General features: G+C 72.3%; 59 protein-coding genes, 1 pseudogene and 1 riboswitch (2 of these 61 running past the window's edge). Of the genes and pseudogenes, 32 read left to right on the top strand and 28 right to left on the bottom strand.

Going from position 1 to position 54,527, the window contains the following annotated elements; genetic code table 11:
- The 3 genes from HNR57_RS24735 to HNR57_RS24725 form a co-directional block, all read right to left on the bottom strand.
- Positions 1–183 carry the 5' portion of a LacI family DNA-binding transcriptional regulator gene (locus HNR57_RS24735; RefSeq protein WP_313674621.1) on the bottom strand. 843 nt of this gene lie to the left of the window's left edge, so 183 of the gene's 1,026 nt are visible here — the first part of the coding sequence; it begins with the start codon at positions 181–183; its stop codon lies beyond the left edge, outside the window.
- A gap of 210 nt (positions 184–393) precedes the next feature.
- Positions 394–597 (bottom strand): DUF5999 family protein, encoded by a 204-nt coding sequence (locus tag HNR57_RS24730; RefSeq protein ID WP_033307435.1) that lies wholly within the window; start codon positions 595–597, stop codon positions 394–396.
- A gap of 442 nt (positions 598–1,039) precedes the next feature.
- On the bottom strand, positions 1,040–1,624 hold the full coding sequence (locus HNR57_RS24725) for a hypothetical protein (protein ID WP_184562944.1): 585 nt from the start codon (positions 1,622–1,624) through the stop codon (positions 1,040–1,042).
- 559 nt (positions 1,625–2,183) lie between these two features.
- On the opposite strand from HNR57_RS24725, the gene HNR57_RS24720 reads away from it, so the two are divergent.
- Both HNR57_RS24720 and HNR57_RS24715 read left to right on the top strand, forming a co-directional pair.
- Complete coding sequence (locus HNR57_RS24720; RefSeq protein ID WP_184562943.1) at positions 2,184–3,701, top strand: glutamate-cysteine ligase family protein; 1,518 nt, start codon at positions 2,184–2,186, stop codon at positions 3,699–3,701.
- A gap of 69 nt (positions 3,702–3,770) precedes the next feature.
- Positions 3,771–4,571, top strand: a complete 801-nt coding sequence (locus tag HNR57_RS24715; RefSeq protein ID WP_184562942.1) for a CPBP family intramembrane glutamic endopeptidase — start codon at positions 3,771–3,773, stop codon at positions 4,569–4,571.
- 50 nt (positions 4,572–4,621) lie between these two features.
- Here HNR57_RS24715 and HNR57_RS24710 read toward each other — a convergent pair whose 3' ends face one another.
- On the bottom strand, positions 4,622–5,440 hold the full coding sequence (locus tag HNR57_RS24710) for a PhzF family protein (protein ID WP_184562941.1): 819 nt from the start codon (positions 5,438–5,440) through the stop codon (positions 4,622–4,624).
- 165 nt (positions 5,441–5,605) lie between these two features.
- Between HNR57_RS24710 and HNR57_RS24705 the strand changes: the two genes are divergently transcribed.
- On the top strand, positions 5,606–6,232 hold the full coding sequence (locus tag HNR57_RS24705) for a PadR family transcriptional regulator (protein ID WP_184562940.1): 627 nt from the start codon (positions 5,606–5,608) through the stop codon (positions 6,230–6,232).
- Between the two features lie 60 nt (positions 6,233–6,292).
- Here HNR57_RS24705 and HNR57_RS24700 read toward each other — a convergent pair whose 3' ends face one another.
- Positions 6,293–6,721, bottom strand: coding sequence for a type II toxin-antitoxin system Rv0910 family toxin (locus HNR57_RS24700; RefSeq protein ID WP_184562939.1), 429 nt, complete (start codon positions 6,719–6,721; stop codon positions 6,293–6,295).
- 223 nt (positions 6,722–6,944) lie between these two features.
- On the opposite strand from HNR57_RS24700, the gene HNR57_RS24695 reads away from it, so the two are divergent.
- From HNR57_RS24695 to HNR57_RS24685, 3 genes are all read left to right on the top strand, one after another.
- On the top strand, positions 6,945–7,493 hold the full coding sequence (locus tag HNR57_RS24695; protein ID WP_184562938.1) for a Clp protease N-terminal domain-containing protein: 549 nt from the start codon (positions 6,945–6,947) through the stop codon (positions 7,491–7,493).
- A gap of 89 nt (positions 7,494–7,582) precedes the next feature.
- Positions 7,583–8,587 carry an EamA family transporter gene (locus tag HNR57_RS24690; RefSeq protein WP_184562937.1) on the top strand — a complete coding sequence of 335 codons (1,005 nt, stop codon included), beginning with the start codon at positions 7,583–7,585 and terminating at the stop codon, positions 8,585–8,587.
- A 226-nt stretch (positions 8,588–8,813) separates the two neighbouring features.
- A complete protein-coding gene (locus tag HNR57_RS24685) occupies positions 8,814–9,761 on the top strand; it encodes a DMT family transporter (RefSeq protein ID WP_184562936.1) in 948 nt (315 codons plus the stop codon).
- Positions 9,762–9,765: 4 nt separating this feature from the next.
- On the opposite strand, the gene HNR57_RS24680 is transcribed toward HNR57_RS24685, so the two are convergent.
- Positions 9,766–10,398 carry an FMN-binding negative transcriptional regulator gene (locus HNR57_RS24680; protein ID WP_184562935.1) on the bottom strand — a complete coding sequence of 211 codons (633 nt, stop codon included), beginning with the start codon at positions 10,396–10,398 and terminating at the stop codon, positions 9,766–9,768.
- Positions 10,398–11,084, bottom strand: a complete 687-nt coding sequence (locus HNR57_RS24675; RefSeq protein WP_184562934.1) for a pyridoxamine 5'-phosphate oxidase family protein — start codon at positions 11,082–11,084, stop codon at positions 10,398–10,400. Before HNR57_RS24675 ends, HNR57_RS24680 begins: the two co-directional genes overlap by 1 nt.
- A 35-nt stretch (positions 11,085–11,119) precedes the next feature.
- Here HNR57_RS24675 and HNR57_RS24670 point away from each other — a divergent pair, with 35 nt between their 5' ends.
- The gene (locus tag HNR57_RS24670) at positions 11,120–12,451 is read left to right on the top strand and encodes an aminotransferase class I/II-fold pyridoxal phosphate-dependent enzyme (protein ID WP_184562933.1); all 1,332 of its coding nucleotides are present in this window, start codon (positions 11,120–11,122) and stop codon (positions 12,449–12,451) included.
- 37 nt (positions 12,452–12,488) lie between these two features.
- On the opposite strand, the gene HNR57_RS24665 is transcribed toward HNR57_RS24670, so the two are convergent.
- Positions 12,489–13,436: a DMT family transporter gene (locus tag HNR57_RS24665; RefSeq protein WP_184562932.1), complete on the bottom strand. Its 948-nt coding sequence runs from the start codon at positions 13,434–13,436 to the stop codon at positions 12,489–12,491.
- Positions 13,437–13,511: 75 nt separating this feature from the next.
- Between HNR57_RS24665 and HNR57_RS24660 the strand changes: the two genes are divergently transcribed.
- Positions 13,512–14,414: a LysR family transcriptional regulator gene (locus HNR57_RS24660; protein ID WP_184562931.1), complete on the top strand. Its 903-nt coding sequence runs from the start codon at positions 13,512–13,514 to the stop codon at positions 14,412–14,414.
- A gap of 52 nt (positions 14,415–14,466) precedes the next feature.
- Here HNR57_RS24660 and HNR57_RS24655 read toward each other — a convergent pair whose 3' ends face one another.
- Complete coding sequence (locus HNR57_RS24655; RefSeq protein ID WP_184562930.1) at positions 14,467–14,940, bottom strand: pyridoxamine 5'-phosphate oxidase family protein; 474 nt, start codon at positions 14,938–14,940, stop codon at positions 14,467–14,469.
- 132 nt (positions 14,941–15,072) lie between these two features.
- Between HNR57_RS24655 and HNR57_RS24650 the strand changes: the two genes are divergently transcribed.
- A complete protein-coding gene (locus HNR57_RS24650; protein ID WP_184562928.1) occupies positions 15,073–15,723 on the top strand; it encodes a cysteine hydrolase family protein in 651 nt (216 codons plus the stop codon).
- On the opposite strand, the gene HNR57_RS24645 is transcribed toward HNR57_RS24650, so the two are convergent.
- Positions 15,710–16,189, bottom strand: a complete 480-nt coding sequence (locus HNR57_RS24645; protein WP_184562926.1) for a Rieske (2Fe-2S) protein — start codon at positions 16,187–16,189, stop codon at positions 15,710–15,712. The genes HNR57_RS24650 and HNR57_RS24645 overlap by 14 nt on opposite strands.
- Positions 16,190–16,386: 197 nt before the next feature.
- Here HNR57_RS24645 and HNR57_RS24640 point away from each other — a divergent pair, with 197 nt between their 5' ends.
- Both HNR57_RS24640 and HNR57_RS24635 read left to right on the top strand, forming a co-directional pair.
- The gene (locus HNR57_RS24640) at positions 16,387–17,142 is read left to right on the top strand and encodes a HipA family kinase (RefSeq protein WP_184562924.1); all 756 of its coding nucleotides are present in this window, start codon (positions 16,387–16,389) and stop codon (positions 17,140–17,142) included.
- Positions 17,139–17,552, top strand: a complete 414-nt coding sequence (locus HNR57_RS24635; RefSeq protein WP_184562922.1) for a DUF3037 domain-containing protein — start codon at positions 17,139–17,141, stop codon at positions 17,550–17,552. Before HNR57_RS24640 ends, HNR57_RS24635 begins: the two co-directional genes overlap by 4 nt.
- A 19-nt stretch (positions 17,553–17,571) precedes the next feature.
- Here HNR57_RS24635 and HNR57_RS24630 read toward each other — a convergent pair whose 3' ends face one another.
- Positions 17,572–18,072, bottom strand: coding sequence for an excalibur calcium-binding protein (locus HNR57_RS24630; RefSeq protein WP_184562920.1), 501 nt, complete (start codon positions 18,070–18,072; stop codon positions 17,572–17,574).
- A gap of 230 nt (positions 18,073–18,302) precedes the next feature.
- On the opposite strand from HNR57_RS24630, the gene fabG reads away from it, so the two are divergent.
- The 5 genes from fabG (at position 18,303) to HNR57_RS24605 (ending at position 23,017) form a co-directional block, all read left to right on the top strand.
- Positions 18,303–19,064 carry a 3-oxoacyl-ACP reductase FabG gene (gene fabG / locus HNR57_RS24625; RefSeq protein ID WP_184562918.1) on the top strand — a complete coding sequence of 254 codons (762 nt, stop codon included), beginning with the start codon at positions 18,303–18,305 and terminating at the stop codon, positions 19,062–19,064.
- Positions 19,065–19,076: 12 nt separating this feature from the next.
- A complete protein-coding gene (locus tag HNR57_RS24620; protein ID WP_184562916.1) occupies positions 19,077–19,835 on the top strand; it encodes an SDR family oxidoreductase in 759 nt (252 codons plus the stop codon).
- 197 nt (positions 19,836–20,032) lie between these two features.
- Positions 20,033–21,619, top strand: a complete 1,587-nt coding sequence (locus HNR57_RS24615; protein ID WP_184562914.1) for an ABC transporter substrate-binding protein — start codon at positions 20,033–20,035, stop codon at positions 21,617–21,619.
- A 92-nt stretch (positions 21,620–21,711) separates the two neighbouring features.
- Complete coding sequence (locus HNR57_RS24610) at positions 21,712–22,395, top strand: uracil-DNA glycosylase (RefSeq protein ID WP_184562912.1); 684 nt, start codon at positions 21,712–21,714, stop codon at positions 22,393–22,395.
- A gap of 121 nt (positions 22,396–22,516) precedes the next feature.
- A complete protein-coding gene (locus tag HNR57_RS24605) occupies positions 22,517–23,017 on the top strand; it encodes a hypothetical protein (RefSeq protein ID WP_184562910.1) in 501 nt (166 codons plus the stop codon).
- 30 nt (positions 23,018–23,047) lie between these two features.
- Here HNR57_RS24605 and HNR57_RS24600 read toward each other — a convergent pair whose 3' ends face one another.
- From HNR57_RS24600 to HNR57_RS24590, 3 genes are all read right to left on the bottom strand, one after another.
- Positions 23,048–23,569 (bottom strand): hypothetical protein, encoded by a 522-nt coding sequence (locus tag HNR57_RS24600; protein ID WP_184562908.1) that lies wholly within the window; start codon positions 23,567–23,569, stop codon positions 23,048–23,050.
- A gap of 113 nt (positions 23,570–23,682) precedes the next feature.
- On the bottom strand, positions 23,683–24,195 hold the full coding sequence (locus HNR57_RS24595) for a DinB family protein (protein WP_184562906.1): 513 nt from the start codon (positions 24,193–24,195) through the stop codon (positions 23,683–23,685).
- A 43-nt stretch (positions 24,196–24,238) separates the two neighbouring features.
- Positions 24,239–24,829 (bottom strand): TetR/AcrR family transcriptional regulator, encoded by a 591-nt coding sequence (locus tag HNR57_RS24590; RefSeq protein WP_184562904.1) that lies wholly within the window; start codon positions 24,827–24,829, stop codon positions 24,239–24,241.
- Positions 24,830–24,910: 81 nt separating this feature from the next.
- Here HNR57_RS24590 and HNR57_RS24585 point away from each other — a divergent pair, with 81 nt between their 5' ends.
- The gene (locus tag HNR57_RS24585; RefSeq protein ID WP_184562902.1) at positions 24,911–26,095 is read left to right on the top strand and encodes an FAD-dependent monooxygenase; all 1,185 of its coding nucleotides are present in this window, start codon (positions 24,911–24,913) and stop codon (positions 26,093–26,095) included.
- Positions 26,096–26,108: 13 nt separating this feature from the next.
- The gene (locus HNR57_RS24580; protein ID WP_184562899.1) at positions 26,109–27,014 is read left to right on the top strand and encodes a Gfo/Idh/MocA family protein; all 906 of its coding nucleotides are present in this window, start codon (positions 26,109–26,111) and stop codon (positions 27,012–27,014) included.
- On the opposite strand, the gene lnt is transcribed toward HNR57_RS24580, so the two are convergent.
- Both lnt and HNR57_RS24570 read right to left on the bottom strand, forming a co-directional pair.
- Positions 26,938–28,503, bottom strand: coding sequence for an apolipoprotein N-acyltransferase (lnt, locus tag HNR57_RS24575; RefSeq protein ID WP_184562897.1), 1,566 nt, complete (start codon positions 28,501–28,503; stop codon positions 26,938–26,940). The genes HNR57_RS24580 and lnt overlap by 77 nt on opposite strands.
- 68 nt (positions 28,504–28,571) lie before the next feature.
- Positions 28,572–29,042, bottom strand: a complete 471-nt coding sequence (locus HNR57_RS24570; protein ID WP_184562895.1) for a nuclear transport factor 2 family protein — start codon at positions 29,040–29,042, stop codon at positions 28,572–28,574.
- A gap of 94 nt (positions 29,043–29,136) precedes the next feature.
- On the opposite strand from HNR57_RS24570, the gene HNR57_RS24565 reads away from it, so the two are divergent.
- The gene (locus HNR57_RS24565; protein WP_184562893.1) at positions 29,137–29,739 is read left to right on the top strand and encodes a DUF4291 domain-containing protein; all 603 of its coding nucleotides are present in this window, start codon (positions 29,137–29,139) and stop codon (positions 29,737–29,739) included.
- A 25-nt stretch (positions 29,740–29,764) separates the two neighbouring features.
- Here HNR57_RS24565 and HNR57_RS24560 read toward each other — a convergent pair whose 3' ends face one another.
- From HNR57_RS24560 to HNR57_RS24550, 3 genes are all read right to left on the bottom strand, one after another.
- The gene (locus HNR57_RS24560; protein ID WP_102908844.1) at positions 29,765–29,944 is read right to left on the bottom strand and encodes a hypothetical protein; all 180 of its coding nucleotides are present in this window, start codon (positions 29,942–29,944) and stop codon (positions 29,765–29,767) included.
- A gap of 98 nt (positions 29,945–30,042) precedes the next feature.
- Positions 30,043–30,918: an undecaprenyl-diphosphate phosphatase gene (locus HNR57_RS24555; RefSeq protein ID WP_184562891.1), complete on the bottom strand. Its 876-nt coding sequence runs from the start codon at positions 30,916–30,918 to the stop codon at positions 30,043–30,045.
- 159 nt (positions 30,919–31,077) lie between these two features.
- Entirely contained in the window at positions 31,078–31,548 is a 471-nt protein-coding gene (locus HNR57_RS24550) for a winged helix-turn-helix transcriptional regulator (protein WP_184562889.1), read from the bottom strand.
- Positions 31,549–31,641: 93 nt separating this feature from the next.
- Between HNR57_RS24550 and HNR57_RS24545 the strand changes: the two genes are divergently transcribed.
- A complete protein-coding gene (locus HNR57_RS24545; RefSeq protein ID WP_184562887.1) occupies positions 31,642–32,811 on the top strand; it encodes a thiolase family protein in 1,170 nt (389 codons plus the stop codon).
- A gap of 20 nt (positions 32,812–32,831) precedes the next feature.
- Here the strand turns inward: HNR57_RS24545 and HNR57_RS24540 are convergent, their stop codons facing one another.
- Positions 32,832–33,623 (bottom strand): TVP38/TMEM64 family protein, encoded by a 792-nt coding sequence (locus HNR57_RS24540; RefSeq protein WP_184562885.1) that lies wholly within the window; start codon positions 33,621–33,623, stop codon positions 32,832–32,834.
- Between the two features lie 342 nt (positions 33,624–33,965).
- Here HNR57_RS24540 and tuf point away from each other — a divergent pair, with 342 nt between their 5' ends.
- Both tuf and HNR57_RS24530 read left to right on the top strand, forming a co-directional pair.
- Positions 33,966–35,135: an elongation factor Tu gene (tuf, locus tag HNR57_RS24535; protein WP_184562883.1), complete on the top strand. Its 1,170-nt coding sequence runs from the start codon at positions 33,966–33,968 to the stop codon at positions 35,133–35,135.
- Between the two features lie 86 nt (positions 35,136–35,221).
- On the top strand, positions 35,222–36,067 hold the full coding sequence (locus HNR57_RS24530; protein WP_184562881.1) for a spermidine synthase: 846 nt from the start codon (positions 35,222–35,224) through the stop codon (positions 36,065–36,067).
- Positions 36,068–36,277: 210 nt separating this feature from the next.
- Here the strand turns inward: HNR57_RS24530 and HNR57_RS24525 are convergent, their stop codons facing one another.
- A complete protein-coding gene (locus HNR57_RS24525) occupies positions 36,278–37,291 on the bottom strand; it encodes a DUF8017 domain-containing protein (RefSeq protein ID WP_184562879.1) in 1,014 nt (337 codons plus the stop codon).
- Between the two features lie 159 nt (positions 37,292–37,450).
- Here HNR57_RS24525 and HNR57_RS24520 point away from each other — a divergent pair, with 159 nt between their 5' ends.
- Positions 37,451–37,903 (top strand): DUF4442 domain-containing protein, encoded by a 453-nt coding sequence (locus HNR57_RS24520; RefSeq protein WP_184562877.1) that lies wholly within the window; start codon positions 37,451–37,453, stop codon positions 37,901–37,903.
- 94 nt (positions 37,904–37,997) lie between these two features.
- Here the strand turns inward: HNR57_RS24520 and HNR57_RS24515 are convergent.
- A pseudogene (locus HNR57_RS24515) lies at positions 37,998–38,497 on the bottom strand (sugar phosphate nucleotidyltransferase); the annotation flags it as partial.
- A gap of 458 nt (positions 38,498–38,955) precedes the next feature.
- Between HNR57_RS24515 and HNR57_RS24510 the strand changes: the two are divergent.
- From HNR57_RS24510 to HNR57_RS24500, 3 genes are all read left to right on the top strand, one after another.
- On the top strand, positions 38,956–40,815 hold the full coding sequence (locus HNR57_RS24510) for an RICIN domain-containing protein (protein ID WP_313674602.1): 1,860 nt from the start codon (positions 38,956–38,958) through the stop codon (positions 40,813–40,815).
- 234 nt (positions 40,816–41,049) lie between these two features.
- Complete coding sequence (locus HNR57_RS24505; protein ID WP_184562875.1) at positions 41,050–43,446, top strand: phosphoketolase family protein; 2,397 nt, start codon at positions 41,050–41,052, stop codon at positions 43,444–43,446.
- Between the two features lie 71 nt (positions 43,447–43,517).
- Positions 43,518–44,141, top strand: a complete 624-nt coding sequence (locus tag HNR57_RS24500) for a DedA family protein (protein ID WP_184562873.1) — start codon at positions 43,518–43,520, stop codon at positions 44,139–44,141.
- 89 nt (positions 44,142–44,230) lie between these two features.
- Here HNR57_RS24500 and HNR57_RS24495 read toward each other — a convergent pair whose 3' ends face one another.
- The gene (locus HNR57_RS24495) at positions 44,231–44,758 is read right to left on the bottom strand and encodes a gamma carbonic anhydrase family protein (protein ID WP_184562871.1); all 528 of its coding nucleotides are present in this window, start codon (positions 44,756–44,758) and stop codon (positions 44,231–44,233) included.
- Positions 44,759–44,868: 110 nt separating this feature from the next.
- On the opposite strand from HNR57_RS24495, the gene HNR57_RS24490 reads away from it, so the two are divergent.
- A complete protein-coding gene (locus tag HNR57_RS24490) occupies positions 44,869–45,666 on the top strand; it encodes an acyltransferase (protein ID WP_184562869.1) in 798 nt (265 codons plus the stop codon).
- 8 nt (positions 45,667–45,674) lie between these two features.
- Here HNR57_RS24490 and HNR57_RS24485 read toward each other — a convergent pair whose 3' ends face one another.
- Positions 45,675–46,532: a DMT family transporter gene (locus tag HNR57_RS24485; RefSeq protein ID WP_184562867.1), complete on the bottom strand. Its 858-nt coding sequence runs from the start codon at positions 46,530–46,532 to the stop codon at positions 45,675–45,677.
- A gap of 97 nt (positions 46,533–46,629) precedes the next feature.
- On the opposite strand from HNR57_RS24485, the gene HNR57_RS24480 reads away from it, so the two are divergent.
- The gene (locus tag HNR57_RS24480; RefSeq protein WP_184562865.1) at positions 46,630–47,202 is read left to right on the top strand and encodes a helix-turn-helix domain-containing protein; all 573 of its coding nucleotides are present in this window, start codon (positions 46,630–46,632) and stop codon (positions 47,200–47,202) included.
- Positions 47,203–47,245: 43 nt separating this feature from the next.
- Entirely contained in the window at positions 47,246–47,803 is a 558-nt protein-coding gene (locus HNR57_RS24475) for a YbaK/EbsC family protein (RefSeq protein WP_184562863.1), read from the top strand.
- Position 47,804: 1 nt separating this feature from the next.
- Here HNR57_RS24475 and HNR57_RS24470 read toward each other — a convergent pair whose 3' ends face one another.
- Positions 47,805–48,869 (bottom strand): cation diffusion facilitator family transporter, encoded by a 1,065-nt coding sequence (locus HNR57_RS24470; protein ID WP_184562861.1) that lies wholly within the window; start codon positions 48,867–48,869, stop codon positions 47,805–47,807.
- A gap of 63 nt (positions 48,870–48,932) precedes the next feature.
- Here HNR57_RS24470 and HNR57_RS24465 point away from each other — a divergent pair, with 63 nt between their 5' ends.
- Positions 48,933–49,292, top strand: coding sequence for an ArsR/SmtB family transcription factor (locus HNR57_RS24465; RefSeq protein ID WP_184562859.1), 360 nt, complete (start codon positions 48,933–48,935; stop codon positions 49,290–49,292).
- Position 49,293: 1 nt separating this feature from the next.
- Here the strand turns inward: HNR57_RS24465 and HNR57_RS24460 are convergent, their stop codons facing one another.
- From HNR57_RS24460 to HNR57_RS24450, 3 genes are all read right to left on the bottom strand, one after another.
- On the bottom strand, positions 49,294–50,517 hold the full coding sequence (locus HNR57_RS24460) for a 4-hydroxybenzoate 3-monooxygenase (RefSeq protein WP_184562856.1): 1,224 nt from the start codon (positions 50,515–50,517) through the stop codon (positions 49,294–49,296).
- Between the two features lie 23 nt (positions 50,518–50,540).
- Positions 50,541–52,145, bottom strand: a complete 1,605-nt coding sequence (locus tag HNR57_RS24455; protein WP_184562854.1) for an APC family permease — start codon at positions 52,143–52,145, stop codon at positions 50,541–50,543.
- 133 nt (positions 52,146–52,278) lie between these two features.
- Positions 52,279–52,707, bottom strand: coding sequence for a CoA-binding protein (locus tag HNR57_RS24450; RefSeq protein ID WP_184562852.1), 429 nt, complete (start codon positions 52,705–52,707; stop codon positions 52,279–52,281).
- A gap of 95 nt (positions 52,708–52,802) precedes the next feature.
- Positions 52,803–52,963: riboswitch (cobalamin riboswitch) on the top strand.
- Between the two features lie 83 nt (positions 52,964–53,046).
- Here HNR57_RS24450 and HNR57_RS24445 point away from each other — a divergent pair.
- Both HNR57_RS24445 and HNR57_RS24440 read left to right on the top strand, forming a co-directional pair.
- Positions 53,047–54,063 carry an ABC transporter substrate-binding protein gene (locus HNR57_RS24445; protein ID WP_184562850.1) on the top strand — a complete coding sequence of 339 codons (1,017 nt, stop codon included), beginning with the start codon at positions 53,047–53,049 and terminating at the stop codon, positions 54,061–54,063.
- Positions 54,060–54,527: the start of a FecCD family ABC transporter permease gene (locus HNR57_RS24440; protein WP_184562848.1), read on the top strand. Its footprint extends 585 nt past the window's final position; 468 of the gene's 1,053 nt are visible here — the first part of the coding sequence; the start codon lies at positions 54,060–54,062; its stop codon lies off the right edge, out of view. Before HNR57_RS24445 ends, HNR57_RS24440 begins: the two co-directional genes overlap by 4 nt.

Raw genomic sequence — 54,527 nt, 5'->3', positions numbered from 1 at the left:
GGCCGCGGGACGCCTGCGGTAGCCGTGGCGGCGCAGGAGGTCCTCGACCCTGGCCCGGGTCTGCGGCGACACGTCGGACCGGCCGTTGACGACCCGGGACACGGTCGGCACGGACACGCCGGCCTGCCGGGCGATCTCCGTGATCGTGACCTTGCCCTCGGCGTCGGCCCCACGTGCTCCCACTTGCCCCACCTCCGTCGACGGGTCACCGCGAAACTTCCAGGAGTCTTCCGGAAAACGGGCATCCGTGGGAAGGCGTACGAGCCGGGAACGGCACGTCGCGAGGGGTGACGGTGAGTGACGACCCCCGGACATGCGTCGGGGCCGGTTCGCAGGGTGTCCTGCGGCCGGCCCCTCATGTGTGCCGGCGGGGCGTCGCCCCGCCGCGCGGCCTCAGGCGGCCGTCATCACCTGGCCCGCCAGCGGACGGTGCGGGGCGATGGCCCGGCCGTCCGGCAGGAGCTCGCCGGTGTCCTCGAAGAGCACCACGCCGTTGCACAGCAGGCTCCATCCCTGCTCCGGGTGGTGCGCCACGAGGCGGGCGGATTCCCGGTCGGCGGATTCTGCTGAAGGGCACTGGGTCTGGTGCTGGCACATGGGTGGGATCTTTCGCTGGGTTGAGATGGATGATGAGACTGAGTTGTCTGAGTCGGCTGTCGTGTCTGTTCCGCGGCTAGAAGTGTCGTTCATGGCCGCCCCCCGTTGTGATAAGTCGTCGGAACCCAGTGTTGCCCCACGGGCGTCATTCCGCAGGGATTTCGCGGCACCGCTTCTCACAGGTTCATGACGCATCACCCGCGCGGACGGTTCATCCCAACTGCACTGTCCCTTCGGGTGGTTCGCAGTGGCCGAATAGGGCTAGTCCGCTCGGGCGGCTCCCCTTTCCGGCTCGTACGAGCAATTACTTGCTCGTACGAGCGATCGTGTGAGGGGTAAAGCGATCGTGTGAGCGGCCGGGCGCACCATTGACGGCTGACGGGGAAAGGAACGACCCCGCCGCCGGAATTCGGCGACGGGGTGCGAGGGGCTGCGCGGCGCTTCAGGCGGGTGAGCCGAGCAGTCTGGTGGGAGTGACCCGGTGTGTCAGCACCGGGAGGAGTTCGGCGACGCGGTGCGGGCGGTGGGCGGCGATGCCGGGAGGTGCGGGCGCCAGCGGGACGAGCAGGTCGGTGGCGGCGGGATGGCCGGCGGCGCCGTCCGCGGTGCAGTCCTCGTGCAGCCAGAGCGTCAGCATGTACAGGCCGGGCACCGACAGCAGGCGGGGCTGGTACGGCTGCGGCATCGTCTCGGCCTGGCGCAGGGCGCGCTCGGTGGAGGTGATGTACGGGCCTTCGAAGAAGTGGGAGAAGGCCCAGCCGTCGGGAGTCAGCATGGTCTCCGCCGCGGCCACGGCGCGGTCGCCGCAGCGGATCAGGAAACGCCACCCGGCCAGCCGGGTCGCGGACACGCCCTCGGCCGTCACGTGGTCGAGGACGTGCACGGGCAGGGGGAGCTCGGGTGTGGCGGGTCCCTGGGTGCCGAGCAGGGAGGGAGTTCGGGCTTCGCGGACCGCGGTCGGAGAGGAGAGCGCACTGAGGACGGAACGGAGTGCGGGCGCGGGAGCCGGAGGGACATGCAGCGGCATGGTGGGTCGCCTCTCATTCAAAGGCACGGTGGCGCGAGGGCGGGGGCGGGGGCGGGGGCGGACGGCGCTGTCAGCTCACGAGGGTCAGAGAGGCAGGGGCCGGGGTCATGAGAACGCGAGGGGGGTGGGGTCCGCGTCGCCTCGACGGCAGGACCCGTCGACCGTGGGCGCCAACCTTCTGCCTTGTTCGCGGAGTTTATACGACACGGGTTCAGACTGTGTTTCGTCTAGCCGTTTCCGGTGAGTAGAACAAGGGTACATTCGGTCGGCGATACGCGAGAATTATCCCGATTCCGGGTGGGGGTGCACGGCGATGACCTCGGCGAATGCCCGCGAACCGGTCGGCCCATTCTCGTCGGCGTTTTTCACGAGTTCTTAAGGCCCCGAAACCCGTCCTGTGCGTCATGCCGAGTGAATGTGCCACCGGTCACTCGTGACCAGCGTAGCGGCCGACGGGTCCGGCCGGGACGTTATCGATCGCTTTCGCTGGGCATCCTCCACCTGACCGGGACCCCGGCGGCCCTGGATCCTGGCCCGCACCACCGAGGAAGGACGTTCGATGGGGGAGAAGGTCGCGGCAGGCAGGTTCGACCTGGCCGATCGCCAGCGCTACCGCGACAAGCTGCGTCAGTGCCTGACGGGCTTGGAGCGACTCCTGGCGGAGAAGCGGTTCGATCGCCCCAAGAACCTCATGGGGCTGGAGATCGAGCTGAATCTCGCGGGCGCCGACGGCATGCCGAAAATGTTGAACGGGCAAGTCCTCGAACGCATCGCGAGCCGTGATTTCCAAACAGAACTCGCCATGTTCAATCTGGAAGTCAACATTCCCCCACACCGTCTGGGGGGCCGGGTATTCGACCGCCTCGCGGAGGAACTCCGTACGTCACTGGCATATGCCGACCGGAAAGCCGGCGAGGTCGACGCGGGCATTGTGATGATCGGTATTCTGCCGACTCTCGACCGTGACGACCTGGTGTCGTCGAACCTCTCCGACGTCGACCGGTACACCCTCCTCAACGACCAGATCGTGGCCGCCCGCGGCGAGGAGTTCACCCTCGACATCGACGGCGTGGAGCACCTGAGCTGCACCTCGAAGTCCATCGCGCCGGAGGCCGCCTGCACCTCCGTGCAGCTGCACCTCCAGGTGACCCCGGCCCGCTTCGCCGACGTGTGGAATGCGGCCCAGGCGGTCGCCGCCGCGCAGATCGCCGTCGGCGCCAACTCGCCCTTCCTCTTCGGCCGGGAGTTGTGGCGCGAGTCGCGGCCCCCGCTGTTCCAGCAGTCCACCGACACCCGCCCGCCCGAGCTCCAGGCCCAGGGCGTCCGGCCGCGCACCTGGTTCGGGGAGCGCTGGGTCACCTCGGCGTACGACCTCTTCGAGGAGAACCTGCGTTACTACCCGGCGCTGTTGCCGATCTGCGACGACGAGGACCCGCTGAAGGTGCTCGACCAGGGCGGCACACCGTCGCTCGCGGAACTCGTGCTGCACAACGGCACGATCTACCGCTGGAACCGCCCGGTGTACGGCATCGCCGACGGCGTCCCGCACCTGCGCGTGGAGAACCGCGTCCTGCCGGCCGGACCCACCGTCATCGACGTCATCGCCAACGCGGCCTTCTTCTACGGGGTCGTCCGGGCCCTCGCCGAGGAGTCCCGGCCGGTCTGGACGCGGCTGCCGTTCGAGGCGGCCGCCGCCAACTTCGACGCCGCGTGCAAGGACGGCATCGACGCCCGCTTCACCTGGCCCCGGCGCGGCCGCTACAGCGGCACCACCGAGGTCGACGCCGTGAGCCTGATCCGCGACGAACTGCTGCCGCTCGCCGAGGCCGGACTGGACGCCTGGGGAGTCGAGCCGGCCGACCGTGATCTGTACCTGGGCGTGATCGAGGAGCGCTGCCGGCGCCGGGTGAACGGGGCGAGCTGGCAGGCCGCCACGTTCCACAAGGCACTGGACGCGGGCCTCTCCCGGGACGACGCGCTGGCCGCCACGACCCGGCGCTACCGCGAGCTGATGCACAAGGGCGACCCGGTCCACAGCTGGCCGGTGGAACTGCCGGAGCCGGTGTCGCCGGACTGACCGCCGCCGTCGGGGTGACATCCCGCTGCCGCCATACTGATCCGACACGTCGGTGAAGTGGAGGCAGGTGTGCAGGCGGAGGCGAACCCGGTGGGCGGTTCCATTCCCGAGCAGGGGCTCTCACGGCGGATGCTCCGCGACGAGACGCTGCTGGTCCTCGCCCTGTCGCTGGGCGCGAGCGGAGTGTCCGCGCTGATCAGCTTCATCGGGTCGGTCACCAAGCCGGGCGGCCTCAAGGACCAGGCGGCCACGATGAACGCCTCGGCCGCGCCCGGCCGGCCCTGGCTCGACCTCGCCTGGCAGCTCTTCGGCATCACCACGGCGCTCGTCCCCGTCGCCCTCGTCGCGCACTTCCTGCTGCGCGAGGGCGCGAGCCTGCGCGCGATCGGCTTCGACCGCACCCGGCCGTGGTTCGACCTCGGTCGCGGGGCGGCGATCGCCGCGGTCATCGGCAGCACCGGCATCGCCTTCTACCTCGCGGCCCGCGGGCTCGGCTTCAACCTCACCGTGGTGCCCGAAGCGCTGCCGCCGGTGTGGTGGAAGTACCCGGTACTGATCCTCGCGGCGATCCAGAACGCGGTGCTGGAAGAGGTGATCGTCGTCGGCTACCTGCTGCGGCGCCTGGACCGGCTGGGCTGGTCACCGACGGCCGCGTTGGCCGGCAGCGCCGTTCTGCGCGGCTCGTACCACCTCTACCAGGGCATCGGCGGCTTCATCGGAAACATGGTCATGGGCGTCGTCTTCGTCTACCTCTACCGGCGCTGGGGGCGGGTCGGCCCGCTCGTGGTGGCCCACTCGCTGCTCGACATCGGGGCATTCGTCGGGTACGCGCTGCTGGCGGGCAAGGTGGGCTGGCTGCCGACGGCGTGACGCGGTACGCAAGGGGGCGTACGACACCGTCGTACGCCCCCTTCCGTGTCTCAGGCCAGCAGGTCGCCCTCGATGACGGTGACGGCCCTGCCGGTCAGCAGGGTGCGGTCGCCGCGCAGCTCCGTCCGGACGCGGCCGGAGCGGGGTGAGGCCTGCAGCCCGGTGAGGGCGGCTCGGCCCAGTCGCTCGGACCAGAACGGGGCGAGGGCGGTGTGGGCGCTGCCGGTGACCGGGTCCTCGTCGATGCCGACGTTCGGGAAGAAGCAGCGCGAGACGTAGTCGTGGCCCCGGGCGGGGTCCTCGGCCAGAGCGGTGGCGATGACGCCGCGCTCGGAGTGGGCGGCGAGGGCCTTCAGGTCGGGGGCGAGGCCGTGCACCGTCTTCTCGCCGTCGACCTCGACGAGCAGGTCGCCCACGTTCGGTCCGGTGTCGAGAACCGTGAGCGGTTCGGCGCCCAGCGCCTCGGCCAGGCCGCCGGGCGGGTCGACGCGGGTGAGCGGGGCCGTCGGGAAGTCCAGCGTGACGGAGCCGTCCCCGGCGGGCGTGGCGACCAGGACGCCGCTGCGGGTCGCGAACCGCACCGGGCCCTGGTGGGCGCCGGTCGCGTGCAGCACGTGGGCGGTGGCGAGGGTCGCGTGGCCGCACAGCGCGACCTCGGTGGCCGGAGTGAACCAGCGCAGGGCCCAGTCGGCCTCGGCGCCTTCGGGGAGCGGGTGGGCGAAGGCCGTCTCGGCGTGGTTGACCTCCAGGGCGACGTTCTGCAGCCAGGTGTCGTCCGGGAAGGAGTGCGCGCCGGTCAGCAGCAGGACTCCGGCCGGGTTGCCGGAGAAGGGGCGATCGGTGAAGGCGTCGACGATTCGAATCCGCATGCCGCGACGCTAGGGCTCCCGTGAAGCCGCAGGCCAAGGCCAATTCACGGGCGCTGGACCGATTCTGCCGACCGGGCTTCGCGAAGAGGGTCTTGTCGTTCGCGCGTTACCGATATATCGTTGAGACATCGCGACAGATCAACGATGGAATGGAGAGTGGTTGCGATGCGTACCCACGGATTCGAGCGTGGACATGGACACGGCGGCCCGCATCACGGCCGGGGCGGCTTCGAAGGGCTTCGTGCCGCCTTCGGTCCGTTCGGGCCCGGTGGCCCCGGCTGGGGCGGGCCCGGTGGCCCGGGCTTCGGTCCCGGCCCCTGGGGCGGACGAGGGCGCGGGGGGCCGAGGGGGAGGGCGCGGCGCGGTGACGTGCGCGCCTCGATCCTGGCCCTGCTGAAGGACCGGCCGATGCACGGCTACGAGATGATCCAGGAGATCGCCGAGCGCAGCGGCGGGGCGTGGAAGCCCAGCCCCGGCTCGGTGTACCCGACCCTCCAGCTGCTGGAGGACGAGGGGCTGATCGCCAGTGCGTCCGAGGGCGGCAAGAAGCTGTTCTCGCTCAGCGAAGCGGGCCGCGAGGCCGCCGAGGAAGGGTCCGAGGCGCCCTGGGAGGAGGCCTCGCGCGGGGTCGACTGGGAGGCCCTCGGCGAGATCCGCCAGGCCGGCTTCGGCCTGATGGAGGCCTTCGGCCAGGTCTGGAAGACGGGTAGCAAGGAGCAGCGGGAGAAGGCGCTGGGCGTCATCAACGAAGCCCGCAAGAAGCTGTACCTCATCCTCGCCGACGAGGACTGAACCCCCGTAGCGGGACAAGCGCCCCCGGATGGCTCCGGGGGCGCTTGCGCGTGCCGGAGGTCAGGTCACCAGCCCGTCCAGCTTGCGCAGCGACTCGTGCAGGGCGGCCGTGGCCGAATCCTTGAGCTTTCCCGCCATGAGGGACACCGTCGCGCCCGTGAACTCGCCGTCGATGCGGACCGTCGTGGCGTCGCCGTCGGGCGTGAGGGTGTAGCGCGTCGCCACCGTCACCGCCATTGGGCCCTTGCCGCGGATGGCGAGCACGCGCGCCGGTTCCAGTGCCTCGACGGTCCAGGCCACCTCGGCCGGGAAGTTCATGAGCCGCATGTTCTCCTGGAACGTCGCTCCCACTTCCAGGGGCTCCGGGCCGCCCGCCGGGAAACTCGTGTGGGTCGCGTTCCACTCGCCGTACGCGGGCCAGTCCGTGAGGTGCGCCCACACCTTGTCGGCCGGTGCCCCGATGCGTGCCTCCGCGCTGACTTCGGCCATGCGACCACCTCTTCGTGTCGGGGCTGGGTGTCGCGGAACGTAGCCGTGACGGTCGCAATGTTCAATACTGACGAACCATCAGCCGCGCGGGGCCTGCGTCTGAATCTGCCTGATCTCCTCCGTAGGGAGGAGATTCCGCTCGCTGGAGTCCACTTCCCGTGGGACGCGAAAATGCTTCCCGCCGCGGATGACCCGGGCCCGCGGGACTGATGGGGTAGAGGTTGTGCAATCCCGAATCCCCCGGCAGTCGGCCCCTGAGCGCGGCATGCAGCGCGCGGACAACGATGCCAGGCTCAGTGACGATCTGACGTCGGTGGTCGCCGGTGCGCGGCGCCGGGCCGTCCGGGACGGGGACCGGCAGATCGACACCGCCCACCTGCTGCACTCGCTGCTGGAGTCCGACCCCGAGACGCGTGCCGTCTTCGGTGACGGGCCGCAGATCGCCCGGCTGCTCGGCTATCTCGTCCAGCGCAGCATCGGCTACGGCCTGCGCTGGCAGAGCGGCGTCGAGGACTCCGGCGCAGTCCCCGTGGTGACGGGGGCGGCGGGATTCTCCCCGCTCGCCGCCGGGTGCATGGAGTACGCCTGTGAACGCGCCGCCGGGCGGGGCGGACGGGCCCGTGGCACCGACCTGCTCGCGGCGATCGTCGCCGACCCGCAGGCGCGCGCGGTCGAGGTGCTCGAACGCGCGGGCATCGGCGCCCGCGAGGTGTTCGCCCGGCTCGACGACCGGTCCGGCCGCACCGAGGAGTGCGGCGAAACCACCCTCTGAGCGGCGGCACCCGGAGGGGCCGTCCGCCCCGTCCAGGCAGTGAGACAGGTGTCATAGGGGATGACGCTCCTGTCGCGGCCTGCCATCATGTGCCGGTGCGTACCTCTGACAGCAGCGTGAGCGGGCGCGGCAGGGGTGTGGGGCTCGGCCTCGCGCTCCTGTCCGCGGTGGCCTTCGGCGGATCCGGTGTCGCGGCCAAGCCGCTGATCGAGGCGGGCCTGGACCCGCTGCACGTGGTGTGGCTGCGCGTGGCCGGGGCCGCGTTGGTCATGCTGCCGCTCGCCGTGCGCCATCGCGCGCTGCTGCGGAGGCGGCCCGGGCTGCTCGCCGGGTTCGGGCTGCTCGCCGTCGCCGGTGTCCAGGCCTGCTACTTCGCGGCGCTCTCCCGGATCCCCGTCGGGGTGGCGCTGCTCATCGAGTACCTGGCGCCCGCGCTCGTGCTCGGCTGGGTGCGGTTCGTGCAGAAACGGCCCGTGACGCGTGCCGCGGCCGTCGGTGTCGTGCTCGCGGTCGGAGGACTCGCCTGTGTCGTCGAGGTGTGGTCGGGCCTCCGCTTCGATGCCCTGGGGCTGCTGCTCGCGCTCGGCGCGGCCTGCTGCCAGGTCGGCTACTTCGTCCTGTCCGACCAGGGCAGCGACGCCGGGGACGAGGCGCCCGACCCGCTCGGTGTCATCGCTTACGGGCTGCTGGTCGGCGCGGCCGTGCTGACCGTCGTCGCCCGGCCCTGGACCATGGACTGGTCGGTGCTCCAGGGCACCGCGAGCATGGACGGCAGGCCCGTCGCCGCCGTCGTCCTGCTGGGGTGGATCGTCCTCGTCGCCACCGTCGTCGCCTACGTCACCGGTGTGGTCTCCGTGCGCCGGCTCTCCCCGCAGGTCGCGGGTGTCGTGGCCTGCCTCGAAGCGGTCATCGCCACCGTCCTGGCCTGGGTCCTGCTCGGCGAGCACCTCTCGGCACCACAGATCGCCGGTGGGGCGATCGTGCTGGCGGGCGCGTTCATCGCGCAGTCCTCGACGCCCTCGAAGGGCTCCGGGCAGCCGGTGGCGAGCGGTGGCCCGGAAAGAGAATTGTCCCGGCGCGGAACCAGCGCATAGGGTTCCGATCATGCCTTCGAACGCACTCGTTCTTCCGCCTCCGGCCGCCTGAGGCGGGCCCTCCGGAAACCGCGCCCGGCGTCTCGCCGCCGCGCAGAACGGTGCTGCCCGCAGACGAAGTCCGTGGACCCCTGATCCTCACTGATCCGGGGTTCTTCCCGAACTTCCGCGCACCTGCCGCCGCTTGTCGCGTGCGGCGTGCCGTGCGCGTCTGCGGAGAGAACGCGTGTCGAACACTGCCATCGGCCTGCCCGTCGGGCGAGGCCTCCTCTATCTGATCGTCGCCGGTGTCGCCTGGGGCACCGCCGGTGCGGCCGCCTCCCTGGTCTACCGGGCCAGCGACTTGGGGCCGGTCGCCCTTTCCTTCTGGCGCTGCGCCGCCGGTCTCGTGCTGCTCCTCGCCGTCCGCCTGCTGCGGCCCCGCGCCGGGACCCCCGCGCGAGAACCGCTTAGGCGCCGGGCGCTGCGGGCCGGGGTCACCGGGCTCGGGCTCGCCGTCTTCCAGACCGCGTACTTCGCGGCCGTCTCCGCCACCGGGCTCGCCGTGGCCACCGTCGTCACCCTGGGCGCGGGGCCCGTCCTCATCGCGCTCGGCGCCCGGCTGACCCTCGCCGAGCGTCTGGGCCGGGGCGGTGCCGTCGCCGTCACGGGTGCCCTCGCCGGGCTCACGGTCCTCTTCCTCGGTGGAGGGGGCACGACCGTACGCCCCGTGGGTGTGCTGCTCGCGCTGCTGTCCGCGGCCGGATACAGCGCGATGACGCTGCTCACCCGCCGGTGGGGCCGCGACGGCGACGCGGACGCCGCCCGGACCGCCGGGGCCTTCGCCGTCACGAGCCTGTGCCTGCTGCCGTTCGCCCTGGCGGAGGGACTGCTGCCGCACACCGAGGAGCCCGGCCGGCTCCTGCTCCTGCTGGTCTACGTCGCCGCTGTCCCCACCGCGCTCGCCTACGGCCTCTACTTCGCGGGCGCGGCCGTCGTGCGGTCCGCCACCGTCTCGGTGATCATGCTGCTCGAACCGGTGAGCGCGGCGGTGCTCGCCGTCGTCCTGCTCGGCGAGCACCTCACGGCGGCGACGCTGGCCGGAACCCTGCTGATGCTCGGTTCGGTGGCGGCCCTGGCGGTGGGGGAGGCGCGAGGCGCCCGGACGAGCGAGGAGCCGGTGACAGCCGTGTGAGGCTTTAGGCCTCCTGCCTGCGCAGGAGATGGTCGCGAGCCCTTCCGTCACCCGGACCGCCGCGGGCCGCGAGGCCCGCGGCGATCCGGTCCCGGACTTCGGCCGGCTTGTGGCTCGCGTACTTGAACTTCGCCCGTACGTCCGTCACTTCGAGGCGCAGGCCGCGAATGCCGGCGAGCATCCTGCCGTACGGGGCCTCACCCGCCACTGCCCGTGCGGAGCCCCCCATCGGCTGGAAGTGGTCGACCTGGCGGTTGAGCAGCTCGGCCTTCTCCTCCGGGTCGTCCACGACATGGGCGCGGCAGCGGAGCTGTACGGCTGTGTAGAAGCTCGTCGGGGTGCCGTGCTCGGGCGGGACGTCCGGGGCGGCCTGCCAGGGCCCGGGCACGAACACGTAGTCGTCGACCACGCTCAGCAGGACGTCCGGGCCGGCCTCCAGGGCAGGCCAGAGCGGGTTCGGACGGGCGAGATGGGAGACGACCTCACGGCGCCCGGCATCGTAGGCGAAGTGCAGGGGCTGGACGTGGGGAGGTTCGCCCGGCAGGCCGTTGACGGCGAGCTGACCGAAGTCGTGACCGGCCAGCCACTGCTGCCACTCGGCGTCGTCTCGGGGCGCGTCCCAGGGATGGATCAGCATCACAAGGCCGCGAGGTAGCCGGGCAGTTCGGTGCCGGGAGCCAGGCCGGGGTCGGAGACCGGGGTGCCGTAGGTGCGCCGGACCGGGACGACACCGGCCCAGTGGGGGAGGGCGAGATCCTCCGGTTCGTCGTTCACGCCGCCGGTGCGCAGCTTCGCGGAGACCTCGTCCAGGTCCAGGCGGATCACGGCGGTGGCGGCGAGCTCCTTCTTGTCGGCGGGGCGCGAGTCGGCGGAGCGGCCGGGCACGACGTGGTCGACCAGGGCGTCCAGTGCCTGCCGCTTCTCCTCGGGGTCCCTCACGTCGTGGGCGACGCCGTGCACCACCACGGAGCGGTAGTTGATCGAGTGGTGGAAGGCCGAGCGGGCCAGCACCAGACCGTCGACGTGCGTGACCGTCAGGCAGACCGGGAGGCCCGGGTCGGCCTGGCCGGCCGCCCGCAGCGGACGCGAGCCCGTCGAGCCGTGCACGTACAGCCGCTCGCCGACGCGGGCGTACAGCGTGGGCAGTACGACCGGTGCCCCGTCGCGGACGAACCCGAGGTGGCAGACGTAGGCCTCGTCGAGTATTGCGTGCACCAGGTCCTTGTCGTACGAGGCCCGGTCCGGGGAGCGGGTGGGGACGGTGCGGTCGGTCGGGGTGTAGCCGGTCTCGGGCTGCGACGGCGTCTGCGCGGTCCCCTGCATGGCGCTCTCCATTGCACTAGTGCATACTTAGCTTTGTGCTAGGAGAGTATCCGATCAGTGGGCGTCGCGCAGCGGACATTTCCGCGAGCATCGAGCGCGCGGTGGGGGCAGGTGAGCTGCGGCCGGGGCAACTGCTGCCTCCCATGCGGGAGTTGGCCGAACGGCTGGGGGTGAATCCCAACACGGTGGCGGCCGCGTACCGGACCCTGCGCGAGCGCGGGGTCATCGAGACCGCGGGCCGGCGGGGCAGCCGGGTGCGGCCCGCCCCGGCGACGACCGGGCGGGAGCACTTCAGGGTGGACGTCCCCGAGGGCGTGCGGGACGTGGCGCAGGGCAATCCGGACCCGGCGCTGCTGCCGCCGCTCGCGGACGCGTTCGCGGCGGCCGCCGCCGAGGGGGACCGGGCGCCGGTGCTCTACGGGGGCACACCCGTGGAGCCGGAGCTGGCCCGGATGGCGCGGGCCGGCTTCGACGCCGACGGGGTGCCGGAGGGGCCGGTGGCCGTGGTCTCCGGGGCACTGGACGGCGTCGAACGGGTGCTGGCGGCCCACCTCAAGCCCGGCGACGCCGTCGCCGTCGAGGATCCCGGCTGGGGCCGCACCCTCGATCTCGTGCCGGCGCTCGGACTGCGGACCGTGCCGGTGGGTGTCGACGACGAGGGGCCCCGCGCGGAGGACGTCCGGCGGGCGCTGGAGGCCGGGGCGCGGGCTCTGATCGTGACGGACCGGGCGCAGAACCCGACCGGCGCGGCGGTGAGCGCGCCGCGCGCGCGGGCCCTGCGAGCCGTGCTCCGGGAGCACCCGGAGGTCCTGCTGATCGAGGACGACCACGGGCACGGCATCGTCGACCTGCCCCTGCACCCGCTGGCCGGAGTCACCCGCCACTGGGCGTTCGTCCGCTCGGCGGCCAAGGCCTACGGCCCCGATCTGCGTCTCGCCCTGCTCACCGGGGACACCCTCACCGTGGACCGGGTCAGTGGACGGCACCGGCTCGGACCGGGCTGGGTCAGCCGTCTGATGCAGCGGGCCCTGGTGCGGCTGTGGGCCGGCGGCGCGGTGGACACGGCCGAGGTGGCGGCGTCGTACGGGAGGCGGCGGGACGCGCTGATCGGCGCGCTCGCACGGCGCGGTGTCGCGGCGCACGGGCGCAGCGGCATGAACGTGTGGGTGCCCGTGCCGGACGAGACCGGCGCCGTCGCCCGGCTGCTGCACGCCGGCTGGGCCGTGGCCCCCGGGGCCCGCTTCCGGCTGGCCGCGCCGCCCGGTATCCGGGTCACCGTCTCGACCCTCGCCGACGGCGAGGTCGAGAAGCTGGCCGACGCGATCACCTCGGCGGTCGGGCCCGCTCCCGCGCGGAGCTACGACTGAGGCACGGCCTCAGGACCACGGCCGGGAGGGGCCGGCACTACGACTCCGGGCGGGACTTGGGGCGTATCTGGGTGAGGGCCGCCCCCGTCAGCACGATCACGGCTCCGACCGGCGTCGACCACGTGAGTGCCTCGCCGAGAAGCGCCACGCCCGCGGCCGTGGCGATGACCGGGATGAAGTACGTGACCATCTGGGCGGTCGTCGGGCCGACCTCGGCGACCAGGCCGTACTGGAGGAGCACCGCCAGGCCCGTGCCCAGCGCGCCCAGGGCGGCGATCGCCAGCAGCGGTCCGACGGACACGCGGGTGGGCAGGGTCGTGAACAGCGGGGTGACGACCGCCAGCTGGATCGTCGCGAGCAGCAACTGGGCACCGGTCATCGACAGGTGGGAGTCGCCGGTGCCGGCCAGCGTGCGGCGGACGTAGATCCAGCCGATCGGGTAGCTGAGGGAGCCGAGCAGGGCCAGTGCCGTCCCGGTGGCGTCCAGGCCGTGGAAGCCCTGCCAGGCACCCAGCACCGTGAGCACCCCGAGGAAGCCGAGGCCGAGCCCGGCGACCCGGACCCGGGTCGGGCGGTCCTCCGACAGGGCGACCAGCGACAGCGCCATGCCCCACAGCGGTGAGGTCGCGTTGCAGATGCCGGCCAGCGTGGACGGGATGGTCAGTTCGGCGTACGCGAACAGCGAGAACGGCAGGGCGTTGAGCAGGAACGCGGCGACCGTCAGATGCCCCCAGACCCGGATTCCGCGCGGCAGCCGCTCGCGGCGCACCGCCATCGCGGCGGCCAGCACCGCCGTGCCGAACAGCAGCCGGCCGAGCGTCACCTGGAACGGCGCGTACGCCCCGGTTCCCACCTTGATGAGGAGAAAGCTGAAGCCCCAGATCAGGGACAGGGCGGCGAACCGCAGACGCCAGTCGAGGCGGCGGCGGAGCGGAGCGGACGGGGCGCCGGCGACCCGGCCGGGCGGTGTGGTGACGGTGCTCATGGCAGCCACGATGTGCCAAGAGAACCTCGTAGCACAATCGAGATTTCGCACCCGGTACTGCGTAGCATTGCTTACATGTTGAATCTGGAGCGCCTGCGCACCCTCGATGCCCTCGCCCGGCACGGCTCGGTCAGCGGCGCGGCCGAGGGGCTGCACATCACCACGTCCGCCGTCTCGCAGCAGCTCTCCAAGCTGGAACGGGAGGTCGGGCAGCAGCTCCTCGCCAAGAACGGCCGGGGCGTGCGGCTCACCGACGCGGGCCGGCTGCTCGCCGAGCACGCCGCGCGCATCCTGTCCCAGGTCGAACTCGCCCAGTCGGACCTGGAGGCGCAGCGCGGCCAGGTCGTGGGCGAGCTCAGACTGTCGGCGTTCCCGACGGCCGCGCGAGGCCTGTTCCCCCACGCGCTGGCCGCGCTGCGCGAGCGGCACCCCGCGCTCCGGCTGCGCTCCTGCGAGCTCGAACCGGAGCTCGGCATCGCCGGAGTCGTGCGCGGCGACCTCGACCTCGCCGTGGTGCTCGACTGGTACAACAAGCCGATGGCACTGCCCGACGGGCTGGTCAAGGCGTCGATCCTGGACGACCCGGCCGAGGTCGCCATGCCGGTGGCCCACCGGCTCGCGGCGCGCGAGGAGGTGGATCTCGCCGAGTTCGCCGACGACGAGTGGATCACCTGGGGCGAGGGCGAGTTCTGCCACGAGTGGCTGATGTTCACCCTGCGCTCCAAGGGCGTGGAGCCGATCGTCGGGCACCGCGCCGCCGAGAACCACACACAGCTGGCGCTGGTCGCCGCCGGGCTCGGGGTGTGCATCGCCCCGGTGCTCGGCCGGCGTCCCGTGCCCGCCGGGGTCGTGACCGTCCCCCTCAGGCAGCGGGTCCGGCGGCACGTGTACGTCGTCTGGCGCGCGGACGCGGACCGCCGCCCGTCGATCAGGGCTGCGGTGCAGGCCCTGCGGGCGGCGGGGGAGAGCGTCGGCTGACGTCCCGGGAGCGGCCGCCGCCCGGGCCCCGGCCGGAGCACCCGGGAAGCGGCTACTGCCCGGCCAGTTTGCGGAAGTCCCAGGAGACGATCTTCTCCGGCGTCAGCCGGATCCAGGCGTGCCGGCCGTCGTGCGGCATCTCCTCCAGGCCGAAGTTCTTCCGCGCGAACAGCGTCTCGGGGACGTCGAGTTCGGCGCGCAGCTCGCCCGTGCGCGGTATCTCGCCCACGAACTCGACCGTGCCGGACAGCTCGGCGCCGCGCAGCTCGTCGTACTCCTCGCCGGTGTCGACCACGATCGCCACCCGCGGGTCGCGCCGCAGGTCGGTCCAGCGCTTGCTGCGCACGACCGAGTACAGCCACATCGACGCGCCGTCCCAGGCGAACCACAGCGTGCTCACGTGCGGTGCGCCGCCGGCCGACACCGTGGCGACCCGGCAGGTGCGCTGGGTGGTCAGGAAGTCGTCCAGCTCGCCCGGCGTCATCATGATCTTCCGGCCTCTGCGCTGCTGCTGCGTGACAGTCATGCGCCCCCTCTTTCTCCCACGTCGTGCCAGAGGAGATCCTCTGACATCACGTCAGAAAAGGATGGGTTCTCTTCCGTCCGTGCGCAATGGTGGTTACGCTCGCCCGCCCAGCCGCCGGCGACAGGGGGAACCGTGCCCTCTCACCAAGCGCTCAGCGAACTCCTCGAACCGGGCACCACCGTGCTGCTCACCGTCGAGTGCCAGGAGGGCGTCGTCGGGGCGGACAGCGCACTGCCCGAACTCGCCGAAGAGGCCCGCACCGGCGGTGCCCTCGCCAACGTCGCCCGTCTGGTGGCGGCCGCCCACGAAGGCGGCGTCCAGGTCGTGCACGCCGTCGCCGAGCGCCGTCCCGACGGCCGCGGGGCCAGCCGCAACGCCCGTCTCTTCCGCGCCGCCGCACGCCTGCCCGTCCAGCAGGTGGCCGGCACCCCGGCGGTGCAGGTGGCGGCCCCCATCGAGGTCGCCGAGGAGGACCTCGTCGTACGGCGGCTGCACGGGCTGTCACCCCTCACGGGCACCGACGCCGACCCGCTGCTGCGCAACCTCGGCTGCCGCACGCTGATCGTCACCGGCGTCTCGGCCAACGTGGCCGTCCCCAACGCCGTGTTCGACGCGGTGAACCGCGGCTACACCGTCGTCGTCCCGGCGGACGCCATCGCGGGGGTGCCGTCCGACTACACCCCCGCGATGATCCGCCACACCCTCGCGTTGGTCGCCACGGTCGCGACCACGGACGAGGTGCTGGCGTGCCTGGAGCGTCCGGATGGAGTCAGGCGAGCGTGATGGAGTCGCCGTTCACCGTCACCTTCTTCGCCTCCAGCGGCTTGACCGCCGGGCCCTTCTTCACACTGCCGTCGAGGACGGAGAACTGACTGCCGTGGCAGGCGCAGGAGATGATGTCGTCCTTGAGGTCCACCATCGGACAGTTCTGGTGGGTGCAGATCGTCGAGAAGGCCTTGTAGTCGCCCGCCGCCGGCTGCGAGACCACCACCTTCTCGTCCTTGAAGATCTTGCCGCTGCCCTCGGGGATGTCGGCGGTCTTCGCGAGCGCCGCACCACCGGCTCCCGCTCCGGCGGACGAGCCGCCCCCTTCGTTCGTCGCGCCGCCGCCCTGTTCGGTGGACGGGTCGGACGCCTTGTCGTCCGACCCGCACGCCGTCAGCGCCACGGTGAGCCCCGCCGCGCCAGCCGCCGCCACGACGGCGCGGCGGCTCGGTCCCGACATCGGCTGAACTGATTCGCTGGTCATGCTGACGTTCCTTCCGGGGGTTTCGTGATCTGCGGAGAGGTACGGCCCTTGCGGACCGGCTGTTCAGACCCTGCCGAAATCCTGGCCCGTTCGCGGAAGGACACGGGTAAAGCGGAGCTGTCGGTTGGCTGTCGGGTTCCGGCCCGGTGCCGCGAGGCCGTCGCCGCGGCCGCAGCGTACGTCAGTAACCTGGGGCGATGCTCAAGGAAGTGATCGCGACCCGTTTCATCGCGCCGCTGCGCGAGGGCGGTTCGCTGCCGGGCCTGGTCGAGGCCGACGACTCCGGCACCTACGTCCTGAAGTTCACCGGTGCGGGACAGGGCCGCAAGACACTGGTCGCCGAGGTCGTCTGCGGCGAACTCGCCCGCCGGCTCGGGCTGCGGGTGCCGCGTCTGGTCACCGTCGAGCTCGACCCGGAGCTGGGTCTGGGTGAACCGGACGAGCAGGTGCAGAGCCTGCTGAGGTCCAGCGGCGGCACCAACCTCGGCATGGACTTCCTCTCCGGCGCGCTCGGGTTCGACCCGCTCGCGTTCCCGGTGAGCCCCGAGGAGGCAGGCCGGGTGGTCTGGTTCGACGCGCTGATCAACAACGTCGACCGGTCCTGGCGCAACCCCAACCTGCTGAGGTGGCGGGGCGAGCTGTGGCTCGTCGACCACGGGGCGACGATGATCTGGCACCACAACTGGCCCGGCGTGGACGCCTCCGCCGCCCGCCCGTACGACGCCTCCGACCACGCGCTGGCGTCCTTCTCGCCCGATGTCGCCTCCGCCGCCGCCGAGTTGGCGCCTCTGGTCACCGGGGAACTCCTCGCCGACGTCACCGCACAGATCCCGGACGCCTGGCTCACGGACGAACCCGGCTTCGCCGCGCCGGACGACCTGAGGCAGGCCTACGCGCGCCCGCTGCTCGCCCGGGCCGCCGTCATCCACGACCGCATCCAGGGGCTGAAGTGAACGACCGGCACATCATCAAGGGCGGCCCGCGGGACCGCCACGTCTACGAGTACGCCGTCCTGCGCGTCGTCCCGCGCGTGGAACGCGGCGAGTGCGTCAACGCCGGGGTCCTCGTCTACTGCCGGGCCGAGGCCTACGTCGGCGCCCGCACCCACCTCGACGAGACCCGCCTGCTGGCCCTCGACCCCCGGGCCGACGTGGCCGGGGTCCGGGCCGCCCTGCGCGCCGTCGAAAGCCTCTGCGCGGGCGGCTCCGCGGCCGGCCAGGCGGCGTCCGACGACCCGGGCCGCCGCTTCCGCTGGCTCGTGGCCCCCCGCTCCACGATCGTCCAGCCCGGCCCCGTGCACACCGGCCTGACCACGGACCCGGCAGCGGAGACCGAACGGTTGCTGGACCTGCTGGTGCGGTGAGGGAGGCCGCGCCGGACCGTCAGTGCCGGCGGCGCCTCACCAGGAAGCCGCCCGCGAGGACGGCACCCGCCGCGAAGGCCAGGCCGATCGCCGTCTCCCAGTCGCTCGGCCCGGACGACACCGCGCCCCCGGCCCCGCCCCGCACGCCGCGGGAAGGGGCGGCGGTCGCGGGCGCCGTGGTGCCGGAGCCGGACGGGCTCGCGGACCCGGACGGGCTGACGGACGGGCTCACGGTCGGGCTCGCCGATGGAGAGGGGCTCGCGGAGGCGGACGGCCGCACGGGGGAGATGACACCCGAGCCGACGCGGGGCAGCGACTCGCACGCGATGCCGTCGTCCGGGCCCTCGTCCTCGTCGAGTCGGTGCGGGTCGCGCCGATCCGCCTCGAAGGCGGCCTGCGCGTCCTCCTGGAAGGCGAAATCACTGCAGTCCAGGTCCTGCCGGGCATGAGCGGGGTCGGCCAGCGGCACGATCGCGGCGATCGCGAACAGCGTGCCTATGGCACCGGTGCGACGGCGCATGGAGCGTCTCCCTTCCGGCCACGGGTGGCTCGGGCTCCGACGCTAGGCGCCCGGCGGTGCGGCGGCGCGTGTCCGTAGGCCGATCGGGTGTCCCGGAAGGTGCCGCCGGGCAGGGTGGGCCCGGGTGATGGATCACATGCCGCCCCCGGCCGTTGACACCGCGTGCCAGGGCTTCTAGCGTCACACCCACTGAAGGTACTAAGCGGTCGCTCACCTGAGGAGTAGCAGTCATGTCCACCACTGAGCAGCGGGTTGCCGTCGTGACCGGTGCCGCGCGCGGCATCGGTGCCGCCACCGCCGTACGACTGGCCGCCGAGGGCCGCGCGGTCGCCGTGCTCGACCTCGACGAAGCGGCCTGCAAGGACACCGTCGAGAAGATCACCGCCGCGGGCGGCACGGCCCTCGCGGTCGGGTGCGACGTCTCGGACGAGACGCAGGTCGAGGCGGCCGTCGCACGAATCGCCCAGGAGCTCGGCGCGCCGACGATCCTGGTCAACAACGCGGGCGTGCTGCGCGACAACCTGCTGTTCAAGATGAGCGTGTCCGACTGGGACACCGTCATGAACGTGCACCTGCGCGGCGCCTTCCTGATGTCCAAGGCCTGCCAGAAGCACATGGTGGACGCGGGCTTCGGCCGGATCGTCAACCTGTCGTCGTCGTCCGCGCTCGGCAACCGCGGCCAGGTGAACTACTCGGCCGCCAAGGCGGGCCTGCAGGGCTTCACCAAGACCCTCGCCAAGGAGCTCGGCAAGTTCGGCGTCACCGCCAACTCCGTCGCCCCCGGCTTCATCGCCACCGAGATGACCAAGGCCACCGCCGACCGCGTCGGCATGGGCTTCGAGGACTTCAAGGCCGCCGCCGCCACCCAGATCCCCGTGGCCCGGGTCGGCGAGCCGGAGGACATCGCCAACGCCATCGCCTTCTTCACCGGCGAGGCGGCCGGGTTCGTCTCCGGCCAGGTGCTGTACGTCGCCGGCGGACCGCTCGACTAAGGGACCAAGAACATGACTTCCGTGGAACTCTCCGGCAAGGTCGCCCTCGTCACGGGCGCCAGCCGCGGCATCGGCTACGGCGTCGCCGAGGCCCTGGTCGCGCGCGGTGACCGCGTGTGCATCACCGGCCGCAACGAGGACGCCCTCAAGGAGGCCGTCGAGCAGCTCGGCGCCGACCGTGCGGTCTACGTGGCGGGCAAGGCGCACGACGAGGCCCACCAGGCCGTCGCCGTCGAGCGCACGATGGAGGCCTTCGGCCGTGTCGACTACCTGGTCAACAACGCTGGTACCAACCCGGTGTTCGGGCCGATCGCCGACCTCGACCTGAACGTCGCGCGCAAGGTCTTCGAGACCAACGTCGTCTCGGCGCTCGGCTTCGCCCAGCGGACCTGGCACGCCTGGCAGAAGGACAACGGCGGCGCGATCGTCAACATCGCCTCCGTCGCGGGCCTGTCGCCCTCGCCCTTCATCGGCGCGTACGGCGTCAGCAAGGCCGCGATGATCAACCTGACCGTGCAGCTCGCGCACGAGTTCGCACCCAAGGTCCGGGTCAACGCGATCGCCCCGGCCGTGGTGAAGACCAAGTTCGCCGAGGCCCTGTACGAGGGCCGGGAGGAGGAGGCCGCCGCGGCGTACCCGCTGGGCCGGCTCGGTGTGCCCTCCGACATCGGGGGCGCGGCCGCGTTCCTCACCTCCGAGCAGTCCGACTGGGTCACCGGACAGACGCTCGTCGTGGACGGCGGCATCTTCCTCAACGCCGGGACCGGCTGACGCGGACCGCGGATGAGGACCGGCACGGGCGCCGTCGGCACCGACGGCGCCCGTGCCGGCGTAAAGGAACGGCAAAAGACGATGACAACGTCGTCAAAGGTTTATCGATCAAGCGGTCATGGACGGGGAGGGTCAAGGGGCGCGGCACTGCGGTATGGTCTGCCGACCCTTGGTATGGCAGATCGAGGAGCGTGCGCGTGTTCAAGCGGAACCGGTGCCTGTGGCAGGTGGCGGCCATCGCGTCCATATCGTCCCTGCTCGCCGGGTGCGGCGTGCTGTCGTCCGACACCCCGGAGGACGAAGGACCGATTGTCCTGGGCACCACCAGTGCCCCCAGCACGCTCGACCCTGCCGCGTCGTGGGACAGCTCCTGGGAGCTGTTCCGCAACATCTACCAGACGCTGCTGAGCTATCCGACGGGCGCGAGCGACCCCCAGCCGGACGCCGCCGAGCAGTGCGGCTTCAGCGACTCCTCGAACCAGGTCTACCGCTGCGAGCTGCGCGAGGGCCTGAAGTTCTCCAACGGCGACGCGCTCGACGCGCAGGCCGTGAAGTACTCGTTCGACCGGATCCGCAAGATCAACGTCAACGGCGGCCCCGCCGGTCTGCTGGGCAGCCTGGAGCGGGTCCAGGCCCCCAACGACCGTGAGGTGATCTTCCACCTCAACAAGCCGGACGCCACCTTCCCGTTCGTGCTGGCCACCCCCGCCATGTCGATCGTGTCCCCGGAGGCCTATCCGCGGAACAGCCTGCGCAAGGGCAGTGACGTGGTCGGGTCCGGGCCGTACACCCTCGACTCCTACTCCGACGGCAAGGAAGCCGTCCTCGTCCGCAACGACTCCTACAAGGGCTACGCGGAGCGCCGGAACGACGCGGTGACCGTCCGCTACTTCCAGGACTCCGGCGCCATGGTGAAGGCGCTGCGGGACAAGGAGATCGACGTGACCTACCGCGGCCTGGCCGCCGGAGACGTCGTCGAGCTCCAGAGCAAGTCCTCCAAGGACGAGGAGATCCAGCTCGTCGAGGGCACGGGCACCGACATCAACTACCTGGTGTTCAACCCGAAGGACTCCTGGGCGAACAAGAAGGCCGTGCGGCAGGCCATCGCGCAGGTCGTCGACCGGGCGGCGATCGCCCACAAGGTCTACAAGGACACCGTCGACCCGCTGTACTCCATGGTCCCCAAGGGCCTCACGGGCCACACCACGGGCTTCTTCGACGACTACGGCGACCCCGACGTCGCCAAGGCCCGCAAGATCCTCACCGAGGCCGGCATCAACCAGCGCGTCCCGCTCACCTTCTGGTACACGAGCGACCGCTACGGCTCCGAGACCGCCGGGGAGTTCAAGGAGCTGAAGCGCCAGCTGGAGGACTCCGGCCTGTTCTCGATCAGCCTGAAGAGCCGCCCCTGGAAGACCTATGTCGAGGGCTACCAGAAGGGCGAGTACCCGGTGTTCGGGCGCGGCTGGTTCCCCGACTTCCCGGACGCCGAGAACTTCATCGCGCCGTTCGTCGGCGACCAGAACGCCCTCGGCACGCCCTACCCGGCCCCCGAGATCACCGGCGATCTGTTGCCCCGCTCGCGCCGCGAGAGCGACCGCGCGAGTGTGGAGAAGGAGTTCGAGGAGGCCCAGCGGATCCTCGTGGACGACGCGCGGCTGCTGCCGCTGTGGCAGGGCCGGCAGTACGTGGCGGCCAGCCGGGACGTCTCGGGCGCCGAGCGGGCCCTGGACCCGTCGACGATCATGATGCTGTGGGAGCTGCACCGCAAGACCGCCTGGTAGGCGGGCCGGCTGCCGGCTTTCCCGGGCACGTTGTCAGTGGTCGCCTGTAGGTTCTGTGGCCTGAAGTGACCGCACATCGTGAGGACGTTGACGTGACCGACATCGCCATGCTGCCCGAGTCCTGGCGCGGGGTTCTGGGTGACGAGCTGCAGCAGCCCTGGTTCAAGGAGCTGACGGAGTTCGTCGAGGAGGAGCGGGCGAAGGGTCCCGTCCATCCGCCGCGCGAGGAGGTCTTCGCGGCGCTGGACGCCACGCCGTACGAGGAGGTCAAGGTCCTGATCCTCGGTCAGGACCCGTACCACGGCGAGGGGCAGGGGCACGGGCTGTGCTTCTCGGTCAGGCCGGGGGTGCGGATCCCGCCGTCCCTGCGCAACATCTACAAGGAGATGCACCAGGAGCTGGGCACGCCGATCCCGGACAACGGCTACCTCATGCCGTGGGCCCGGCAGGGCGTGCTGCTGCTCAACGCGGTGCTCACGGTCCGCGGCGGCGAGGCCAACTCCCACAAGGGCCGGGGCTGGGAGAAGTTCACCGACGCAGTGATCCGGGCCGTGGCCTCGCGCCCCGACCCGGCGGTCTTCGTTCTGTGGGGCAACTACGCGCAGAAGAAGCTCCCGCTGATCGACGAGTCCCGGCATGCCGTGATCAAGGGAGCGCACCCCTCGCCCCTGTCCGCGAAGAAGTTCTTCGGCTCGCGACCCTTCACGCAGATCAACGAGGCGGTGGCGGCACAGGGGCACACGCCGATCGACTGGACGATCCCGAACCTGGGCTGACGCACCCGGCCGTACGGCCGTGCCGTGCCGGGCCCGGCGGTGTCCGGAGCCGCCTGAGCCGGATCGCCCCCGGCTGGGGTTAGCGTCGGCGGGAACAGCCGGCGAGTGCGCGGAGGGCGTCGTGGCGGAGCGACAGGAGCAGGCGGCGCCCGATGCCGTGCTGACGCGGATCGGGCAGGTCGTCATGCTGCACCACGCGGGGGACCGGGAGGAGGCGAGGCACCGGTACCTCGGCCTGTGGGCGGAGATCGGCGAGCACGGCGACCCGCTGCACCGCTGCACCCTCGCCCACTACCTGGCCGACACCCAGGACGACCCGGCGGACGAACTGGCCTGGGACCTGCGTGCCCTGACGGCGGCCGAGGAGGCCAGGGAGGAGGCCGTCGCGGTGGCCGCGGTGATCGCGATCTACCCCTCCCTGCACCTGAACCTCGCGGACGACTACCTCGGACTCGGCCGCCGCGACGCCGCCCGCACGCACCTGCGGTGGGCCCGGGAGGCCGCCGCCGCCCTCGCCGACGACAGCTACGGCGAGGGCGTGTGGGCGGCCATCGGCCGCCTGGAGTCCCGGCTCGGGGAGGGCGGCGCGGGAACCTGGACGCCGCCGCGGCAGCGGCCCTGACCCGCCGGCCGAGGCCCGGCCGGCGTCCGTTCAACGCCCGTACGTGTCACGGCAGATCGTCGCCTCCGGGCTGTCCGCCCGCCACCCCCCGTAGCGCCTGCCCAGCGCGCATACGTCCGCGTTGCCGTTCGGGACGCTCTTCTCGACGTCCTGACGTCCCGAATCCGACACGTCGGGGAGGTCGGTTTGCGACCGCTGGGGGCCGCGCCGAGCGGGCCCGGGGTGCTGCGGACGGGCGGGGCGCGGACGGACGTCGCGGTGGACGGGCTGCGGCGTCCCCGGTTCCGGCGCGGCCGCCGGAGGCATGGCCGGGCGGGTCGCCGGCGCGGCCGGCTCCGGGTGGCGGGACTCCTCTTCGATGAGCTGCAGCGCCTCACGGACCGGCGCCTGCACGATCTGAGGCTCCGCCGCGTCCTGCCGTTCCGGCGCCGGCGGCCGGGGCGGTGCCGCCGGGGGGCCCGGCGCGGTGGGATGCGGGACCGTCGTACAGCCGGTGAGGGCCGAGACCGCCACGGTCAGCAGGAGCGTCGCTGTGGTCGTCGTTCGATGCACCCGCGCAACTCTGGTGCGTCCGGCCCCCGGTGAGCCCGTGGACAGGGTGCAGGATGCCCCGCGCGGGTGATCTCGCGCCCCGTACGGAGGTCGCCGGTGTGACGGGGGTGACGTCAGTCGCCGGTTGCACCGTCGATGCGCTCGCGGATCAGGTCGGCGTGGCCGTTGTGCCGCGCGTACTCCTCGATCATGTGCGTGTAGATCCAGCGCAGGTTGAAGCGCTCGCCGGTGCGCCGGTGCTTGCCCTCGGAGATGTCGTCGAGGCCGAAGCGGGCCGCGTTGCGCCGGGCGGTCTCGATCTCGGCCTGCCAGGTGGCGTACGCCTCCTCCCACGTGTCGGACTCGGAGAGATGGAACTCGCCGTCCGGATCCTCCTCGGTGTAGTAGACCGGGCCGGCGTCCTCGGCCGTGAGGACCTTGCGGAACCAGCCCCGCTCCACCTCCGCCATGTGCCGCACCAGCCCCATCAGGCTCAGCTCGGACGGCTCCACCGCGGCGGTGCGGAGCTGGGCGTCGGTCAAGCCCTCACACTTCCAGGCAAGGGTCCGGCGGTGGTAGTCCAGCCAGCCCTCCAGCATCGTGCGTTCGTCGGCGGTGGTGGCGGGCTCGTGGCGTTCGTTCGTCATGGACGCATCCTTTCCGAGCCGCCCCTGCCGCACCACAAGATTTTCAGCCCCCCAGCATGCCTTCCAGCAGTTCCCGCAACCCGGCCCGCACCTCCTCCAGGCTCGGCACCTCGGCGCCGAACGACCCCGCCACACAGCTGAACATCAGCCCGTCCGCCCAGGCGATCAGCGACAGGGTGTGCCGGGCCGGGTCGGTCGAGCCCAGGCCGGTGACCAGGGCGGCCAGCTGGTCCCGGAAGCGGGCGCCCGTGGCGTCGAAGAACGCCCGCAGCTCGGGGCGGCGCGTCGCCTCCAGGGCCAGTTCGTAGCGGGCGAGCGTGAGTGCGCGGTGGCCCGTCAGGGCCCGGTGGGTCGCCAGGGCCAGCGCGTCCGCCAGGGAGGCGGCCCCGGCCCCGGGGTCCGGCATCTCGTGCAGGGCCAGGACCCGGGCCTCGCGCTCGGCCAGACGCCGCACCGCCAGCTCCAGCAGGGCCTGCCGGGTGCGCGCGAGGTTCGACGTGGAGCCCTGGGGGAGTCCGGCCGACTCGTCGACCGCCCGGTGCGTGAGGCCGCGCATGCCGCGCTCGGCGAGCAGGGCGAGGGCGGTGTCGGCGACCAGGTCGGAGCGGGAGGGGCCGGCGGTGCGTACGGACATGGACCCAAGCTACCCGTCCGACTACAGCTGTAGTAACGTCGATGGTCTCACTACAGGTGTAGTCGCACGCGAGGAGGAGCCATGACACAGCCCGGGCATGCCGTCGTGATCGGTGGCGGTATCGGAGGTCTGACGGCGGCGGTCGCCCTGCACCAGCGCGGCCTGCGGGTCACGGTGCTGGAGCGCGCCCCATCGCTGGAACCGGTGGGCGCGGCGATCTCCCTCGCGCCCAACTCCCTGCGCGCGCTGGACGCCATCGGACTCGGCGACGAGATCCGCGACCTCGCCGCCTGGTCCGGGGACGGCGGCCTGCGGGCCCCCTCCGGCCGGTGGCTGTCGCGGTCCTCCGCCGACGCCGCCGCCGAGCGCTTCGGCGGCCCACTCGTGCTGCTGCACCGCGCCACCCTCATCGCGAGCCTGGCCTCCCGGCTCCCGCCGGGCACCATCCGCACCGACGCCGCCGCGACCCTCGCCGACAGTGGCGGTACCGACCGGCCCGCCCGGGTCAGCACCCACGGCCGGGTGCTGGAGGCCGACCTGGTGGTGGGCGCGGACGGCATTCGCTCCGCCGTACGCCAGGCGCTCTTCCCCGCCCACCCCGGGGCCGTGTACTCCGGCTTCACCACCTGGCGGATCGTGATCCCCGTGCCCGGCGCCGAGTTCGCCTCGCACGAGACCTGGGGCAGGGGCCGCATCTGGGGCACGCACCCCCTCAAGGACGGCCGCGTCTACGCCTACGGCGCCGCGGTCACGCCCGCCGGCGGCCACGCGCCCGACGAGAGGGCCGAGCTGCTGAGCCGCTTCGGCGACTGGCACGACCCGATCCCCGCCGTGCTCGCCGCCGTCCGGCCCGAGGACGTCCTGCGCCACGACGTCCACCACATCACCGCACCCCTGCCCGCCTACCACCACGGCCGGGTCGCCCTGCTCGGCGACGCCGCGCACGCCATGCCGCCGACCCTCGGCCAGGGCGGCAATCTGGCCATCGAGGACGCGATCGTCCTCGCGCACCACCGTGGCGACCTGCCCGCCTACACCGCCGCACGGCTGCCCCGCACGACCGCCGTCGCACGCCGGGCCGTGCGGGTCGCCCGCCTCAACCTCATGACGAACCGTGCCGCGATCGCCGTACGCGACACCGCCATGGCCACGCTGTCCAAGGCCGGGCCCGCACTGTTCCTGCGCGGCTTCGACGGCATCGCCGACTGGCGGCCCCCGCGGGCGGACGCCGTATGCTCCGAGCAGACCCCGGCAGGCAACCGTTAGAGGAGATCATCCCGTGAAGGTCGGCTGCATCGGACTCGGCGACATCGCACAGAAGGCCTACCTCCCGGTCCTCGCCTTCCTGCCCGGGGTGGAACTGCACCTGCAGACCCGCACACCCGCCACCCTCGACCGGGTCGCCGAGGGCCTGCACATACCGCCGGAGCGGCGGCACACCACCCTCGACTCCCTGATCGCGGCGGACCTCGACGCGGCGTTCGTGCACGCGCCCACGCTCGTGCACCCGGAGATCGTGACGCGGCTGCTGGAGGCGGGCGTACCGACGTACGCCGACAAGCCGCTCGCCTACGCGCTCGACGACTCCGCGCGGCTGGTGGCGCTCGCCGAGGAGCGGGGCGTGAGCCTCGCCGTCGGCTTCAACCGGCGCTACGCCCCCGGCTACACACAGTGCGCGGACCATCCGCGCGAACTGATCCTGATGCAGAAGAACCGCATCGGGCTGCCGGAGGAACCCCGCGCGATGATCCTCGACGACTTCATCCACGTCGTCGACACCCTCCGGTTCCTGGTGCCCGGCGAGATCGACGACGTGACGGTGCGCGCCCGCGTCCAGGACGGGCTGCTGCACCACCTGGTGCTCCAGCTCGCCGGGGACGGCTTCACCGCGCTCGGCGTGATGAACCGGCTCAGCGGTTCCGCCGAGGAGATCCTGGAGGTGTCCGGGCAGGACACCAAGCGGCAGGTGATCAATCTCGCGGAGGTCGTCGACCACAAGGGCCAGCCGACCGTGCGGCGGCGCGGGGACTGGGTGCCGGTGGCCCGGCAGCGCGGGATCGAGCAGGCGGTACTCGCCTTCCTCGACGCCGTCCGTACGGGCAAGGTGCTCAGCGCCCGGGACGCGCTGGAGACCCATGAACTGTGCGAGCGGGTGGTACGGGCGGTTCAGCAGCGGACCGCCTGAGCCGTACGGTCCGCAGGCCCTCGCCGACGGCCCACAGGGCGAGGATCAGCATCGCCGCGTGCACCGCCCAGTCGCCGTGGCGGACGTAGGGCGTGGTGCCGTGGGCGAGGGGGATCTCGTAGATCCGCGCGGCGGAGGCGTCGGTACCGAGCCATGATCCGACGCGCTGCCCGTCCGGGCCGTAGACGGCGGAGACGCCCGTCAGGGTCGCGTGCACCATGGGGCGGCCGGTCTCGGCGGCCCGCAGGGCGGCGAGCGACGCGTGCTGCCCGGGCGCCCAGCTGTGCTGGAACGTGGACGTCGACGACTGGCCGATCAGCACGTCGACGCCCTCCCGGGTGAGGTGGCGGGTCATGTCGGGGAAGGCGGTCTCGAAGCACACCAGCGGGCCGACGCGCAGACCGTCCCCGACGTTCATCACGACCGGCTGCGAGCCGCGCCGGCGGTCCTCGCCCGCGGCCTTGCCGACGGAGGTGGCCCAGCCGAGCAGGGACCGGGCCGGGATGTACTCGCCGAAGGGCACGAGCCGCATCTTGTCGTAGCGCTCGCCGGTCAGGCCGTCGGGGCCGACCAGGACCGAACTCTTGTAGATGCCGGGCTTGTCGGAGCGCCGGGCGTCCACGTTGACCAGGATGTCGGCGCCCGTCGCGCGGGAGAGGCCGGCGAGCCGCCGGGCGAGGTCGGGCCGGTCGTCGAGGTCGAAGCCGACGCTGCTCTCGCCCCAGACGATCAGGTCGGCGTCCTGGCCGGCGAGCCGGCGGGTGAGCTGCTCCTCGCGGGCGAACCGGGCGTCCGGGCCCGCGATGACGCCCGGCTGCACGGCGGCCATCCTGACCTTGCCGTCGACGGCGGGGCGGGGCGAGAACGCCCAGGCGGCCGAGGTGACGGCGGCCGTGGCGACGAGACCGGCCACGGCGGGCACCCGGGCCCGGCGGACCGCGACGAGGACGGCGACCGCGACGTTGACGGCCACGAGCAGGTAGCTGAGCAGCCACACCCCGCCGACCGAGGCGAGCCGCAGCGCCGGCTCGGTCTGCCACTGACTGCTGCCGAGCATGCCCCAGGGGCCGCCGAGCCCCTGCCAGGAACGGACCAGCTCGGCGGCCAGCCAGCCCGACGGCACAACCAGGAGCGCGACCGTGACCCGGCCGAGGGAGGGGAGCCCTCCCAGGAGACGGCGCACCAGCCAGCCCCACGGTGCCCACAGCGCGCCCAGCAGGGCGGCGATGAGGAACGTGAACACGTGCAGGCTCGGCAGCAGCCAGTGGTGCATGGCCAGCATGAAGCCGAAGCCGCCCCACCAGCCGTCGTACGCGGCCCGCTTCCCGGTCGGCGCGGTGCGCAGCAGCAGGAGCCAGGGGACCAGGGCGACGTAGGCGCACCACCACAGGGCCGGCGCGGGGAAGGCCAGGACGGGGAGGGCGCCCGCGACCGCCGCGGCGGCCGAGCGGCGCCAGGGGGAGGCGAGCCAGTGGCCGAGCGTCTTCATAGGCGCCTCCTACCCGCGGGTGCCTCCAGTGTGCGCCTTGCGGACGATCTAGCACACAGGACGCCGGGTCAGTTGACCACAGGCGCCGTCCGCGGCTCGGGAAGGCGCCGCCACTTCTCCCGTACGACGACCCCGCTCAGCCGCCACCCGTCGTCCGTGCGCAGCGCCGCGAAGGCGTACCGGCCGCCGCACACGAAGTCGGGAGCGGGTCCCGCCGTGGCCATGGGGTTGACGTAGTCGGCCTGCACCTCGGCCGTGTCGCCGGTGTCCTGCTCCCAGATCCCGAAGCGCACCCGCCGGTTGACGATCAGATGCTGCCGCATCGGGAACACCCGCAGGCTCTCCGCGAGCCAGGCGGCTACCGTCCGGACCTCTCCTTCGATGCCGCCGGCCGAGCGGTAGTCCGCCCGCCCCCGAGGGGTGAACAGTCCCCGGTACGCCTCCCAGTCACCGTCGTCGACCGCCACCGCGTAGTCGGTGATCAGCCCGTCGACGGCCAGCCGGTCCCTCACGGTAGCGAGCTCCACGCGCTGCGTCATCGGCTCAGTGTTGGGCACGACGGGGCACGAACCAAGAGCCGTGCGCGTGAAATTCGCTGGCCGCCACAGGACGACGGGGGCCAGCCTGTCCTCCGTGAACGATCGAAACGAACCGAGATTCCGGGTGCGCGCCCGCCATACCGACTCCACGATCACCGTCTACCAGGCCTACCGCCGGGAGATCGGCGGCCCCGCCGCCCGCCTGGGCCGCTTCCCGTCGTCCTGGAAGCGGGATCGCATGACCTGGATCAAGCCGTCGTTCCTGTGGATGATGTACCGCTGCGGCTGGGGCACCAAGGAGGGCCAGGAGACGGTCCTGGCGATCGAGATCCACCGCGAGGGCTTCCTCTGGGCGCTGCGCAACGCCTGCCTGTCCCACCACGTCCCCGCCCTGCACGGTGACCAGGCCTCCTGGAAGCGGCAGTTGAGGCAGGCGCCCGCGCGGGTGCAGTGGGATCCGGAACGGGACCTGCACCTCAACCCGCTGCCGCACCGGTCGCTCCAGCTGGGGCTCGCGGGGGAGGCCGCCGCGCGGTACGCGGACGAGTGGATCGCGGGGATCGAGGACGTCACGCCGCTCGCCAGGGAGATCCACGGGCTGGTGCGGGCGGGACAACTGGACGCGGCCGCCGGGCTGTTGCCCGAGGAGCGGCCCTTCGTCCTCGACGACGAGGTGCTGGCGCGGCTGCGCGCCTAGAGGGAACGGGAGGGAAGGGGGCCGCTCAGGCCGCCGTGACGACGCCGCCTCGGATCGCGGCCGCCCACTCGACGACGAGGAGCTCGTACTCCGCGCGCTCCTCGGCCGACAGGGTGCCGCCCGTGCGCTGCCACAGCGCACGGATCTCGTCGTTGACCTCGGCGGCGGGCCGCACGGAACCAGGGGTCACGAAATCGGGGGACATGCGGACAAGCCTAGGGGCAGCCACTGACAGCCCGCTACCGAACGGCTACCCGATCCCTATGCGGTTGGTCACGAGACCCGGGTCACACGGGCCCCGGGTCAGCCCGCCGACTCGGCCGCGTGCGGGCTCAGGGCACCCATGCTGACCAGCACGATGATGACGATGCCGAGGACGATGCGGTAGTAGACGAAGGGCATGAAGCTCTTCGTCGAGATGAACTTCATGAACCACGCGATCACGGCGTAGCCGACCCCGAAGGCGATCACCGTCGCGAAGATCGTCGGGCCCCACGAGACGTGGCCGCCCTCGGTGGCGTCCTTCAGCTCGAACACGCCGGAGGCGAGCACCGCGGGGATGGCGAGGAGGAACGAGTAGCGGGCCGCGGCCTCGCGCTTGTAGCCCATGAAGAGGCCGCCGCTGATGGTGGCGCCGGAGCGCGAGACGCCCGGGATGAGCGCCATGGCCTGGCAGAGGCCGTAGATCAGGCCGTCCCGGACGCCCAGGTCCTCAAGGGCCTTGCGCTGCTTGGGCGCGCGGTGCTTGCCGCCGCTCTCGTCGCGGGCCGCGAGCCGGTCGGCGACACCCAGGACGATGCCCATGCCGATCAGCATCGTGGCGGTGATCCGCAGATCGCGGAACGGTCCCTCGATCTGGTCCTTCAGCGTCACGCCCAGCACGCCGATCGGGATCGAGCCGACGATGACCAGCCAGCCCATCCGGGCGTCGGGGTCACTGCGCAGCGTCTTGTCGGTGAGCGAGCGCGTCCACGCCGAGATGATCCGTCCGATGTCCTTGCGGAAGTAGATCAGCACGGCTGCCTCGGTGCCGATCTGCGTGATCGCCGTGAAGGCCGCGCCCGGGTCCTTCCATCCCGAGAAGGCCGCCGTCAGCCGCAGGTGGGCGCTGGAGGAGACGGGGAGGAACTCGGTCAGCCCCTGGACGAGTCCGAGGATGAGTGATTCGAACCAAGACATGAGGTAACGGAGTCCAAGTGCCGATCGTGGGACGGACGACGGGCGCACCGGGCCGTCGTCGCGAGGAACGGGTGATCAGGTGTGCCGAGGGGGAAGCGTAGCGCCCCTGGAAGGCCGCTCGGACACAGGGGTTTGGATGCCGCTCCCGACCAGCGGCGATCAGGCCGCGGTGGGTCCGGTCACCGTCCAGCCGGGTGCCTGGGGGCGGGCCGTGAGGTCCTCGTGGCGCACCTCGTCGCCGCACGCCCGGCAGGTGACGGCCGGGGTGAGGGTCTGGCCGCAGGAGTGCTCCAGGAGCATCGGGCGGTCGCCGTCCGGCCGGAGATGACGGTCGCCCCACGCCATCAGGGTCACCAGCACCGGTTCCAGTTCCAGTCCCGCGCGGGTCGGCCGGTACTCGAAGCGCTGCGGGCGCTCGCTGTAGAGGTGCTTGGCCAGGATCCCGGCGTCGACGAGCCGGCGGAGCCGCGTGGCCAGGATGTCGCGCGGGGCGCCGGTGTTGCGCACGAGCTGGTCGAACCGGCCGTTGCCCAGGCACACCTCCCGCAGGACGAGCAGGGAGTACTTCTCGCCGACGAGCGCGAGGGTGTCGGCGATGGAACAGGGGCGCGGGTCTTTGCGGGCGGCCATGAGGCCCAGTCTAGGAGAGGGTTGGAATTTCCAACCCTGCGGGCTACCGTGAGTTCGGATTTCCTACTCACTGGTAATCGTGGAGGCCCGCACATGCGTGACGCAGTCATCGTCGAAGCCGTACGCACCCCCATCGGCAAGGGCAAGCCGAACGGCGCCCTGGCACACGTCCACCCCGTGGAGCTCCTCGCCCACACCCTGCGCACCCTCGTCGAACGGTCCGGGATCGACCCGGCGCTGATCGACGACGTCATCGGCGGCACCGTCGACCAGGTCGGCGAGCAGGCCATGAACACCACCCGCTACGCCGTCCTGTCGGCGGGCTTCCCGGAGTCGGTGCCCGCGACCACCGTGGACCGCCAGTGCGGCTCCTCCCAGCAGGCCGTGCACTTCGCGGCGCAGGGCGTCCTCTCGGGCGCGTACGACCTGGTCGTGGCCTGCGGGGTCGAGTCGATGAGCCGAGTGCCGATGTGGTCGAACGTGCCCGCGGGCGCGGATCCCTTCGGACCCGGGGTGGCCGAGCGCTACCCCGAGGGGCTCGTCCCGCAGGGCATCAGCGCCGAGCTGATCGCCGCGAAGTGGTCGATCGGCCGCGAGCAGATGGACGCCTTCGCCGTCTCCTCGCACCGCAAGGCGGCCGCGGCCTGGGAGAGCGGGCTCTTCGACGCCGAGGTCGCGCCGCTGGAGGGTGTCGCGCGCGACGAGTGCGTCCGGCCCGGCAGCACCACCGAGATCCTCGCGGGACTCAGGCCCGCCTACCACGACCCGGTCTTCGCCGAGCGCTTCCCGCAGATCGAGTGGAACGTCACGGCGGGCAACGCCAGCCCGGTCAACGACGGGGCCTCCGCGGTGCTCATCACGTCCAGCGAGACGGCGGCCCGGCTCGGACTGCGCCCCCTCGCCCGGCTGCACAGCTTCGCCGTCACCGGTTCCGACCCGCTGCTGATGCTCACGGGCGTGATCCCGGCGACCGAGAAGGTGCTGCGCAGGGCCTCACTGAGCCTCGACGACATCGACCTGTTCGAGGTCAACGAGGCGTTCTCCAGCGTCGTACTGGCCTGGCGGCAGGAGACCGGCGCCGACCTCGACCGGGTCAACGTGCACGGCGGGGCCATCGCCCTCGGGCATCCGCTCGGCGCGAGCGGAACCCGCCTGACGACGACGCTCGTGCACGCGATGCGGGAACGGAACGCACGCTACGCGCTCCAGACCATGTGCGAGGCGGGCGGACTCGCCAACGCCATGGTGCTGGAACGGGTGTAGCGCAGGGGCGTGACAGCGCGTCAGAGGCGGCGCAGCTGGTGCCGCTTGCGCCAGGCCATCACCACGCCCGCCAGCGCGGGCAGGGCGATGCAGGCCAGGGCGATCAGGAAGGCGGGCGAGGTCGGCGCGGACGCACGGGCGCCCGCGACGGCGTAGGCGGCGGTGTTGGGGATCGAGCCGAGGCCCGTGGCCAGCAGGAACGGCAGCAGGCCCATGCGGGAGACGGAGGCGCAGTAGTTCGCGGCCCAGAACGGCACACCGGGGAACAGCCGCACCGCCAGCATCGAACGGAAGCCGTGCCGGCTGAGCTGGCCGTCCGCGGCCTTCAGCCAGCGCCCCCGCAGCAGCGGGCGCAGGGCGTCCTGGCCCAGCGCCCGGCCCAGGCAGAAGGCGATCCCGGCGCCGAGCACGGTGCCCGCCAGCGCGGTGCCGAGGCCGAGCTGCGAACCGAACAGGGCGCCCGCCGCCAGGTTCAGCAGCGGCCTCGGCACGAACGCCACGGTGCACACGCCGTACGCCACCGCGAACACGGCCGCCGCCGCGGCTCCGCCGAGCTGTGGCGGCCAGCCCTCCGTCAGCAGGCGCTGCGGCTCGAACAGCAGCACCCCGCACGCGCCCGCGGCGAGCAGCACGACGAGCAGGGACAGCCGCGACCACGGGGACAGCAGAACTCTCGTGCAGCGGGCGGCGAAATGGGTCGGTACGGCGGGCGAGGCGTTCGTTGCCGGGGGAACGGCGACGGCGAGCTCCGCGGCGGTGGCCCGGGGAGAGGCCGTGGCGGTGCCCCCAGAGCGGGTGGTGGCATCGAGCATCCGGTGACACTAACCGACAAATGTGTGTGATCGCCGTATGGTTCGTCTCACCAGCGTCACAGCTCCCGGGCCGCGCGCCTGTGCGCAGGGCGGACGAAAACCATTCGACGTGCGGTAAAGCGTCGGCAATGATCGACGACATGTTCCGGCACGCCTTCGCCCTCGCAGCATCCGTGGTCACGGATGCCCCGAAGGCTGCCGTCGCCGCTCTCCCGGCCGTGACAGACGGCGCCCGAAGCTGACCCTCTCCGGTTCGTCCGGCGGACCCCGCAAGGGGAGGGTCGGGCAGGTCCTCGGGGTCCCACTTCCTTCTTCGCCGATCAGACGCTTCGAGGTACAGCCATGTCCAAGACGGCCTATGTCCGTACGAAACCGCATCTCAACATCGGCACGATGGGTCATGTCGACCACGGCAAGACCACGCTGACGGCCGCCATCACCAAGGTCCTCGCCGACCGCGGCAGCGGCGCGTTCGTGCCGTTCGACCGGATCGACCGGGCGCCCGAGGAGGCGGCGCGCGGCATCACCATCAACATCGCGCACGTCGAGTACGAGACCGACACCCGGCACTACGCGCACGTGGACATGCCGGGCCACGCCGACTACGTCAAGAACATGGTCACCGGCGCCGCCCAGCTCGACGGGGCGATCCTGGTCGTCTCCGCGCTCGACGGGATCATGCCGCAGACCGCCGAACACGTCCTGCTCGCCCGGCAGGTGGGCGTCGACCACATCGTGGTCGCCCTCAACAAGGCCGACGCGGGGGACGAGGAGCTGACCGACCTGGTCGAGCTGGAGGTCCGCGACCTGCTCACCGCGCACGGCTACGGCGGCGACTCCGTACCCGTCGTACGCGTCTCCGGCCTGAAGGCGCTGGAGGGGGACCCGCGCTGGACGGCGTCGATCGAGGCGCTGCTCGACGCGGTGGACACATATGTGCCGATGCCGGAGCGGTACATCGACGCGCCGTTCCTGCTGTCCGTCGAGAACGTGCTGACCATCACCGGGCGGGGAACGGTGGTGACCGGGGCGGTCGAGCGCGGTGTGGTGCGGGTCGGTGACCGGGTCGAGGTGCTCGGGGCCGCCGTGGAGACGGTGGTCACGGGCCTGGAGACCTTCGGGAAGCCGATGGAGGAGGCGCAGGCCGGCGACAACGTGGCGATGCTGCTGCGGGGAGTGCCGCGGGACGCCGTCCGGCGGGGGCACGTCGTCGCGGCGCCGGGGAGTGTGAAGCCCCGGAGGCGTTTCTCGGCGCAGGTGTACGTCCTTTCGGCCCGGGAGGGGGGACGGACGACGCCCGTCTCCTCCGGTTACCGGCCCCAGTTCTACATCCGGACCGCGGATGTGGTGGGCGTCGTCGACCTCGGCGAGGTGGCCGTGGCCCGGCCCGGCGACACGGTTGCCATGACCGTGGAGCTGGGGAGGGACATGCCTCTGGAGCCGGGGCTCGGGTTCGCCATCCGTGAGGGTGGGCGGACCGTGGGGGCGGGGACCGTGACCGTGGTGGGTTGAGGTGGTGGGGGACTGCGGGCCGCCCTGGGCCGGTCGCGCGGTTCCCCGCGCCCCTGGGCCGCGTTGACCCATCGCACAATGGAGGGGTGAACGACGCCATTCCCGTGACACGGACCACCGATCACGGCACCGCCAAGCTGATGCCCGACGTCGACCGGGAGCGGGCCTGGCTGCTGACCGTGGACGGGGCGCCGCAGTCCTACGTCGATCTCGACGAGCCGGCGCACCTGGAGTTCGAGTACACGCGGCGGCTCGGTCACGTGCTGGATGTCGTGGCCGAGCCGGGGCGGGCGCTGGACGTGGCGCATCTCGGGGGCGGGGCGCTCACCCTGCCCCGGTACGTGGCCGTGACCCGGCCGGGCTCGCGGCAGGACGTCGTCGAGGCCGACCGGGGGCTGCTGGAGCTGGTGTCCGGGCATCTGCCGCTGCCGGACGGCGCGGACATCGCCCTGCACGCGGCGGACGCGCGGGTCTGGCTGGAGAACGCTCCCGCCGCCTCGGCGGACGTGCTCGTCGCGGACGTCTTCAGCGGGTCGCGGGTGCCGGCCCACCTCACCTCCGTCGCCTATGTCGGTGCGGCCGCACGGGTACTGCGGCGACACGGGGTCTATCTCGCCAACCTCCCCGACGCCGCGCCCTTCGCCTTCTTGCGGTCGCAACTCGCCACCCTGGCCACCGTTTTCGAGGAGCTCGTGCTGATCGCCGAGCCGGGGGTGCTGCGGGGACGGCGGTTCGGGAACGCCGTCCTGGCCGCCGGGCACCAGCCGGTCGACATCGCCGCCCTGGCCCGGCTCACCGCCGCCGACGCCTTCCCGGCCCGGGTCGAGCACGGTGCCGGGCTACGGGAGTTCATCGGCGATGCACGGCCGGTGGCGGACGCCGACGCCGTGCCGTCACCCGTGCCCCCGGACGGGGCGTTCGGCATCGGCTGACGGGCGCTCGGTGCCTCGCCGGTGCACGCCTACTGGGACTGCACCAACTCCTCCGGCAACCCCTGAGTCCGCATTGCAGTTGCCGGGTGGACGACGAGTCTTTCCCGGGGCGCTGGGTTTACCGCGGGCACCTGAAGGGCTGCCCCCTCACGATGCTTCGGTGAGCCGGGCCCGCCCCTGTCGCAGGGGGGCGGGCCCGTTCCGTCCGGGTCAGCCGCCGGTCGGCTCGCCGTGCAGCCGGACCGTGCTGAGGATCTTCAGGATGGTCTTCTCGGGCACCTCGCCCTTGACGCCCTTGGCACCGAAGAAGCTCCACGCGACGAAGTCGCCCGCGGAGTTCTTGAAGCCGAACGTGACCGCCTTGCCGTCGCTGGCGCACTTGCCCTTGTCGGGCGTGTCCTCCGAGTGCGCCCAGGCGACGCTGCCCTTCACGCCCGAGGCGGTGGTGTAGGGCTTGGCCTTGTCGTCGGCCTTGACGCTCTTCTTGTCCGGCTGCGTGTAGCCGCCGTACACCCACCAGGCCACCTGGTTGACCGCGACCTCGTCCGTGTCCTTGGCGCCGTCGGCGCCCTTGGTGCCCGCTCCGGCCAGGGACTCGGTCTCGGTCCTGCCGTCCTTGTCGTCGTCGCTCGTGCACCACTCGGACTTGTAGAACGCCGGTGCCGACATGGTGATCAGCGGCTTGCCGTCGTCGGACTTCTCGTCCTCGAAGAAGACGGACGACGTCGGGGACGCCACCTCCCAGTCGGCCGGGACGTCGAAGGCCGTGCCCCACTTGGGGTTGATGACGACCTTCCAGCCCTTGACCGTGGGTTTGGCGTCCTCGCCGCCGCGGGGGTTGTCGCCCGTGGCGGTGGCGCTCGGCTCCTCGGCCGGCGGGCTCGACGCGGCCTTGTCCTTCTTGCCGTTCTTGCCGCCGTCCGCCGTGTCGTCCTTGTCGCCGCCCAGCACCAGGAAGCCGGTGACACCGGCCGCGACGACCACCGCCGTGGCGGCGATGATCGCGACCAGCTTCGTCCGGTTGCCGCCGCCACCGCCCTGCGGGGGCTGCGGCGTGCCGGCCGGCGCGGGGGTGCCCCACTGCGGCTGCTGCCCATAGGGGTTGGGCTGTTGCTGGTACCCCGGCTGCTGGTACGGATTCGGCTGCTGGTACCCCGGCTGCTGATACGGGTTGTTCGCTTGCGGGTTCTGCTCGCCCCCGGGCGGCTGCTGTCCTGGCCACATGAGCAGTCACCCTAGCCGCGCTCCGGACACGTTTCGGTCACCGCCCGTGGACGGAGACGCAGCAACCCCGGGAGCGGGCGGTGCGGATGCCGTGCGGACCGGTGCGGCGGTCGTCACACGGCCTGGTCAGCCGTCTCTACTCATGAGTAACATGCGGCCATGAGCGCAGACCAGATGTCCATCGGCGAGATGCTCGCCGCCACGGTGCCCATGGCCCGGACCCTGAACCTCCAGTTCCTGGAGACCTCGCCGGAGCGGGCGGTGGTGTCGCTGCCGGACCAGGCCGAGTACCACAACCACGTGGGCGGCCCGCACGCCGGTGCGATGTTCACGCTCGGCGAGTCCGCGAGCGGGGCGATCGTGCTGGCCGCGTTCGGGGACCAGCTCTCGCGCGCCGTGCCGCTCGCCGTCAGCGCCGAGATCTCCTACAAGAAGCTGGCGATGGGCGCCGTCACCGCCACGGCCACCCTCGGCCGCCCGGCCGCCGAGGTCGTCGCCCAGCTGGACGCCGGTGAGCGCCCCGAGTTCCCGGTGGCCATCGCCCTGCAGCGGGCCGACGGTGCCGTCACCGGCGAGATGACCGTTGTGTGGACCCTGCGGCCCAACGGCTGACCGGGCTGCCACGGTGCGGGGACCCCGGCCGGGTGCCGGGGCTTTCGCAGGTCAGGCCGCCATGTCCCGGTGCCCGGGGGTGCGCGCCGTCCAGCTCCCCGAGGACCCCTCTGAGCCACGTCACGAACTCCGGCCCCAGGTCGGGGCGTTCGCAGGCCGGCCTGACCACCGCGCGCAGACAGTCGGCCTTGTCGCCGGTGTCGTGGCGCCGGCCCTCGAAGACGACCCCGTGCACCGTGCCGCCCGCGGCCGGCTCCCGCAGGGCGTCGGTCAGCTGGATCTCGCCGCCCCGGCCGGGCGGGGGTGCGCTCCAGGACGGTGAAGACGTCCGGGTCGAGGACGTGGCGGCCGATGACGGCGTACCGGCTCGGTGCGTCCTGCCGGGCCGGCTTCTCGACCAGGCCCGTGACGCGGACGACGCCCTCCTCGGCGGCCGGCTCGACGGCGGCGCAGCCGTAGCGGTGGATCTGCCCGGGCGGTGACCATCAGGACATCGTCCAGTCCCGCCGCTGCCGCCTCCTCGACGACGTACTGGATGGCCGGCTTGCCGACGACCGGCAGCATCTCCTCGGGCGTCGCCTTCGTGGCGGGCAGGAAGCGGGTGCCGGGACCGGCGGCCGGGACGACCGCCTGCGGACGATGCGGACGATGCGGACGGTGCGGGCGGGGATGGCCGGGGCGGAAGGGTGGGGGGCATTCATGCGGCCCATGCCGGCGGGCGGAGCTGAGAGCGCGCCGGGAGCCGGATGGGAGCGCGCTGTGGGGTTGGAGATTTCGTGTGCCAACCGCCTTTGCGTGCACACAACTTGTGCCCTCCGGTGGCCGGGTTTTCGAAAGCCGGTACGGATACCGCCGGTAACATATCTGAATTGCTTGCGTTTTGAACGTGGTTCATCCGAACTCCTTGTTACCGGTGAGTCGTATGTGCGAAAGTGAGCCACCTCACAGCCGGGTCCGCAGCTGACCCGGCACAGGTATGCACCAATCACGCACCTGCTTTCCAACGGACGCGCAATTCGCCTGCCGTTCTGCGGCTGGAAGGAAATGGTTCCGTGCAATCCCCCAACCCCCCACGCCCGCCCTACCCGCCACGACCCGGAGCGAGGCCCGCGGAGTCCGACCGCAATCTCCTCGCCCGGGTCGGCGAACGCGCCGAAGCGCCGCGCGCGGTCGCGCTGTTGCTGGCGCGGCACTGGCGTCCGGTCTATGAATACGCCGTGATCTGCCTGGCTTCCTCGGAGGACTCCGCGGCGATGGCGGCCGCCGCCGCCTTCCGCGAGGAACTGGCCCGGCCGGGCGGCGGCGCCCTGCGTCCGCGGCTGCTCAGGGCCGTCCGGGAGATGGTCGGTGACTGGGCCGCCGACGACGGCATTTCCCGGGTACTTCCGGAACTCCGCAAAACCGTCGGCGCCCGCGGCCTGCGCGCCACCCGCTCCACCACACCCGAAAGGCGACGCCTCGCGGAGCGCGCTTTCCGCGGCCTTCCGGGTGCTTCTCAATGCCTGCTGTGGCACACGGAGGTCGAGGCGGAGCCCATATCCGTACCGGCCGGTCTGCTGGGGGTGGACGCCGCTACCGCCTCGGCCGCCCTGCTGCAGGCGCGCGAGCAATTCCGGTCGGGATGCGTACGCGCGCACCGGGAACTCGCCCCGACGCCGGAATGCCGCTACTACAACCGCCTGCTGGACGTTCCCATGCGCCGGGGCGGGTCCCTGCTGCCGGATGTGCAGCGGCATCTCATGGCGTGCCGCTACTGCCGTCACGCCGCCGAACAACTCAGCCATTTCGAGGGCGGTCTGCAGGACCTGCTCGTGGAGACGGTGCTCGGCTGGGGCGCCCGCCGCTACCTCGCGTCACGGCCGGGCCGCGACGAGGGCCGGAGCGCCCTGCCCGCCGGCGGACGGCACCGCCTGCGGCCCCGGGCCGCCGACCCGGCGACCGGCCGGCCCGGGTCGCCGAGGAGGCACACGAAGGCACTGGCCGCCGCGGTCGGGGTGACCTCCCTCGTGCTGCTGGCGACGCTGCTCACCGCCCGGGGCTGGACGGAGGAGAGCGGCGCGAGCGGCCCGCAGGCCACCTGGGGCGCGGTCAGCGGCCACGCCGTCGACCCGGACGGCGCGGGATCCACTGCCGTGGACCCCGGCTCCACGGCAGGCTCGTCCGAGGAGCCGCCGTCCGCCGGTGCCCCGTCGGCCGCCTCCGCCGACGGCTCCGTCGAGGTGGCCCGGGGGCGCCTGCGCAACCTCGGCGACGGCCTGTGTCTCGGCGTCCGGGGCGGCCGGGCCCGGGCAGAGGCCCGCGTCGTGCTGACCGCCTGCTCAGCGGGCGGGTCCCAGCAGTGGTCGTACCAGGATGACGGCGTCCTGCGCAGCGGCGCCGACCCCGCTCTGTGCCTCGGTTCCGACCCCGCCGGGGGCTCGGTCGTCCTGGCCGGCTGCCTGGTGCACGCCGGAGTCGTCCGCTACGACCTGACCGTGCGCGGCGAACTCCTGCCGCGCGGCGGAGGCGGACTGGCCGTCGCCTCCGGCACGGGCCGGGACGTGATCGTCACCGACCGCGACGGCTCCGCGGCCCAGCGCTGGACGGTGGAACCGCCGGTTGCCCCCAGGAGCCAGGGAGAGCCCCGGCGGAAGCGGGCCGAGGACACTCCGCGCGAGAGCCGTGGGGAGCGCGAGCAGCGGCCGTACGACGAGCAGGCCCCGCCCGGGCAGCGGCCCGAACCTCCGCGCACCGAGCCCGGGGAACCGTCCCAGGAGCGGTACGAGACGCGGTTCGCGCCAGTGGACTGCTGCGAGGAAGCCCACCCCGGGGCCGGTGGGACCGGCTCGCGGCCCGGCGACGATGTCCTCGGGCCCGCGACCGCCCCCGTGACCGACGCCGTGACGGCACTCCACTCCGCCGCCCTGCCGTAGAGCGGACCGGGGGCGCCCGTCCGGGCGGCCCCGGGGGCGGAGGTTCACCTGCCTCGGGCGGCTGACGGGGGCCCCCGGCGACGGCCGGCCCGCGCACCGCCGTCGTACTCCGAACGCGCGGGCGGGTGGCTGACACGCATCGGTGGGACGGGCATGGCCGAGAGGCGTCTGGCATCGAACCGGAACAAACTGGTACTCCTCCTGAGGCCGCCCGCAGAACCCAGGGAGTCACTCATGCCCGAGGCCCCGCGCCTGGACAGCAGGACCGACAGCAGGACCGCACCGACCGACGAGGAACTGCGCACGCTGGACGCCCACTGGCGGGCCGCCAACTACCTGGCGGCCGGTCAGATCTACCTGCTGGCCAACCCCCTGCTCACCGAGCCGTTGCGGCCCGAGCACATCAAGCCGCGGCTGCTGGGCCACTGGGGCACCTCACCCGGGCTGAACCTCGTGTACACGCACCTCAACCGTGTGATCAAGGCGCGCGAGCTGGACGCCCTGTGCATCTGGGGCCCGGGCCACGGCGGGCCGTCGGTCCTCGCCAACTCCTGGCTGGAGGGCAGCTACAGCGAGAAGTACCCGGACGCCTCCCGGGACGCGCAGGGCATGGAACTGCTGATGCGGCAGTTCTCCTTCCCCGGCGGCGTGCCCAGCCACGTCGCCCCGGAGGTGCCCGGCTCGATCCACGAGGGCGGCGAACTCGGCTACTCCCTCGCCCACGCCTACGGCGCCGCCCTCGACAACCCGGACCTGCTGGTGACCTGCGTGATCGGCGACGGCGAGGCGGAGACCGGTCCGCTGGCCGGCTCCTGGCACGCCAACAAGTTCCTCGACCCCGTCCACGACGGTGCCGTCCTGCCGATCCTGCACCTCAACGGCTACAAGATCGCCAACCCGACCGTGCTGTCCCGGCTCCCGGAGGAGGAGCTCGACGCGCTGCTGCGCGGCTACGGCCACGAGCCGATCCACGTGGCCGGCGACGATCCGGCCACCGTCCACCGCGCCATGGCCGAGGCCATGGACACCGCGCTCGACCGCATCACCGAGGCCCAGCGCGCCGCCCGCGAGGACGGCGTGACCGAGCGCCCGCACTGGCCGGTGATCGTGCTGCGCACCCCCAAGGGCTGGACCGGCCCGGCCGAGGTCGACGGCGAACCGGTCGAGGGCACCTGGCGCGCCCACCAGGTGCCGCTGTCCGGCGTCCGCGACAACCCCGAGCACCTGCGGCAGCTGGAGTCCTGGCTGCGCTCGTACCGGCCCGGGGAACTGTTCGACGCCGAGGGCCGCCCGGTCGCGGACGTCCTCGCCTGCGTCCCCGACGGCACCCGGCGCCTCGGTGCCACCCCCTACGCCAACGGCGGACTGCTCGTCCGCGACCTGCCGATCCCGTCCCTGGACGACTTCGCCGTCCCCGTCGACAAACCCGGCACGTCGATGCACGAGCCGACCCGGGTCCTCGGCGACCTCCTCGCCCGGGTCATGCGCGACACCTCCGGCCGCCGTGACTTCCGCCTGGTCGGCCCGGACGAGACCGCCTCCAACCGGCTCCAGGCCGTCTACTCCGCCAGCGGCAAGACCTGGCAGGCCGGGACGCTGCCCGTGGACGAGCACCTGGACCGGCACGGCCGGGTGATGGAGATCCTCTCCGAGCACCTGTGCCAGGGCTGGCTGGAGGGCTACCTCCTCACCGGCCGGCACGGGCTGTTCTCCTGCTACGAGGCGTTCGTGCACATCGTCGACTCCATGGTCAACCAGCACATCAAGTGGCTGCGCACCTCCCGCAGGCTGCCCTGGCGTGCCCCCATCGCCTCCCTCAACTACCTGCTGACCTCACACGTATGGCGGCAGGACCACAACGGCTTCTCCCACCAGGACCCCGGCTTCGTCGACCACGTCCTCAACAAAAGCCCCGAAGTCGTCCGCGTCTATCTCCCGCCGGACGCCAACACCCTGCTGTCGGTGGCCGACCACGCCCTGCGCAGCCGCGACTACGTCAACGTGATCGTGGCCGGCAAGCAGCCCTGCTTCGACTGGCTGTCGATCGAGGAGGCCCGGGTGCACTGCGCCCGCGGCGCCGGCATCTGGGAGTGGGCGGGCACCGAGGACGGCACCGAGCCGGACGTCGTGCTGGCCTGCGCCGGTGACGTCCCGACCCAGGAGACGCTGGCCGCCGCGCACCTGCTCCGCCGGTACCTGCCCGAGCTGTCCGTCCGGGTCGTCAACGTCGTCGACCTCGCCCGGCTGCTGCCCCAGGGGGAGCACCCGCACGGCATGAGCGACTTCGAGTACGACGGCCTGTTCACCACGACCAAGCCGGTGATCTTCGCCTACCACGGCTATCCGTGGCTGATCCACCGCCTCGCCTACCGCCGCACCGGCCATCAGAACCTGCACGTGCGCGGCTACAAGGAGGCCGGCACCACGACCACGCCCTTCGACATGGTCGTCCGCAACGACCTCGACCGGTACCGCCTGGTCATGGACGTCATCGACCGCGTCCCGGGCCTCGCGGTGCGTGCCACGGCCGTACGCCAGCGGATGGCCGACGCCCGCACCCGGCACCACTCCTGGATCCGCGAGCACGGCACCGACCTGCCCGAGGTCGCCGAGTGGAGCTGGAACGCCTGAGCCACGAGGGACGTCCTATGAGCCGGTAGGCTTCCCGGGGCACGCAGGAAGCTCAGGGAAAGGAACCGGCGTTGCACGTCCAGGAGTGGCTCGAAACCGTACCCGCGGTCGCCGTCTACGCGCTGGTGGGCGTGGTCATCGGCCTGGAGAGCCTGGGGATCCCGCTGCCCGGCGAGATCATCCTCGTCTCCTCGGCGCTGCTCGCGTCGCAGCACGGCGAGATCGACCCGGTCGTCCTCGGCGCCTGCGCCACGGCCGGTGCGATCATCGGCGACTCGATCGGCTACGCCATCGGCCGCAAGGGCGGGCGGCCCCTGCTGGCCTGGCTGGGCAACAAGTTCCCCAAGCACTTCAGCGAGGGGCACATCGCCACCGCCGAGCGTTCCTTCGAGAAGTGGGGCATGTGGGCCGTCTTCTTCGGCCGCTTCGTCGCCCTGCTGCGCATCTTCGCCGGCCCCCTCGCCGGTGTGCTCCGCATGCCGTACTGGAAGTTCGCCGTCGCCAACGTCCTCGGGGGCATCCTGTGGGCCGGCGGCACGACGGCGGTCATCTACTACGTCGGCATCGTCGCGGAGTCCTGGCTGAAGCGCTTCTCGTGGCTGGGCCTGGTGGCGGCGGTCCTGGTCGGTGTCACGTCCATGCTGGTGCTCAAGCGCAAGGCCAGGAAGGCGCAGCCCGCGGTCGCCGGGGAGTAGCACCCCGTCAGGGGCGCGGGGCTGTGCTCATATGCGGCTCCGCCGCGCGGGCGCGGGCAACCACCCACCACCCGCACTCGCCGGACAACCTACGCGTGCACGTCGCGATGCGCCTTCGCCAGCTCGGCGTACATCGTGCCGTTGAGGGTGATCCCCTGCCGCTCCTCCTCCGACAGCTCCCGCCGGACCTTCGCCGGCACCCCCGCCACCAGCGAACCGGGCGGCACGACCATGCCCTGCGGGACCAGCGCCTGCGCGGCGACGAGCGACCCGGCCCCGATCACCGCGCCGTTCAGGACCGTCGCGCCCATGCCGATCAGACAGTCGTCCTCGACCGTCGCCCCGTGCACCACCGCGTTGTGCCCGATGCTCACCCGCTCACCGACGCTCACGGGGAACCCCGGGTCGGCGTGGAGGGTGCAGTTGTCCTGGACGTTGCTGCTCGCGCCGACGGAGATCGCCTCGACGTCGCCGCGCACCACGGCTCCGTACCAGACGCTCGCCCCCGCGCCCAGGGTCACGCCCCCGATCACCGACGCCGTCGGCGCCACGAACGCCGTCCCGTCGATCTCCGGCTCCCTGCCGCCGATCCCCGTGATCATCGCCCGCTGACCCATGCCCGCCTCCCAGCGTCGTAGACAACGGGCAAACCGTACGCCACCCGGTGGGGCGAAGATCACAGGCCTCCGGCGCCGCGGGCGGAGCTACCGCTGAGTACCGTGAGCTCGTGCCGAAGCGCAAGAACACGTTCTCATCCTGGCGGCGGGGCCTCACACAGCGCGCCGTCCACGCGGGCTGGGCCTGGGTGCAGCGCACGGGCTCCGTCACCGCCGAGCACCCCGGCCGCTACCGGTTCGGCACGATGGGAACAGGTACCAGACTCGCCTTCCCGCTCGGCACGGTCTTCGGCGAGCCCTGGATCCACCTCGGCAGCTACTGCATCATCGGCGAGCAGGTCACCCTCACCGCGGGCCTGATGCCCGACCTCGACCTCGGCCCGGACCCGATTCTGCGCATCGGTGACGGCGTCGTGCTGGGCCGCGGCAGTCACGTCATCGCCGACACGACGGTCACGATCGGCAGCGACTGCTACTTCGGCCCGTACGTCTACGTCACCTCCACGAACCACTCCTACGACGATCCGCACCAGCCGATCGGCAAGCAGTGGCCGCGCATGGAGCCGGTGGAGATCGGGCCCGGCTGCTGGATCGGCACCGGAGCGGTGATCCTGCCGGGCGCCCGGATCGGGCGGAACGTGGTGGTGGCCGCGGGTGCGGTCGTGCGGGGCGCGGTGCCCGACCACTGTGTGGTGGCGGGCGCACCGGCCCGCGTCGTACGGCGCTGGACCCCCGCCGACGGCTGGCAGCCGCCGCTGCGCACCCCGGCGCCGGTGCCGATACCGGACGGCGTCACCCCCGAGCAGCTCAACGCGCTGGCGGACCTGGACGAGGAGACGGCGGCCCGGCTGGCCGAGCTGGACGAGGAGGCGGCGGCCGGACTCGCGGAACTGGAGCCGGGTTCCTGACGGTCCGGTCAGCCCGACGCCAGCAGCACCGTCCCCACCAGGGCCAGTCCCGCCCCCGCGGCCTGCACCGCCCGCAGCCGTTCGCGCAGGACGCCCCGCGCGGCCACGGCCGTCACCACCGGGTACAGGGAGGCCAGCACGGCGGCCACCGTCACCGGGCCGTGCTGCGCGGCGATCGAGTACGTGCCGTTGGCGGCGACGTCCGCGAGGCCGACGAAGGCGAGGGCGGGCAGGGTGCGCCAGGGGAAGCCGTCCGCGGGGAGGGCGCGCCCGCCACGTCGCACCGACACGAACAGCGCGAGACCGCCCGCGGCGACGTTCGTCACCCGCTGGACGAACAGGGCGAGGAACAAGCCGGTCAGCGTCGTCGACGCCTCGGCGATCAGGGCCATCACCGCGCCGAAGCCGAACGCCGCGAGCAGGGTCAGGGCGATGGCCTGACGCTGGACGGGGGCGCCGCGGAACTGGGGGCCGCCGGCGAGACAGACTCCCGCCACGGCGACCAGGATGCCGACGAACTGCAGCAGGCCCGGACGCTCGCCCAGCATGAGGCCCACCCCGACCGGCACGGCCACACCGATCGACCCCAGCGGCGAGACCACGCCCATCGGGCCCAGCGCGAGCGCCTTGTAGAAGGCGAGCATCGCCACCGGCCCGACCAGCCCGGCCGCGACGGCGAACCACAGCTGCGGCCCCGCCTCGCTCCAGCCGCCGGTCGCCACCACGAGGGCGCCGAGCACCACCACGGCGATCGACTGCGAGACCACGACCACCGTGAGCGCGGGCGTGCGCCGGGTCAGCAGACCGCCGCCGAAGTCGGCCAGTCCCCACAACAGGCTGGTGGCCAGGGCGAAGAGCGCTGTCATGGGGCGGATACCTCGCAGTACAGTTCAGTGAACGATCAGGTCAACCACACCATAGTGCAGTCCGCTGCACTGTGTCATACAGAATATTGGACGGAATGTGTCGGACCTCGACCTGCTGACCCAGTCCCTGGCGCGGAGCGTCAAGCACTGGCGCGCGGTGCGCGGCTTCACCCTGGACGTGCTCGCCGCCCGGGCGGGCGTCAGCCGCGGCATGCTCATCCAGATCGAGCAGGCCCGCACCAACCCCAGCCTCGGCACCGTCGTCAAGATCGGCGACGCGCTCGGTGTCAGCATCACCACCCTGCTCGACTACGAGCAGGGTCCGAACGTCCGCATCGTCCCGGCCGAGCAGGCCGTACGGCTGTGGCACACCGACGCCGGCAGTTACAACCGCCTCCTCGCGGGCACCGAGGCGCCCGGCCCGCTGGAGATGTGGGACTGGCGGCTCATGCCCGGCGAGAGCAGCCCGTCGGACCCGCACCCCGCCGGCACCACGGAACTGCTGCACGTCACGGCGGGCGAACTGACCCTCACCGTCGACGGCGTCGAGCACCGGGTGCCTGCGGGCGCCAGCGTCCACTTCGAGGCCAACGTCCCGCACACCTACGGCAACACCGGTGACGTGCCCATGGAGATGGTCATGGCCGTCTCGGTGCCGCCCGTGACCTGAGACGCCCGGCCCGCCGCCGGTGCGCTGTTGTTACCGTGCGGCCATGCGCGCACCCATCGGACACTTCGACGACGCCCGCCCGGCCCCCGCCTGCCTCGACGAACTCACCGCCCCGGTCGCGGACGCCGTACGCCACTGGCGGGGCAGCGTCCCGGCCGAGCAGATCGTCTACGTCGACACCGACCCGGAGTGGGCCGACACCGCCACCTTCGTCGAGCACTACGGGCAGGACCTGCTGGAGCGGTCCGCGAACTGCGTGGTCGTCGCGGGCAAGCGAGGCGGCGAGTCCACGCTCGCCGCGTGCGTCGTGCTGTCCACCACCCGGGTCGACGTCAACGGCGTGGTGCGCCGCCAGCTCGGTGCCCGCAAGGCCTCCTTCGCCTCCATGGACACGGCCACCGGCGAGACCGGCATGGAGTACGGCGGCATCACCCCGCTCGGCCTGCCGGACGGCTGGCCCGTCCTGGTGGACGCGGCCGTCGTCGACCTGCCGTACGTGCTCGTCGGCAGCGGCCGGCGGCGCGGCAAGCTGCTGGTCCCGGGCAAGGCGTTCGCGGAACTGCCGCATGCCGTGGTGCTGGAGGGTCTCGGAGTCTCCTGACCTACGCCGCGACGTGGTGGGCCAGCGGCAGATGGGGGTCGCTCTCGCCCGGGGCCGGTTCCGGATCCGCGTGCACCAGGGCCGCGGTCAGGCGCGGCACGGCGTGCAGCAGCGCGTGTTCGGCGTCCACGGCGATGCGGTGGGCCTCGCGCACCGTCGCGTCACCGTCCACCACGACCGCCACCTCGGCGCGCAGCCGGTGGCCGATCCAGCGCAGCCGCAGCTCACCCACCCCGCGCACCCCGGGCACCTCGGTCAGCGCCCGCTCGGCCCGGTCCACCAGGGCCGGGTCGACGGCGTCCAGCACCCGTCGGAACACCTCCCGGGCCGCGTCCCGCAGCACCAGTGCGATCGCCGCGGTGATCAGCAGCCCGACGACCGGGTCCGCCAGTTGCCAGCCGAGGGCGGAGCCTCCGGCGCCCAGCAGCACGGCCAGCGAGGTGAATCCGTCGGTGCGGGCGTGCAGGCCGTCGGCGACCAGCGCGGCCGAGCCGATCGAGCGGCCGACGCGGATGCGGTAGCGGGCCACCCACTCGTTCCCCGCGAAGCCGACGAGGGCGGCCACGGCGACCACCGGGACGTGGGCGACCGGGCGGGGATCCAGCAGCCGGTCCACAGCCGTCCAGCCCGCGAAGGCCGCGGAGGCGGCGATCGTCAGCACGATCACGAGACCGGCCAGGTCCTCGGCCCGCCCGTAGCCGTAGGTGAAACGGCGCGTGGCCGCGCGCCGGCCCAGTACGAAGGCGATCCCGAGCGGCAGGGCGGTCAGCGCGTCGGCGGCGTTGTGGACCGTGTCCCCGAGCAGCGCCACCGACCCGGAGACGGCCACCACGGCCGCCTGGGCCAGGGCCGTCACGCCGAGGACGGCGAGCGAGACCCACAGCGCCCGCATCCCGCGGGCCGAGGACTCCAGGGCGGAGTCGACCTTGTCGGCCGTCTCGTGGGAGTGCGGGGCCAGGAGGTGGGTCATCCGGTGGCGCAGGCCGTGGCGGTGGCCGTGCCCGTGGGTGTGGCCGTGCCCGTGGGTGTGGTCGTGCGAGTGGGAGTGCTCGTGCCGGTCGCTCACGTGGATCCCCTTCCGGTGCGCGCGAGAGTGGACGTACCCGTGCCGTGGCGCCATTATGTGCGTATGAGCGCACGCATGCACCTGTCATCTGCGCATGATGCGCACCCGCGCAGCCCCGGCGAGGAGCAGTTCGCCCTCGCCGCGGAGCTCCTCGCCCTGCTCGGCGACCGCACCCGGCTCACCCTGCTGCACGCGCTGACCGGGGGAGAGGCCGACGTCACGACGCTCACGGAGGCGTGCGGGGCGGCCAGGCCGGCCGTCAGCCAGCACCTGGCGCGCCTGCGCCTCGCGGGCCTGGTGAGCACGCGCAAGGAAGGCCGCCGGGTGATCTACTCACTCCGCGACGGGCATCTGCGCCGGCTCGTCGGCGAGGCGCTGAACGTGGCCGACCACCGCCTCAGCGACCGCCCGCCGCACGACTGAGTCAGTACCGCGCGGCCGTCCCCAGATACTGCTCGGCGAAGGCGGCGGCCGCCGCCGGCGAGGTGAACAGGCGGCGCAGCCGGGCGAGCGTGGTGCCCGCGCGGAACGGGTCGCCCGCCGCCGTGCCGTGATACAGCTCGGACAGCCACTGCGAGAACTCCTGGTAGTCCCACACCCGCCGCAGGCACGCCTCCGCGTAGCCGTCGAGGCCGCTGTCGTCCCCGCCGGTCAGCCGGGCGACCAGGGCGTCGCCGAGCAGGAAGGCGTCGTGCAGGGCGAGATTCATGCCCTTGGCGGCGATGGGGGCGACCAGGTGGGCCGCGTCGCCGGCGAGGAGGAGCCGGCCGTGCACCATCGGCTCGACCACGTAGTCGTGCATCTCCAGCACGCGCTTCTCGATCAGCCGCCCCTCGGTCAGCGGGGCGACACCGGACGCCCCGAGCCGCTCCCGGAGCTCCGACCAGACACGTTCGTGCGGCCAGTTCTGCGGAGTGTCGCCCGGCGGGCACTGGAGGTAGTAGCGGGTCACCTCCGGGCTGCGGGGCATCTGGCCGGCGAAGCCGCGCGCGTGGCAGCCGAACAGCACGCAGTCGGCGGACGGCGGCGCCTCGGCGAGCAGGGCCAGCCAGCCGATGCCGTAGTCGTGGCGCGCGATCCGGACCCGCTCGGGCGGGAGCGAGGCCCGGCTCACCCCGCGCGCCCCGTCACAGCCGGCGACGAAGTCGCAGTGCACGACCTGGCATTCACCCGTCTCCGGGCAGGTGTAGGACACCCATGGCCGTTCGGTGTCGACGTCGTGGATCCGCACGTCACGGACCCCGAAGCGGATCTGTCCGCCCCGGACGTCGGCGTACTCGCGCACCAGGTCCGTCACCAGCAACGGCTGCGGATAGACGAAGTGGTGACCGCCCGTCAGCTCGCCGTAGGGGAAACGGAAGCGCTCCCCGTCGAAGCGGAACTCGCACGCGGTGTGCAGTTCCGCGCGGTCCAGCAGGTTGCGGGCGAGGCCCCGCTTCTCCAGGCCGCGTACGGCCCATTCCTCGATGACCCCGGCCCGGGGCCGCTGTTCGATGAAGTCGCGGGTCTCCGTCTCCAGCACCAGGCAGTCCACGGACCCGGCCCGCAGGATGTTCCCGACGGTCAGACCTGCCGGACCGGCGCCCACGACAACGACCGGGAAGCGTTGCGGGGCGCCGGAGTCGGCGGGCGGTGAGACGTGGGTCATGCGGCACATTATGGAGGCCGGTCTCAGTGGACGGGCACCTCCGTGACGGCCACCTCCTCGATGCTCCGCTCGATCTCCCCGGACACGGAGGCCGAGGCCCGAGCCCAGTAGTAGATCGCCAGTGAGAACACCGCGACGACCAGGATGTCCCACCACAGCGCGAGGTGCCCCTGGCCGCCGAAGCCGCCCTGCCAGGAGATGACGCCCATGCCCAGCAGGTAGACGGGCAGCCACTGGGCGGCCCTGAAGTCGAGCCGGGGCGCGTCGGGCAGGCCCTTGCGGGTGGCGTACCAGGCGTAGCCGCCGAGCAGGACGTAGCCGAGGACGATGGCCACACCGAGCCGCCACAGGGTGTCCCAGGTGGACCAGTAGATGATGAGGTTGGCCACCACGAACGACAGCGGCGAGAGGACCTTCCCGCCGGGCAGGCGGTAGGGGCGCGCCCGGTGCGGCAGCCGGTCCGCGAAGACGCCGTAGGCCAGCGGGGCGCCCGCGTACATCAGCACGCTCGCCGAAGTGATGAAGCTGACCAGCTGCTGCCAGCTCGGGAACGGCAGGAAGCAGACCACGCCCGTCACGAAGGACACGATCAGCCCGAACCACGGCACGCCGCGCGCGTCGGTGCGGACGAAGAGCTTCGGCGCGTAACCGTTGCGGGCCAGCCCGTAGGAGACGCGGGACGTGGCCGTCGTGTAGATCAGGCCGGTGCCGCCCGGGGAGACCACCGCGTCCAGGTACAGCACCACGCTCAGCCAGCCGAGGCCCACCAGGGTCGCGAGACCCGCCCACGGGCCGGTGATACCGGGGTAGTCGAGCTTGGTCCAGCCGTGCGCGAAGGCGCCCAGTGGCAGGGCGGCGATGAAGACGATCTGGAGCAGGACGTAGATGGCCGCCCCGATGGCGACCGAGCCGATCGTGGCGCGCGGCAGGTCCCGCTGCGGGTCGCGGCTCTCGCCCGCCAGCTGGATCGCCTGCTCGAAGCCCAGCAGGGCGAAGATGATGCCGCTGGAGCTGACGGCGCTCAGCACGCCGTGGGCGCCGAACGGGGCGAAGCCGTGCTCGGTGAAGTTGCCCGGGTGGAAGTTGCCTGCCGCGATGATGAAGATCGCGGCCAGTGGCACGGCCACCTTCCACCAGGTGGCGGCGCTGTTGGTGTGCGCCAGTATCCGTACGCCGAGGAAGTTGACCACGACGAACACGGCCATCAGCAGGACGGCTACGACGAAGCCGCTCGTCGTCAGCGTCCCGTCCTTCGCGTGCTGGAAGCCCTGGGCCCAGTGCCAGTGCCCGGCGTAGCCGATCATGGCCTCGACCTCGATCGGTGCCACGGTCGCCGCCTGGAGCCAGGAGAACCAGCCGAAGGACATGCCGGCCAGCCCGCCGAACGCGTAGTGCGGATAGCGGGCCGTGCCGCCCGCGACCGGGAACATGCCGCCCAGTTCCGCGTGCACCAGCGCCAGCAGCACGATCGCCACGGCGCCGATGAGCCAGGACAGGATCGCCGCGGGTCCGGCCGCCACGACCGCCTTCTCGGCGCCGTACAGCCAGCCCGAGCCGATGATGGAACCGACCGACGCCCACATGAGCCCGATCAGCCCGACATCCCGGCGCAGGCCGTCTCTTTCCATGAATACAGGGCCTCTCGAAGATGAACTCGGCGAGTTCGGGGAGCAAGAGGCCTCAGGTTAGGAATCGGCCGGCCGGCCGCAGAAGGCGAGTTGTGCACCCTTGACCGGGTGCGGGTATTTCGTGGGGAACGCTTCAGGATTCCTGTACGCGGTGATGAGACAGCCGTGGGATCTCGATCGCCGGGCAGCGGTCCATCACCATCTCCAGGCCCGCCGCGCGGGTCCGGTCCCAGGCCGCCTCGTCGATGACACCCAGCTGGAACCAGACGCCCTGCGCGCCCTTGGCGACCGCCTCGTCCGCGACGGCCCCGGCGAGGTCGCTGTTCACGAACACGTCGACGACGTCCACGTCGAAGGGGATGTCCGCCAGGCTCGCGTACCCCTTCTCCCCGTGTACCGTCTCCGCCTTCGGATGCACCGGCACGACGCGTTTGCCGAAGCGCTGGAGCACGGCGGCCACGCCGTACGCCGCCCGCTGCCGGTTCGACGACAGGCCGACCACGGCCCAGGTGTCGCCGAGCTCGGTGAGGATCCTGCGGACCGTTGCCTCGTCGCCGTACACCGGCGGCCTCCTCGCAAGTCGTGGACGCACTGCTCTCCGTCCAACGGCCTCGGGTGCCCGGTGATTCCCCGTATGCCCCGTGATAGCTTGCCGAGGCCAGTCGAACCCATGTACGTGGGTCAGGGAATCCGGTGTGAATCCGGAACTGACGCGCAGCGGTGAGGGGGACGGGCGGGGCCTCGGCCACTGGACTCCCTCGCGGACGTCCGGGAAGGCGCCCCGATCCGGGTGAACCCGAGTCCGAAGACCTGCTGGCGGCCCCCGCGGCCGCATGCGGCGGGGGAGCACCGTACGACCGGGCTCCGCGCATGAGCCCTCGACGCCTGAGGACTGGTTTCCGTGCCCCTCGCCCGACCCGCCCGTGCCGCCGTCCTGCTGGCGGCCGGCTCCCTGCTCCTGACAAGCTGCGGCGGCACCGCGTCCACCGACGCCAAGGCCGCCGTGACCCTCACCAACTGCGGGCACGAGGTCCGCGTCAAGGCCCCGCCGCGGCACGCCGTGTCCCTCAACCAGGGCACCACCGAGATCCTGCTCTCCCTGGGCCTCGCCGACCGCCTCGCGGGCACGGCCACCTGGACCGACCCCGTGATGAAGGGGCTGGAGAAGGACGAGGCCGAGGCGCCGCGCATCGCCGAGAACAACCCCTCCTTCGAACGAGTCCTGGACACCGAACCCGACTTCGTCGCCGCGAGCTTCGTCTCCACCCTCGGCAAGGGCGGCGTCGCCACCCGCGAGCAGTTCGAGAAGCTCGGCGTGCCCACCTACGTCTCCCCGTCCGACTGCGCCGGCAAGGACAACTCCGGCGGCGGCGACGGCGAACGCGACAAGGCCCTGGGCATCGACACCGTCTACGGCGAAGTACGCGACCTCGCGACCGTGTTCGGTGTGAAGGAACGCGGCGACGCACTCGTGGCCTCCCTCCGGCAGCGCATGAAGAAGGCCACCGCGGGCACCGACGCCTCCGACGTCACCCTCCTGTACTGGTTCGCGAACTCCGACTCGCCCTACATGGCGGGCTGTTGCGGAGCGCCCGGCATCATCACCCGGGCCCTCGGCGCGAAGAACGTCTTCGACGACACGCACGAGGAGTGGCCGCAGATCAACTGGGAGACGGTCGCCGACCGCGACCCCGACGTCCTCGTCATCGGCGATCTGACCCGCAAGTCGCAGACCGCCGAGTCGGCCGCCAAGAAGATCGCGTTCCTGGAGTCCAACCCGGTCACCCGGAACATGGACGCCGTCCGGCACAAGCGGTACGTGCTGCTCAGCGGGCAGGCCATGAACCCGACCATCCGCACCGTGGAGGGCGTGGAGCAGGTGGCCGCCGGGCTGCGCCGGTTCGGGCTGGTGAAGTGACCACCGGGAGCGTGCCGGGTGCCGGGGCCCGGCCCCGGCGGGGGACCGGGCTCGCGCTGGGCGCGGCCGGGGCGATCGCTCTCGCCGCCTCCCTCGCCGTGGCCATCACCATCGGTCCCGCCGACATCCGGGTGGCCGACGTGTGGTCCGTCGTGGCGGCCCGCCTCGGACTCGGCAGCTCGGAGCTGACGCCGATCCGGGACGGGATCGTCTGGCAGCTGCGGCTGCCCCGCACCCTGCTCGCGGCCGTGTGCGGAGCCGGACTCGCCGTCTGCGGGGCGGTGATGCAGTCGCTGCTGCGCAACCCGCTCGCCGACCCCTTCGTGCTCGGGGTGTCCTCGGGCGCCTCCACCGGAGCGGTCCTCGTGGTCGTGCTCGGCGCGGGCGGCGGCGCCATATCGGTGTCCGCGGGCGCGTTCCTCGGCGCCCTGCTGTCGTTCGCGCTGGTCCTGCTGCTCAGCCAC

It is taken from the genome of Streptomyces paradoxus (assembly GCF_014202475.1).
GTDB lineage: Bacteria > Actinomycetota > Actinomycetes > Streptomycetales > Streptomycetaceae > Streptomyces > Streptomyces paradoxus.
Note: the sequence above shows the minus strand (reverse complement) of the source record. Positions and strands in the feature narration are given on the sequence as shown.

Bases quoted from the DNA above. Each gene is read 5' to 3' on its own strand.
- HNR57_RS24595 (WP_184562906.1), bottom strand. From the start codon at position 24,195: ATGACGAACGAACGCCACGAGCCCGCCACCACCGCCGACGAACGCACG.
- fabG (WP_184562918.1), top strand. From the start codon at position 18,303: ATGTCCACCACTGAGCAGCGGGTTGCCGTCGTGACCGGTGCCGCGCGC.
- HNR57_RS24590 (WP_184562904.1), bottom strand. From the start codon at position 24,829: ATGTCCGTACGCACCGCCGGCCCCTCCCGCTCCGACCTGGTCGCCGAC.
- HNR57_RS24705 (WP_184562940.1), top strand. From the start codon at position 5,606: ATGCGTACCCACGGATTCGAGCGTGGACATGGACACGGCGGCCCGCAT.
- HNR57_RS24620 (WP_184562916.1), top strand. From the start codon at position 19,077: ATGACTTCCGTGGAACTCTCCGGCAAGGTCGCCCTCGTCACGGGCGCC.
- HNR57_RS24675 (WP_184562934.1), bottom strand. From the start codon at position 11,084: ATGCAGGGGACCGCGCAGACGCCGTCGCAGCCCGAGACCGGCTACACC.
- HNR57_RS24710 (WP_184562941.1), bottom strand. From the start codon at position 5,440: ATGCGGATTCGAATCGTCGACGCCTTCACCGATCGCCCCTTCTCCGGC.
- HNR57_RS24725 (WP_184562944.1), bottom strand. From the start codon at position 1,624: ATGCCGCTGCATGTCCCTCCGGCTCCCGCGCCCGCACTCCGTTCCGTC.
- HNR57_RS24485 (WP_184562867.1), bottom strand. From the start codon at position 46,532: ATGACAGCGCTCTTCGCCCTGGCCACCAGCCTGTTGTGGGGACTGGCC.
- HNR57_RS24460 (WP_184562856.1), bottom strand. From the start codon at position 50,517: ATGACCCACGTCTCACCGCCCGCCGACTCCGGCGCCCCGCAACGCTTC.
- HNR57_RS24630 (WP_184562920.1), bottom strand. From the start codon at position 18,072: ATGCGCCGTCGCACCGGTGCCATAGGCACGCTGTTCGCGATCGCCGCG.
- HNR57_RS24680 (WP_184562935.1), bottom strand. From the start codon at position 10,398: ATGCTGATCCATCCCTGGGACGCGCCCCGAGACGACGCCGAGTGGCAG.
- HNR57_RS24555 (WP_184562891.1), bottom strand. From the start codon at position 30,918: ATGTCTTGGTTCGAATCACTCATCCTCGGACTCGTCCAGGGGCTGACC.
- HNR57_RS24475 (WP_184562863.1), top strand. From the start codon at position 47,246: ATGCGCGCACCCATCGGACACTTCGACGACGCCCGCCCGGCCCCCGCC.
- HNR57_RS24455 (WP_184562854.1), bottom strand. From the start codon at position 52,145: ATGGAAAGAGACGGCCTGCGCCGGGATGTCGGGCTGATCGGGCTCATG.
- HNR57_RS24525 (WP_184562879.1), bottom strand. From the start codon at position 37,291: ATGTGGCCAGGACAGCAGCCGCCCGGGGGCGAGCAGAACCCGCAAGCG.
- HNR57_RS24655 (WP_184562930.1), bottom strand. From the start codon at position 14,940: ATGACTGTCACGCAGCAGCAGCGCAGAGGCCGGAAGATCATGATGACG.
- HNR57_RS24660 (WP_184562931.1), top strand. From the start codon at position 13,512: ATGTTGAATCTGGAGCGCCTGCGCACCCTCGATGCCCTCGCCCGGCAC.
- HNR57_RS24700 (WP_184562939.1), bottom strand. From the start codon at position 6,721: ATGGCCGAAGTCAGCGCGGAGGCACGCATCGGGGCACCGGCCGACAAG.
- HNR57_RS24545 (WP_184562887.1), top strand. From the start codon at position 31,642: ATGCGTGACGCAGTCATCGTCGAAGCCGTACGCACCCCCATCGGCAAG.
- HNR57_RS24550 (WP_184562889.1), bottom strand. From the start codon at position 31,548: ATGGCCGCCCGCAAAGACCCGCGCCCCTGTTCCATCGCCGACACCCTC.
- HNR57_RS24495 (WP_184562871.1), bottom strand. From the start codon at position 44,758: ATGGGTCAGCGGGCGATGATCACGGGGATCGGCGGCAGGGAGCCGGAG.
- lnt (WP_184562897.1), bottom strand. From the start codon at position 28,503: ATGAAGACGCTCGGCCACTGGCTCGCCTCCCCCTGGCGCCGCTCGGCC.
- HNR57_RS24505 (WP_184562875.1), top strand. From the start codon at position 41,050: ATGCCCGAGGCCCCGCGCCTGGACAGCAGGACCGACAGCAGGACCGCA.
- HNR57_RS24640 (WP_184562924.1), top strand. From the start codon at position 16,387: ATGCTCAAGGAAGTGATCGCGACCCGTTTCATCGCGCCGCTGCGCGAG.
- HNR57_RS24465 (WP_184562859.1), top strand. From the start codon at position 48,933: ATGAGCGCACGCATGCACCTGTCATCTGCGCATGATGCGCACCCGCGC.
- HNR57_RS24665 (WP_184562932.1), bottom strand. From the start codon at position 13,436: ATGAGCACCGTCACCACACCGCCCGGCCGGGTCGCCGGCGCCCCGTCC.
- HNR57_RS24520 (WP_184562877.1), top strand. From the start codon at position 37,451: ATGAGCGCAGACCAGATGTCCATCGGCGAGATGCTCGCCGCCACGGTG.
- HNR57_RS24560 (WP_102908844.1), bottom strand. From the start codon at position 29,944: ATGTCCCCCGATTTCGTGACCCCTGGTTCCGTGCGGCCCGCCGCCGAG.
- HNR57_RS24585 (WP_184562902.1), top strand. From the start codon at position 24,911: ATGACACAGCCCGGGCATGCCGTCGTGATCGGTGGCGGTATCGGAGGT.
- HNR57_RS24730 (WP_033307435.1), bottom strand. From the start codon at position 597: ATGTGCCAGCACCAGACCCAGTGCCCTTCAGCAGAATCCGCCGACCGG.
- HNR57_RS24540 (WP_184562885.1), bottom strand. From the start codon at position 33,623: ATGCTCGATGCCACCACCCGCTCTGGGGGCACCGCCACGGCCTCTCCC.
- tuf (WP_184562883.1), top strand. From the start codon at position 33,966: ATGTCCAAGACGGCCTATGTCCGTACGAAACCGCATCTCAACATCGGC.
- HNR57_RS24645 (WP_184562926.1), bottom strand. From the start codon at position 16,189: ATGACCAGCGAATCAGTTCAGCCGATGTCGGGACCGAGCCGCCGCGCC.
- HNR57_RS24720 (WP_184562943.1), top strand. From the start codon at position 2,184: ATGGGGGAGAAGGTCGCGGCAGGCAGGTTCGACCTGGCCGATCGCCAG.
- HNR57_RS24570 (WP_184562895.1), bottom strand. From the start codon at position 29,042: ATGACGCAGCGCGTGGAGCTCGCTACCGTGAGGGACCGGCTGGCCGTC.